This is a genomic window from Streptomyces sp. NPDC046465 (assembly GCF_040646035.1).
Lineage (GTDB): Bacteria > Actinomycetota > Actinomycetes > Streptomycetales > Streptomycetaceae > Streptomyces.
In genome coordinates this window covers 57,672-115,342 of record NZ_JBEYZK010000024.1, presented here as the reverse complement: position 1 = coordinate 115,342, position 57,671 = coordinate 57,672, and the positions used below count along the sequence as shown (strand labels likewise).

The window sequence follows — 57,671 nt, the reverse complement described above, 5'->3', positions numbered from 1 at the left end:
GACCCGTTCGTCCGTCGCCGTCAGCGCGACCCGTACGAAGCGGTCGCCCGCCGGGCCGTAGAAGTCGCCGGGGGCCACCAGGATGCCGAGGTCCGCGAGGTGCCCGACGGTGTCCCAGCAGGACTCGTCGCGGGAGGCCCACAGGTACAGGCTCGCCTCGCTGTGCTCGATCCGGAAGCCGTGCTTCAGGAGCGCGTCGCGCAGGGCCGTGCGCCGGGCCGCGTACCGCTCGCGCTGCTCGCGCACGTGCTGGTCGTCGCCGAGCGCCGCCACGACGGCCGCCTGGGTCGGGGCGGAGGTCATCATGCCGCCGTGCTTGCGGATCTGCAGCAGCTCCCCGAGCACGGCCGCGTCACCGGCGAGGAACGCCGCGCGGTAGCCCGCCAGGTTGGACCGCTTGGAGAGCGAGTGAACGGCCACGATCCCGTCGTAGGAGCCGCCGCACACGTCCGGGTGGAGGACCGAGACCGGCTCCGCCTCCCAGCCGAGCTCCAGGTAGCACTCGTCGCTGACGAGCAGCACGCCGTGCTCGCGGGCCCAGGCGACGGTGCGGGTCAGCTCGTCCTTGGACAGGACCCGCCCGGTCGGGTTCGAGGGCGAGTTGAGCCAGAGGAGCCTCAGGCGAGTCGGGTCGAGTTCGGTCGGGTCGTCGTACGAGACGTACTCGGCACGGGCCAGGCGCGCGCCCACCTCGTACGTCGGGTAGGCCAGGCGCGGGTAGGCGACCACGTCGCCCGGACCGAGGCCCAGCTGGGTCGGGAGCCAGGCCACCAGTTCCTTGGAGCCCACGATCGGCAGCACGTTGCGGTGCGTGATCTCGCGCGCGCCGAGGCGCCGCTCGCACCAGCCGGTGATCGCGTCGCGCAGCTCGGGCGTGCCCCAGACCGTCGGATAGCCCGGCGAGTCCGCCGCCGCGATCAGCGCTTTCTGGATCAGCTCGGGCACCGGGTCGACCGGGGTGCCCACGGACAGGTCGACGATGCCGCCGGGGTGGGCGGCCGCCGTGGCCTTGTACGGCTCGAGCTTGTCCCAGGGAAAGGTGGGAAGCCGGTCGGAGACTACGGACACGTGGTGACTCCCGTACTGGTACTGGTGGTGACAAACGCCTCGGTCCCGTGCGGCGGGATGCCGTACGGGACCGGGGCGACGCGCGGGCTGCCGTTACTGGTTCTGCGGCGGCAGGGCGGCGATGAAGGCGTGGTCGCGCTCGATCAGACCGAGCTTGCTCGCGCCACCGGGCGAACCGAGCTCGTCGAAGAACTCGACGTTCGCCTTGTAGTAGTCCTTCCACTCCTCAGGAGTGTCGTCCTCGTAGAAGATCGCCTCGACCGGGCAGACCGGTTCGCAGGCTCCGCAGTCGACGCATTCGTCCGGGTGGATGTACAAGGACCGGGAGCCCTCGTAAATGCAGTCGACCGGGCACTCCTCGATGCACGCCTTGTCCTTGACGTCGACACAAGGCTGCGCGATGACGTAGGTCACGCTGTCGTTCCTCCTCGATACGGGCGTTGGCGGGCCGTCCTCAGGCTCCGCTCGCCTGGCGCGCGGGAGCGCGGCGTCGTCGATGCCCACCCCTAGTATCTCCGTTCCCAGGCATGATCCGAACAGGAGGGGCTCCCAGAGCTGTGGAATTCACCGCCGGCGGACGGCTCGAGGTCCGCATCACCCCTGCTGACGTGGGCAAACGAGTCTCTGTCCGGCGCTTGAGCGACGCTTTGGCGCCGGGGGAGAAGTTCACCGACACGGTGGGCGTTCTCGCATCGTGGAACGACGGTGTAATGCTCATCACACGACGGAACGGCGAGAGCGTCCGGATTCCGGAGAGCTCCCTGGTCGCGGGCAAGGTCGTGCCGGCCGCGCCCGCCCGCAGGCGCGGACCCGCCGCCTCCTACGAGGAGCTGGCCCGGGTGTCCGCGCGGGCCTGGCAGCCCGTGGAGAGCGAGCGGCTCGGCGAGTGGGAGCTGCGGGCGGCCGCCGGGTTCACGCGGCGCGCCAACTCCGTGCTGCCGCTCGGCGACCCCGGACGGCCGCTGGACGAGGCGCTCTCGTCCGTACGCGAGTGGTACGCGGCCCGCGGGCTGCCCCCGTACGTCCAGACCGCGACCGGCGCCGAGGGCACGCAGGAACTGCTCTGCGCCGGCTTGGCGGAGCGCGGCTGGGCGCGCGAGGTGAGCGCGGAGCTCCACATCGGGGGGCTCGCCGCGCTCGGGGACCTGGCCGCGGACGTGGACCGGGTGGAGCTGTCCCGTTCCCCCGACGACGGGTGGCTGCGGCGGTACCAGCGTTTCGGGGTACCCGGACCGCATGTGTTCAAGGTGCTGGCGAGCGGGCCGTCGGTATGGTTCGCTTCCGTGCCCGGGAGCGGTGACGCCCCGGCCGCGATCGGGCGGTGCGTGGTGGACGGTCGCTGGGCGGGGTTCATGGCGGTCGAGGTGGACCCGGCGCACCGGCGCCAGGGGCTCGCCACCGCGGTGATGGCCGCGCTGTCCCGGCAGGCCCTGGCCGAGGGCGCGTCGGCGGCCTGGCTGCAGGTCGAGGCCGACAACGACGGCGCGCGATCGCTGTACGGCGGGATGGGTTTCACCGCGCATCACGCCTATCACCACTACCGGTACGGCCCCGCCTGAGCGGGCGCGGCGGCCCGACAGAGCACCGCGGACCCGACAGCGCACGGCAGACCGAACCAGCACGGCAGACCGAACGAGCACGGCAGACCGAACGAGCACGGCAGAGCACGGCAGAGCAGAGCACGGCACGGAGAGAGCGCCCGGCGAGGGCAGACACGAGGCACGTATGCACGCGGAGTCCGGCGAATGGCGACGGCGGTTCGCCGAAGAGGCGCGGTCGGAACGGCCCGGTCTCGCGCCGCTGTGCCTGCTGATCGGCGCCGAGGCGGACCCCTCGCTCGACGAGGACGGCATCGACGCCGCCGAGATCGAACTCGACCGGCTCGCGGGCCTGCTGCCCTTCCGGCCCGGCGGACCGCGCGCGTGGGCCCTGGCGATGGCCGAACTCCTCGGTGAACAGTGCGGGTTCGAGGGGACGCCGGGCGATTACCAGCGGCTGGACTCCTCGCTCCTGCACCAGGTCCTGCGCCGCCGCAGAGGCCTGCCCATCCTGCTCTCCGTCGTCTGGATGGAAGTGGCCCGGCGCGCGGGCGCCCCCGTCTACGGCGTGGCGCTGCCCGGACACTTCGTCGTCGGCTTCGGCCCCCGCGACGAGCAGGTGCTCGCCGACCCCTTCGACGGCGGCCGCCTCCTCACCGGCGCCGACGCGGAGCTCCTGGTCGCCGGGACGGCGGGCACGGGCATCCAGCCGTCGATGCTGACGCCCGCCGATCCGCTCAACATCGTGCAGCGCATCCTCAACAACATCCGCGCCTGGGCCGCCGCGCGCCCCGAGCGTTCCGAGGTCGCGCTGTGCGCCCTCGAACTCTCGCTCCTGCTGCCCGCCCATCCGGCCCGCCTGCGCTACGAGAGGGCCCAACTCCTCGTACAGCGAGGGGACTTCCTCGGCGGCGCGAAGGAGCTCGACGCGTACGCGGATGTCGTGTCGACGGTCGAGCCGACCACGGCGGACCGCGTACGCGAGCAGGCGCGGGCCGCGCGGGCGATGCTGAACTGACGGCGCCGCGGCCGGGCGCGCCAGGCCCCGGCGACGTATCGATCGGCGCGACCGGGCACCACGGACGTATGCACCCCCTACCCCCCGGAACCACCGAGCGGCGGCGGCTGTTCGCCGCCGAGGCCGGGTCCTCGCGGCCCGACCTGGCGCTCCTGTGCCTGCTGATCGGCGCCGAGGCGGACCCCTCGCTCGACGGGCCGGGCATCGCGACCACGCGGCGCCTGCTCGACCGGCTCGCGGAGCAGGCCGTACGCGGCCACCGGCACCGGCACACCGACGACCCGCGGTCCTGGGCCGCCGTCCTCGCCGAACTCCTGGGCGAACGCTGCGGGTTCAGGGGCAGACCGGGCGACTACCAGCGCCTGGACTCCGCACTCCTGCACCAGGTCCTGCGCCGCCGCAGAGGCCTGCCCATCCTGCTCTCCGTCGTCTGGATGGAAGTGGCCCGGCGCGCGGGCGCCCCCGTCCACGGGGTGGCGCTGCCCGGACACTTCGTCGTCGGCTTCGGCCCCCGCGACGAGCAGGTGCTCGCCGACCCCTTCGGCGGCGGCAGGATCCTCGCCCGCGCGGACGTCGAGCTCCTCGTCGCGGCAGCCACAGGTGGCCCGTTGGCGGCTTCGATGCTCTGCCCCGCGGGCCCGCTGGACGTCGTGGGGCGCATCCTCGACACCATCCGCGCCTGGGCCGCCGCACGCCCCGAACGCACCGACGTCGCGCTCTGGGCCGTCGAACTCGCCCTGCTCCTCCCGGCACCGCCGCCCCGCCTGCACTACGAGCGCGCCCAACTCCTCGTACAGCGAGGGGACTTCGCCATTGGCGCCCGCGCGCTCGACTCCTACGCCGATGACATCGCCCGCCGTGACCCGGCGACGGCCGACCGTGCCCGGTGGCAGGCGGCCGGGGCGCGGGCGATGCTGAACTGAGAGCCTGTGGCGCGGGCCCGCCGGTGCGCGTCAGAGCCAGCCCTTGTCCCTGGCCGTCCTGACCGCCTCGGCGCGGTTGCGGACCGCGAGCTTCTGGATCGCCGTCGAGAGGTAGTTGCGGACCGTGCCCTGGGAGAGGTGCAGGGCCGTGGCGAGCTCCGCGTTGGTGGCGCCGTCGGCCGCCGCGCGCAGCACCTCGCGCTCGCGGTCGGTCAGCGGGTTCGCGCCCCCCGCGAGGGCCGCCGCCGCCAGCGTGGGGTCGATGACGCGCTCCCCCGCGAGCACCTTGCGCACCGCGGCGGCGAGCTGGGCCGCCGGGGCGTCCTTGACCAGGAACGCGTCGGCGCCTGCCTCCATGGCGCTGCGCAGATAGCCGGGGCGGCCGAACGTGGTGAGTACGACGATCTTCAACTCCGGGAAGACGGCGTGCAGTTCACCGGCCGCCTCGATGCCCGTCAGGCCGGGCATCTCGATGTCGAGCAGCGCCACGTCCACGGCGCGCTCACGTGCCGCCGCGAGCACCTCGTCGCCGCGGGACACCTGGGCGACGACCTCGATGTCCGGCTCCAGGCCGAGCAGCGCCGCGAGGGCCTCACGGACCATCGCCTGGTCCTCGGCCAGCAGAATCCTGATCATGAGAGGGATCCTACGGCGGCCTTCGCCAGCGGTACGCGGGCCGCCAGGCGGAAGCCGCGGCGGACCCCCGGCCCCGTCTCCAGGACCCCGCCTACCGCCTCCACGCGCTCCGCGAGGCCCGTCAGGCCGTTGCCCGCGGCGGCGCCGGAGCCGCCCGCCCCGTCGTCCTCCACGGTGAGTTCGAGGAGCGGTCCCGCGAGCGTCTGGCGCGCCGTGAACGCCACCGTGCAGCGCCGCGCCCCGCTGTGCCGTACGGCATTGGTCACGGCCTCCCGCAGCGCCCAGGCCAGCGCCGCCTCCGCCTCCTCGCCCGGCAGTTCGGCGGGCGGCTCCAGCGGGACGTCGGCGTCCATGCCCGCGGCGGTGAGAGCGGTGCGCGCGCCCGCGAGCTCGCCCGCCAGGGTGCGCCGCCGGTAGCCGGAGACCGCCTCCCGGACGTCCACCAGGGCCTGGCGGCTGACCTGTTCGATGTCGGCGACCTGCTGGGCGGCCTTGTCGGGGTCGGTGGGGAGCATCCGCCCGGCGAGCTCGCTCTTGAGCGTGATCAGGGAGAGCGAGTGGCCGAGCAGGTCGTGCAGGTCCCTGGCGAGCCGCAGCCGCTCCTCGTTGGCGGCGAGCTGGGCGACGGTGGCGCGGGCCTGCCGCAGCTGGACCGTCGTACGGATCAACTCGCGTACGCCGGACATCGCGAAGCCCACCAGGAGGGTGATCACGCCGAGGTTGGTGATCAGGTTGCCGAGGCCGTCGTCCCGCAGGCCGACCACGATCATCAGCAGGGTGACCGCGGGGATCACGCCGAGCGAGTACCGGATCGGCAGGACGGCGCCCGCCGAGACCGATACGTACACGAAGAGTCCGAGCCAGTGGTCGCCGAAGCTGAAGGCGAGGAGCGCGGCGAGGACGACCAGGACCGCGAAGGAGGCGATGACGTTGGCCCACCGCAGGATCTTGGTGGTGTAGCGGAAGACGAGGGTCAGATAGCAGGCCACGAAGACCGCGAGGCCGATCGAGCCGAGGACCGTGGCGAGTGCCGTGTGACGGCCGTCCGCCAAGTCCTTGACCGGGGCACTCAGGAACACCAGCCAGACACCGATCCAGACCGCCTTCGTCAGGCACTGACGGCGGCCTTGGGGCGGTCGCCCGAAGGTGTACACGGGGTGCAGCTCATTGTTCTCAGCGTCTGTCTTGCTCTTCTCAGCGTCTGTCTTGCTCACGCCTTCAGTGTGTCCTTCCGGTACAGCCACGCCGCGCCGCCCGCGAAGAGAAGGAAGTAGGCGGCCAGAAGGATGACGTCCTTCGCGTGCGGCGCCTCGCCGAGTTCGATGGCCTGCCCGAGGGCAGCGTACGCGTGGGTGGGCAGCCAGGACGCGGTCTCCCGCAGCCAGTGCGGGAACGTCGTCACGGGCATCCACAGACCGCCGAGGATGGAGAGCCCGAAGTAGATGATCATCGTGATCGGGCGTACGGCGTCACCGGTCGCGAGGTAGCCGATGGCCACGCCGAGCGCGGCGAAGCAGAGGCTGCCCGCCCAGATCGCGCCGGTCAGCGCCAGCCACTGCCAGGCGTCGAAGCGGACGTCCTTGAAGATGCCCGCGACGGCGAAGACCACGACGATGGACGGCAGGCTCACCACGGCCGCGCTGGCGGTCTTCGCGAGGACATAGCCACGTCCGGGCAGTGCCGTCAGGCGCAACTGCCGTACCCAGCCGCTCTCGCGCTCCTTGGCGATGCGCTCGCTGTTGCCCATGAGGACGGCGGTCAGTGCGCCGAAGGATGCCATCGAGACCATCATGAACGCGGGGACGGACAGGCCCGTTTCGGGAACCTTGTCTGAACCGTCCTGACTGCCCGCGATGATCACGAAGAGCATCGAGGGGTAGATGACGGAGAAGAACAGGAATTTGCGGTTGCGCAGGGAGCGGGTGATCTCGAGCTTGATGAGACTCCGCGAGGCGAAGGCGTTCGTCATCGGGTCCTGGCCTCCTCGGCCTCGGTGATCGCCACGAAGGCCTGCTCGAGTCCGAGCCCGGCGACTTCGAGGTTGCGGGGGTAGAGGCCGAGCCCGTACAGCGCGTGCACGGTGGCGTCGGCGTCCGTCGACTGGAGGCGGACCGTGTGGCCCGAGACGTCCAGCGTGGTGAGGTGCGGCAGGGCGCGGAGCCGCTCGGCGAGGGCGACGCCGATGCCGGTGCCGGTGCCGGTGCCGGTGCCGGTGCCGGTGCCGGTGCCGGTGCCGGTGCCGGTGCCGGTGCCGGGGGCACTGTCCGTGCCCTCGTCCGGCAGGTCGAAGGCGACCTTGCGGGCGCCCGCCTTGGCCTTGATCTCGGCGGCGGTGCCGTCCGCGAGGAGGCGGCCGCGGTGCAGGACCAGGACACGGTCGGCGATCGCGTCGGCCTCCTCCAGGTAGTGCGTGGCGAACAGGACCGCGCGGCCCTGGTCCGCCTGCTCCCGCATGGTGGCCCAGAACGCCTGGCGGGCGGTGACGTCCATGCCGGTGGTCGGCTCGTCGAGCACGATCAGGTCATTGGCGCCCGCTGTGGCGAGCGCGAAGCGGACGCGCTGCTCCTGGCCGCCGGAGAGCTTGTCGACCTTGCGCTCCGCGATCTGGGTGATGCCCGCGTGGGCGAGCACGTCGTTCACGCGGTGCGGCCGCGGGTGCAGGTCGCAGGCGAGCGTCACCAGTTCGCGCACGGTGACCTCGCCCATCAGGCCGCCGCTCTGCAGCATGGCGCCGACCCGGCCCGCGGTGATCGCCTCGCGGGGTGCCGCACCGAAGACCCGTACCGTGCCGCTGTCCGGGCGTTTGAGGCCGAGCAGCAGGTCGAGGGTGGAGGACTTGCCCGCGCCGTTCGGGCCGAGGAGCGCCACCGTCTCGCCCGGGTGGAGGTCGAGGGTCAGACCGTCGACGGCACGGACCTCGCCGTAGTTCTTGGTCACCTGCTCGAAGCTCACGGCGGTCGTGGTGGCCGCGACGGCGGGCGGTGATGTGGTCGTCGTCATGTCCACCATCGTCACAAAACCGCAGGTGGCGGCGGCAGTGCCGGATGTGGTGTCTCCGGGATGACAGATGTCATGCCGGATGGTGTGCAAAAGGCCGGACGGTTCACCCGGGGGCCACCCGGGCGAGACCGTCCGGCCTCCGTACGCGTATCAGGGTCAGCCGGCGTTCGTCTCGATCACGCCGATCCGCTCCGCCGGTGTCTTGCCGATCAGCGCTTTGCCCATCGCCTGGGCGACGTCCGTCGGCTTGACGGGCGTCTTGGAGCCGTTGCCGCGCTGGATCAGGATGCCGTCGAAGACGTTGCCGTACAGCTTCTGGAGCTCCTCCAGGTTGTAGTGCACCTGGAGGGTTCCGTTCGCGAGCGGCCGTGTCTCAAGGATCTTCGGCAGTGACTTCGACGGGCCGAACGGGATCGACCTGGCGCCCGCCTTGATCGTGACGTTGGCGGACATGGCGGGCTTCGCGAAGGTCGTCATGAACTTGTCGACCTCGGCCTTGGCGATCTGCGGCTTGCGGGTGGTGACCGGCACCTGGACCGCGCCCGCGCCGCCCGTCTGGACCTGCTTCTTGTACGCCTCGGCGACCGCCGTGGTCGACGCCTGGGGGTCGATCCCCTTGCCGACCTTGCCGTAGACCGGAACGGCCTTGCCGGGCAGGAACTCGACCGTGCCCTCCTTCGCCGTGCCCGAGCCGCCCGCGGCACGCTCCAGGGCGGCCGCCAGCTTCTCCTCGTCGACGGGCATGACGGGCTCGACGACGCGCTGGCCGCCGAAGAGCGAACCGACCACGGACACCGGGTTGTAGTCGCTGCCCGCGGCCTCGCGGACGGTGGCCTGGCTGTCGAGGGTCAGGCCCGCCTGGTCCGGCTTGAGCGTGACCGGCGTGCCGTCCACCGACAGCTTCAGGGGCTTGGTGACGCGCGCGCCGAGGGCGTCGTCGAGCTTCTTGACGGCCTCGTCGCGGGTGCCGCCGCCGATGTCGACGCCGAGCACGGTGGTGCCCTTCGGCACGTCCGCGTGGTTCATCAACAGGCCCGCGCCGTACGCGCCGCAGCCCACGACGACCACGGCGACCGCGAGGAGGACCAGCTTGTTGCGGCCCTTCTTCTTCTTTTTCGGCGCGGGGGCGGCGGGCGGCACGTCCGAACGCACCGGCTCGGGCAGCTTCGGCGGGGTGTGCGACACCGGCCCGTCGCCCTGCGGCCCTGCCGGGAACGGCGAGTTGTCGTGTACGGGCGGCACGACGGGGATACCGCTGGTGAGGGTCTCACCGGAGACGTTGCCACCGGGCGCGGAGCCACCGGGAGCGCCGGGCACGCCGGAAACGCCGGGCGGCGGGCCGGACTTCTGCGGCGTGAGGATCGCGGTGTCGTCGCTCATGGCCGCGCCGGGGCGGGGCGGCCGCCCCGCGGGGCCACCGGGGGCCGGGGGCCGGGGGCCGGAGCCGGGCGGGCCCACGGAGCTGTCACCGGTGACCGGGCCGCCGGTCGGGCCAGTGGGGGTCCGGGAGTCCCCGGAGCCACCCGAAGGCGCACCAGCACCAGCACCCGCGCCCGCGGAGAAGTACGGCAGATCGCCGCGCTGCGGGTCGCCGCCCTGCGGAGCACCCGTACCGAGCGGAGCACCCGTACCGAGGGGACCCGACGCCACGGCGCCGGACACGTCGAAGGAGCCGGTACCGGAACCGCCTGACGTACCGGACCCGCCGGAAGAACCGGCCCCGGCGGGCTTGCGCGGTGCGAACCAGTCGCTCGTCTTGTCCTCGGCCGCCGCGGAGGCCGCCGTACCGCCGTCACCCGGTCCGGCACCGCCGCCGGCCCCGGGGGCGAGGGGGGTACCGGCGCCCAGCGAACCGCCCGCGTAGCCCGCTCCGGGAGCGCCCGGCAGGCCACCGTCACGGCTGTCGCCACCGTCACGCCGGTCGTCGACGTCCGCGTTCGCGAAGTCGCCACGCGCGCCGTCATCGGCGACGGGCGTGCGCATGACGACCGGCGGGATGGGCCGCGAACCGGGGATGTTGATCCGGATGCGGGTGGTCAGCGTGGTCTGGGTCTCGGGCTCGTCGGGCCGCTCGTCGGCAGCCTGCCGCCGCACACCGTCCTGGCCGCCGTCGGCGGCGGCACCCTGGGCCGGGGAGCCGTAGGGCGGCGTCCCCGAGGGGTATGCGGCTCCACCGCGCCCCTGGGGGCCGGAGGACGAACTGTCAGTTTCACGACTCAAGGCAGGTTCTCCTGGTTGACTCCGCCGCCCGTCTCGACCTCATCCGGGGTCCCCCCGGCCGGAGGTTGGGGAGGCTCGGCGGCCGCACCACCATACTGGCCGCCGTCGGCACTCATCCTGTGACCGGCGTCAAACCCGTGCGGGACACGGGTCGAAGTGGTACGTCACTTGCCAAGTCGGGCGGCGGGACCGCTCGGTTGCGGCCCCTGCCCGAGCGTGGCGCACATCACAGCAACGGCCATTCCGCCGAGCAGGAAGCCGTACGAGCCGAGACCCGCGCCGAAGAGGAAGTCGCCCTCGGGTCTGGTCGCGGTGAGCAGCATGACGGCCACCAGCCAGCCCGCGGCGGGCGCGACGGCCCCCGCTCTGGTGCCGGTCGCCCGCGACCCGCCGTAGAAGAGTCCCGCGGCGCCGAGGAGCGCGAGCAGCAACCCGGCGGGGAAGAAGCCGTCTTGGACGAGCGCGCCCGCGACGCCGACGACGGCGCCGAGCACGAAGAGCCCGACATACGCGGCAAGTCGCCCCGGTCTCAGGGGCTGTGCGAGGAAGCTCCCCGCGGGCGCGGCGGCCCCCGCACCGGACGCCGGGACGGCACCCGGCCCCGGGGCGGCGGGCTTCTTGGGGGCGCCGGAACCGGCCCCCGACGACGCACGGGATCGCGTACTCACAGCGCGGTCACCTCAGCCACATCCGTCACCCTTTCGAGACCCGCGAAAAGATCCGTCTCGCGAGCCGTTCCCTCCGTGGAGGCTGTGGGGACTTCTCCCCGCACCAGCTCGTAGTACTCCACATCGAAAATCGGCTGCGCGAGCTCGTTCGAGAGGATGAAGAGCGGGCCGCTCACCGTGATCTGGGTGGCGTGGGCCGCCATCGCCGCGGCCTTGGCCGCCTGGTGGGGGCGGCCGTCGATCTCCGTGGTGATCCGCTCGTCGTCCGTGACGCCCGGCACGTCGGCGACGACGGCGGGCACGGCGAACGGCGAGTGCCGCAGCGCCCCCGACATCCACCGGAAGCGCTCCTCGACCACGGACCGCGGGGCGCGGTTCCAGTAGATCTTGGCGATGGTGTGGGGGTCGCCGAGGTCGGCGCGGAAGGCGGGCTCGGAGGCGAGCTCGGCGGCGCGCATGGCGACGCGGTGCGCCTGGATGTGGTCGGGGTGGCCGTACCCCCCGTCGGGGTCGTACGTGACGAGGACCTGGGGGCGCACCTCGCGGATCACCTCGACGAGGTGCGCGGCAGCCTCGTCGAGGTCGGCCGACCAGAAGGCGCCGGGGCGGTGGTTCTGCTCGACGCCCATCATTCCGGAGTCGCGGTAGCGCCCGGTGCCGCCGAGGAAGCGGTGGTCGGTGACGCCGAGGGCCTTCATGGCGGCGGCCAGCTCCCCGATGCGCTGGGCGCCCAGGGAGTCCTCCCGGTCGGCGGTGAGATGGGCGAGGTCGGCCGGGATGACCTCACCCTCCTCGCCCAGCGTGCAGGTCACCAAGGTGACATGGGCGCCTTCGGCCGCGTACTTGGCCATGGTCGCGCCGGTGGTGATCGACTCGTCGTCGGGGTGCGCGTGCACGAGCAGCAGGCGCCGGGCGGGCAGTTCCGTCATGGGACCACCCTACGAGCCCCCGGCTCAGAACTTGATGTCGCCGATCATCCCCGCCACGTTGGTCGTCAGCTCGTTGATGGTCGGCGCGACGGACGAGCTCGCGAGGTAGAAGCCGAGCAGCGTACAGACGACCGCATGCCCCGCTTTCAGACCTGACTTCTTGACCAACAGGAAGACGATGATCGCCAGCAGCACCACCGCCGAAATCGAGAGTGCCACGGCGGTCACCTCCAAGTCGTTGCCGTAACCCAGTGCGGACGCCAGCAGGTACATACCCACCAAGCGCTACGGATCATAACTATCCGTGTGGACGCATGAGTCGGAGCACGGCAGCACAGGGGGGCGCATGCGCCATAGGCTCGGGGGATGACCACCGAGATCCCCGGAATTCCCAGGCCTGACGAGAGCCCGGCACAGCGGCTCTCCTTCCCGCGTCAGCACGCCCGCACCCAGCGTTTCACCCTCGGCGCGCCGCGCGCGTTCACGGTGGCGCCGGACGGTTCGCGCGTCGCGTTTCTCCGTTCGTCCTCTAGTACCGATCGAGCCAACCGGCTCTGGGTTCTCGACGTGTCGGACGGTTCCGCCGAGCGCGAGGTGGCCGATCCGCACCTGCTGCTCGGCGGCGCGGCCGAGCAGTTGTCCGCCGAGGAGCGCGCGCGGCGCGAGCGCAGCCGTGAGGGCGGCGCGGGCATCGTGGGCTATGCGACGGACGCGGCGGTGGAGCTGGCGGCGTTCGCCCTGTCGGGCCGCCTCTTCACGGCGGAGCTGCGGGCGGGCACGGCGCGCGAACTGCCGGTGCCGGGGCCGGTGATCGACCCGCGTCCCTCACCGGACGGGCGGCACGTCGCGTACGTCGCGCGGGGCGCGCTGCGCGTGACCGGGGCCGACGGCACGGGCGACCGGGCCCTCGCGGAGCCGGAGACGGCCCAGGAGACGGGCCGGGAGGCAGGCCAGGAGGCGGGCCAGGAGGGCACCGTCGCCTACGGCCTCGCGGAGTTCATCGCGGCCGAGGAGATGGCCCGTGCACGGGGCTTCTGGTGGTCGCCCGACTCCACCCGGCTGCTCGTCGCCCGGGTGGACGACGCCCCGGTGCAGCGGTGGTGGATCGCGGACCCGGCGAACCCCGATCGCAAGCCCGAGCAGATCGCGTATCCGGCCGCGGGCACACCCAACGCGGACGTACGCCTCTTCGTGCTCGGTCTGGACGGCTCGCGCACCGAGGTGGCCTGGGACCGCGCGCGCTTCCCCTATCTCGCGCGGGTGCACTGGTCGGCGGACGGCGCGCCGCTGCTGCTCGTGCAGTCCCGCGACCAGGGCAGCCAGCTGTACCTCGCGGTGAACCCCGACGACGGATCCACCCGGATGGTGCACGCGGAGGAGGACGCGGACTGGCTGGAACTCTTCCCCGGCGTGCCGTGCTGGTCGCCCAGCGGCAAGATGGTGCGGATCGTGGACGAGGGCGGCGCCCGCGTCCTGGCCTGGGGCGAACGGCCGCTGACCGGGCCGCAGTTGCATGTGCGCGCGGTCCTGGACGTGACCGAGGCGGACGTCCTGATCTCGGCGTCGGCGGGCGAGGCGGCGGCCGACCCGGAGATCGGCGAGATCCATGTGTACCGCGTCAACGAACTGGGCGTGGAGCGCGTCTCGCAGGAGCCGGGGGTGCACTCCGCGGTCCGCGCGGGCGGCCTCACCGTCCTGGTGTCGGCCACGCTCGACCACCCGGGGGCGCAGGTGCGGGTGATGCGCGAAGGCAAACAGGTGGCCGCCGTCGCCTCGCACGCGCAGCGCCCGGGGCTCACTCCGCGCGTGACGCTGACCGAAGGGGGCACGCGGCGGATTCCGTGCGCCGTCCTGCTCCCCACCGATTACAAGGAGACAGACGGCCCCCTTCCGGTACTGCTCGATCCGTACGGCGGTCCGCACGGCCAGCGCGTCCAGCGTGCGCACAACATGTTCCTGACCTCGCAGTGGTTCGCCGACCAGGGCTTCGCGGTGATCGTGGCGGACGGCCGCGGCACCCCCGGCCGCTCCCCCGGCTGGGAGAAGTCGATCAAGAACGACAAGACCCTGACGCTGGAGGACCAGGTCCACGCCCTCCACGCGCTGGCCGAAAGGTTCCCTCTCGATCTGGAGCGGGTGGCGATCCGCGGCTGGTCCTACGGCGGTTATCTGGCCGGGATGGCCGCGCTGCGCCGCCCCGACGTGTTCCACGCGGCGGTGGTCGGCGCCCCGGTGACGGATCTGCGGCTCTACGACACGCACTACGAGGAGCGCTACCTCGGCGACCCGAACCGGACCCCGGAGACGTACCGGCACAACTCCCTGGTCTGGGACGACGGCCTCGTCGAAGCGGCCGAACCGCACCGCCCCATGCTGATCGTGCACGGCCTGGCCGACGACAACGTGGTCGTGGCGCACTCCCTGCGGCTCTCCTCGGCCCTGCTCGCCGCGGGCCGCCCGCACGAGGTCCTGCCGCTGTCCGGCGTCACGCACATGACCCCGCAGGAGCAGGTGGCGGAGAACCTCCTGCTGCTCCAGGTCGACTTCCTGAAGCGGTCCCTGGGCTTGAGCAGGCCCTGACGAAACCCCGTCCCGCCGTTACGGCACGACCTGCTTCTCCTCTGCGAAGTGGCAGGCCGAGTCGTGCGCGGCGGGGCCCTCGTGGTGCCGGAACTCCGCCGGCACGGCGAGCAGGGGCACTTCGAGTGCGCACCGCTCCCGCGCCTTCCAGCAGCGGGTGCGGAAGCGGCAGCCGGAGGGCGGGTTGGCGGGCGAGGGGACGTCGCCGGAGAGGATGATCCGCTCCCGGTGCTCGCGCGCGTCGGGGTCGGGGACGGGGACGGCGGAGAGCAGCGCCTGGGTGTAGGGGTGCGTCGGGTGCTCGTAGATCTCCTCGTCCGAGCCGATCTCGACGATGCGCCCGAGGTACATGACGCCGACCCGGTCGGAGATGTGCCGCACGATCGAGAGGTCGTGGGCGATGAAGACGTAGGAGAGGTCGAACTCGCTCTGCAGCTTGTCCAGGAGGTTGATGACCTGCGCCTGGACGGAGACGTCGAGGGCGGAGACCGGTTCGTCCGCGACGATGATCTCCGGCCGCAGCGCGAGGCCGCGGGCGATGCCGATGCGCTGGCGCTGGCCGCCGGAGAACTGGTGCGGGTAGCGGTTGATGTACTCGGGGTTGAGGCCGACCACGTCGAGGAGGTCCTGGACCTTCTGGCGGCGCGAGCCCTTCGGGGCGACTTCGGGGTGGATCTCGTACGGCTCGCCGATGATGTCCCCGACCGTCATACGGGGGTTAAGGGAGGTGTACGGGTCCTGGAACACCATCTGGATGTTGCGGCGCACCGCCTTGAGCGCGCGCCCCGACAGCTTGGTGATGTCCTCGCCCTTGTAGCGGATTTCGCCCGCGGTCGGCCGTTCCAGGTTGACCAGCATCTTGGCGACCGTCGACTTGCCGCAGCCGGACTCGCCCACGATGCCGAGCGTCTCGCCCCGCGCCAGGTCGAAGTCGACGCCGTCCACCGCCTTGACCGCGCCGACCTGCTTGCGGATGACGATGCCCTGGGTGAGCGGGTAGTGCTTGACCAGGCCGCGGACCGCCAGGATCGGCTCGGCCCCGGACTCCGGTCCGTGGGGCTCCGACCCGTGCGCGGCGAACTCCATCTCGCCCCGCGCCTTGTCCATCAGCTGCCGCGCGGTCTCGCCCTCCTCCGCCAGGTGCTTCCTGCTGACGTGCGATCCGTGCGATCCGTGCGCACCGCCCTCACCGTGTCGCATCGAGCGTCTCCTTCCAGAAGTGGCAGGCGCTCCTGCGCTCGGCGGTAAGCCCCTCGTACGTGACCCGCGCGAGCGGCGGATCGAGGGTGCGGCACACGTCCTGGGCCATGGGGCAGCGGGGGTGGAAGGGGCAGCCGGGCGGAATGTTCATGAGGTTCGGCGGCAGGCCCTTGATCGCGTAGAGGTCCTGGCCCTTCTGGTCGAGGCGCGGGATGGATTCGAGCAGGCCGAGGGTGTACGGGTGAGCGGGGGCCCGGTAGATCTCGTGGACGGGGGCGCGTTCGACGATGCGGCCCGCGTACATGACGGCGATGGTGTCGGCGACGTCCGCCACGACGCCGAGGTCGTGGGTGATGAGGATCAGGCCCATGTTCATCTCGCGCTGAAGCTCCGCGAGGAGGTCCATGACCTGGGCCTGGACGGTGACGTCGAGGGCGGTGGTCGGCTCGTCCGCGATGATCAGCGCGGGTTCGAGCGCCATCGCCATGGCGATCATGATGCGTTGGCGCATGCCGCCGCTGAACTGGTGCGGGTACTGCCCGACGCGCTCCCTGGCCGCCGGGATCCGCACCCGGTCCATCAGCTCGACGGCCTTGGTTCTGGCGTCCTTGCGCGACATGCCCCGGTGCACGACGTACATCTCGCCGAGCTGGGCGCCGACGCTGAGCACCGGGTTCAGTGAGGAGAGCGCGTCCTGGAAGACCATCGCCATACCGGCGCCGCGGACCTTGCGCCGCTCCTCCTCCTTGAGCTTCAGGAGGTCCCGGCCCTGGAAGAGGATCTCGCCCTTGGTGATCTTTCCGGGCGGGACGTCGAGGATGCCCATGAGGGCCTGGGCGGTCACGGACTTGCCGGAACCGGACTCGCCGAGGACGGCGAGGGTCTCGCCCGCGGCGACGCTGTAGTCGACGCCGTTGACGGCCTTGGCGATCCCGTCCCGGGTGCGGAACTCGACGTGCAGGTCCCGCACTTCGAGCAGCTTGGCCGCCTTGGGCTCGCTGCGGGCGGACGGATCGGATGCCACGGTTGCCATGGGCGCCTACCTCAGCTTCGGGTCGAGGGCGTCGCGCACCGCGTCGCCGAGCATGATGAACGCGAGCACGGTGATGGCCAGGGCTCCGGCGGGCCAGAGCAGCATGTGCGGGGCGTTGCGGATGTACTGGGAGGCGGCCGAGATGTCGATGCCCCAGCTGACGGTCGGCGGCTTCAGGCCGACGCCGAGGTACGAGAGCGTCGCTTCGAGGGCGATGTACGTACCGAGCGCGATGGTCGCCACGACGATGACCGGGGCGACGGCGTTCGGCGTGATGTGGCGGAGCAGCATCCGGGAGTTGGAGGCGCCGAGCGCCCGCGCCGCCTGGACGTAGTCGTTGTGCTTGGCGGTGATGACCGAGCCGCGCGCGATGCGGGAGATCTGCGGCCAGCCGAGCAGCACCATGAAGCCGACCACGGGCCAGACCGTGGAGCTGGTGACCACCGAAAGGAGCACCAGGCCGCCGAGGACGACGGGGATGGCGAAGAAGATGTCGGTGATGCGGGAGAGGATCGCGTCCCACGCCCCGCCGAAGAACCCGGCGAGCCCGCCGAGCACGCTGCCGATGAGCGCGACGACGAGGGTGGCGCACACGCCGACGGTGACCGAGACCCGGGTGCCGTGGACGACCCGGGTGTAGACGTCGCAGCCCTGCTCGTTGAAGCCGAAGGGGTGGCCGGGCGCCGAGCTCTTCTGCGCGTTGGCGAGGTCGCAGTCCAGCGGGTTGCGGGAGGCGATGAGGGAGGGCCAGAGGGAGATGACGACGAGGAAGAGGATGATCAGGCCCGAGACGATGAAGACCGGGTTGCGCCGCAGGTCCCGCCAGGCGTCGGACCACAGGCTGCGCGCCGGGGCGGAGGGGCCGCTGCCGTCGGGTCCGCCCGGCGACTTCTCCAGGGAGGTCGCCTCGCTGGTGGCGAGGTCCATCGCGCCGCCCATTCCGGTGGCGGCCATCGCGCGCTCCGGCTCCTGCGGTTCAGGCATAGCGGATCCTCGGGTCGAGTACGGCGTAGAGGAGGTCGACGATCAGGTTGGCCGCCAGGAAGACCAGGACCAGGACGGTCACGAAGCCGACGACGGTCTGGGTGCTCTGGCGCAGGATGCCCTGGTAGAGCTGGAAGCCGACGCCGTGGATGTTGAAGATCCGCTCGGTGACGATCGCGCCGCCCATCAGCGCGCCCACGTCGGTGCCGATGAAGGTGACCACCGGGATGAGTGAGTTGCGCAGCAGGTGCCGGGTGATGACGCGGCGCCGGGGCAGGCCCTTGGCGACGGCGGTGCGTACGTAGTCGGCGCGCCGGTTCTCCGCGATGGAGGTGCGGGTCAGGCGGGTCACGTACGCCAGGGAGACGGAGGCCAGGACGAGTCCGGGGATCAGGAGTTCGTTGATGGGCGCCTCGCTGGACACGGAGGGTTTGATCACGCCCCACTGGACGCCGAGGAGGAGTTGCAGCACGAGTCCGGTGACGAAGGTGGGGATGGAGATCACGACGAGCGTGAGCAGCAGCACCACGGTGTCGACGGGCCGCCCGCGCCGCAGCCCCGTGAGCACGCCCAGCGAGATGCCGATGACGATCTCGAAGACGATGGCGACGACGGTGAGCCGGATGGTGACGGGGAAGGCGGCCGACATCAGCTCGGTGACCTTCTGGCCGTTGAAGGCGGTGCCGAAGTCGCCGGTGAAGAGGTTGCCCATGTACGTCAGGTACTGCTGCCACACCGGCTTATCGAGGCCGAACTCCTTCTTCAGCTGGGCGGCCGTGGCCGGGTCGCACTTGCGGTCGCCGCAGAGGCCCGCGACGGGGTCGCCCATCACGTTCACCATCAGGAAGATCAGCAGGGTGGCGCCGATGAAGACCGGGATCATCTGCAGCAGACGCCGGATCACATAACGTCCCACGGGGGCTCCGGAATTAGGGGGAGCGGCCGCCGGGCGCCCTCGCGGGGGCCCGGCGGCCGCTCCCGGCGTCTCAGTTGACCTTGATCTCGTTGTAGACGGGCACGCTGAACTGGTTCAGCGAGACGTCGGAGACCTTGTCCGAGTAGCCGGCGCTGCCGTTCTGGTACCAGAGCGGGATGGCGGGCATCTTCTCGGCGAGGATCTTCTCGGCGTCCTGGAACTTGCCGACGGCCTTGCCGGTGTCGGTCTCGCCGTTGGCCTCGTTGACGAGCTTGTCGAACTCCTTGCTGGAGAACTTGCCGTCGTTGGAGGGGGCGTCGGTGAAGTAGACCGGCTCAAGGAAGTTCTGGATCAGCGGGTAGTCCATCTGCCAGCCCGCGCGCCAGGCGCCGTCGAGCTCCTGCTTGGAGGCCTTGCTGCGGAAGTCCGCGAAGGTGCCGACGGGGCTTGCGACGCAGGCCTTGTCCTTGCCGAGGGCCTTGTTGATGGAGTTGCAGACGGCGTCGACCCACTCCTTGTGCGAGCCGGTGTCCGCGTTGTACGAGATCTTGAGGGTGCCGCCGGGGATGCCGCCGCCGTCCTCGACCATCTTCTTGGCCTTCGCCGCGTCGTACTTGCAGGCGTCGCCGCAGAGCCCGTCCTGGTAGCCGCCGTCCTTGCCGAGCACCGGCGAGGTCCAGTCGGTGGCGGGCGTCCGCGTCTTCTGGAAGATCGTCTCGGTGATCTGCTCGCGGTTGATCGCCATGGACAGGCCCTGGCGGACCTTCTCCATCCCCGGCTTGCTCCACTTGCTGTCGTAGGAGGGGAAGGCGAGGGTCTGGATGATGCCGGCGGGGGTGTTGATGTAGCGGTCGCCGAGGTCGTTCTTGGCGTTCTTGAGCTGGGAGGCGGGCACGTCGTCGACGAGGTCGAGGTTGCCGGCCATCAGGTCGGTGTAGGCGGTGTTGTTGTCGGTGTAGACCTTCATGTCCACACCGCCGTTCTTCGCCTTGTCCTCGCCGGGGTACGCGTCCCACTTGCGCAGGGACATCTTCGAGCCCTTGGTGTACGAGTCCACGGTGTACGGGCCGTTGCCGACGGGCTTGGAGAGCCAGGCGTCGTGGTGGTCGTAGAACGCCTTCGGCAGCGGCGCGAAGGCCGGGTAGCCGAGGGTGTCGGGCCAGGTGGAGAACTTCTGGCTGAGCTTGACGGTGAAGGTCGTGTCGTCGGTGACCTTGAGTCCGGAGAGGGTCTTGGCGCTCGCCTCGCCCTTCTCGGGGTGGACCTTGTCGTAGCCGTCGATGTAGCCGAAGAAGTACGCGTTCTTCTGGTTGTTCTTGAGGTTCGCGCCGTAGTTCCAGGCGTCCACGAAGGACTTGGCGGTGATCTTCTCGCCGTCGCTGAACTTCCAGTTCTTCTTGATCTTGACCGTGAAGTTCTGCGCGTCCTTGGTGTCGATCGACTCGGCGACCATGTTCTTGGCCTCGCCGGTCTTCGGGTCGTACCGCTTGAGACCCCGGAAGAGCATGTCGAGGATCTTGCCGCCCTGGACCTCGTTGGTGTTCGCCGGTTCGAGCGGGTTCTGCGGGTCGCCCCAGGAGGAGCCCACGATGCCGGAGCCGTCGCCACCGCCGCCGCCGCTTCCCCCGCCACCACAGGCCGTCGCCGCGAGGGCGACCGCCACCGCACATGCGGCCCACTTGGCGTGCGTGGCTCCACGCATGGAGTCCTCCAGTCCTGTGCTGTCCTGCCGTCCTGGCGTTCGGTGTCCCGCGAGCCGACGCACATATCGAGCCGACTCACGTATCGCCAAATATCGCCTTACGAGACATGAACCGCACATTTACGCCACCCGTACGAGTCGGAGCCCATCCGGATGTACGCATTCCGAGACGATCACGCCCGCATATCGGACTCATTGCCCGCCTTGCCCGACGGCGCCCGGCCTTGTCCATCACGCTTGATTACGCCAAGGCAATGTCATGCCCATGCTTGCCTCAAGTTCCGCTCAAGGATCCCAAGAGCGCCCCAAAGCGCCCGACGATTCATTGACCGCCAGGGAAACGCCTTGCGAAAGTCGCGCCTAGCCCGTGGGTGCTGGTTGTCCTGCGGCTTCCTGCTGACCCCTTCGGGCCTGGAGCGCCATGACTTCGCCAACCCCCGCCGCTGCCGCCCCGCTTGAAGTGACGGGCAAAGTCGACGGCACCCCCTCTTCGCCCAAGAACCAGGGCAGCCAGGGCCGTTCGCCCGGACGGCTCGCCTGGACGCGCTTCAAGCGGGACAAGTCCGGCGTCATCGCCGCCTGCATCGTCATCTTCTTCTTCGTCGTCGCGCTCTGTGCGCCGCTGATCTCGAAGGTCTACGGCAAGAACCCGTACGACACCTACGGCCTCGACCAGCCGGGTCTGCTCAACGACTTCAACTACCCGGTGAAGCCGAACGGCGGCATCGACGGGAACTTCTGGTTCGGCGTCGAGCCGGTGCTCGGCCGCGACGTGTTCTCCTTCCTCCTCTACGGCATCCGCAACTCACTGCTGATCGCCGCCGCGACGACGCTCCTCGTGGTGCTGCTCGGCATCACCATCGGCGTCACCGCCGGATACATCGGGGGCAAGACGGACTACCTCATCGGCCGGGTCATCGACATCCTCCTCGCGTTCCCGTCCACGCTCTTCTACATCGCCTTCTTCCCGGTGATGATCTCGGTCCTGGTCAGCCCCGAGGACAAGATCCCGCAGTGGCTGACCATCACCAGCCTCATCACCGTGATGACCGCCTTCGGCTGGGCACCGATGGCGCGCCTGCTGCGCGGCGAGGTACTCGCCCTGCGCGAGCGGGAGTTCGTGGAGGCAGCCAAGGTCACCGGCGCCTCCCCCACCCGCATCATCTTCAAGGAACTGCTCCCGAACCTGTGGACGCCGATCCTGATCCAGGCGACCCTCGCGCTCCCCATGTTCGTCACCGCCGAGGCGGGACTCGCCTTCCTGGGCGTCGGACTGGAAGAGCCCACGCCGGACTGGGGAGTGATGATCCAGAACGGCTCGAAGTACTACCAGGACGACATCACCTTCATGGTCTTCCCCGGCCTCGCCATGGTGATCTTCGTGGTCGCCTTCAACCTCCTCGGCGACTCGGTGCGCGACGCGCTCGACCCGAAGACCCGACGCTGACACTCCCCGGAACTCCCCGGAACTCCCCGGAACCGGCACGCGCGACGGGGCCGTGCCGGACCACTTCCCGCTCTTCCTCCTTCACACAGGGTTGGTAGCCACATGGCAATCTCACGCAGAAACCTCCTCATCTCGACGTCCGTCGCGGCGGGCGGCTCGCTCGTCCTGTCCGCGTGCAGCAGCGGCGACTCGGGCGGGGGCGACGGCGGTTCGCACGGCGGTGCCACGGAGTACACCAACGCGAGCGTGAAGGTGGGCACCGCGAAGGACTCGACCGGGCCCGCGCCCGCCGTCCCCGGCGGCAAGAAGGGCGGCACGATCTACGGCGTCGCCGAGGACGACGTGTCGCACATGGACCCGCAGCGCATCTACTTCGCGTACAACTCCTCGCTCGCCAACCTCTACGCGCGCTGCCTCACCGGCTACCGGACCGACATGGAAGGCCACCAGACCCTCGTCGGCGACCTCGCCACCGACACCGGCAAGGCCTCGGACGGCAACAAGACCTGGACCTTCACCCTGAAGGACGGTCTGAAGTGGCAGGACGGCAGCGAGCTCACCGTCGACGACGTCCGGCACGGCTTCGAGCGCGGCTGGGCCCCCTTCATCACCGAGGGCGCCATCTACGTCCAGCAGGCGCTGACCGGCAAGGGCGCCAAGTGGCGTGACGGGTACGACGGTCCGTACAAGGGCAAGCACCTGGACTCGATCGTCACCGACAAGGCGAAGAAGACGATCACCTTCCACCTGAAGGAGGCGCGCCCGGAGTTCAACTTCACGCTGGCGATGCACTCGTACGCCGCCACGCCCGTGAAGCACGACACCAAGGAGGAGTACGACAAGGCGCCCTTCTCCAGCGGCCCGTACATCGTCAAGCACCGCACCATCGACAAGTCGATGACCCTCGCGCGCAACAAGCACTGGGACGCGAAGACCGACCCGATCCGCAACGCCTACCCGGACAACTTCGAGTTCGAGTTCGGGCCGACGGGGCCCGAGTCCTGCGACCGCTTCATCGCGGACCAGGGCAAGGACCAGCAGATGGTCGCCATCTACGAGCCGATCCCGGCCGAGCGCATGCAGAAGGTGCTCTCGACGCCCGACATCAAAAAGCGCAGCTTCAACGGTCTGTCGTCCGGCACCTACTTCTTCGCCATCAACATGAAGCGGGTCACCGACGTGGAGGTGCGCAAGGCGCTCCTCATCGCCTGGCCCCTGGAGCAGAGCCGCAAGATCTACGGCGGCACCACCGCGGGCGACTACGCCACGACGATCCTCAGCCCCGACATCGTCGGCCGCGAGAAGTTCGACCTCTACGACAAGCTGGACGAGCCGCAGGGTGACGTGAAGCGGGCCCACGAGATCCTGAAGAAGGCCGGCAAGCTCGGCACGAAGATCGTGTACGCCTTCCCGCGGCGCCCCACCTACGACAAGACCAAGATCGTCATCGAGAAGAACCTGAAGGCCGCGGGCTTCGAGCCGGTCATCAAGCCGCTCAACTCGACGGACTTCTACGACCAGGCGCAGCGCCTGGACAACCGCTTCGACGTGATGTGGTTCGGCTGGTCCCCGGACTGGCCGACCGCCTACACCATGATGCAGCCCCTGCTCGACGGCGGCGCCATCGGCGACGGCCAGAACAACGTCTCGCAGTGCGACGTGCCCTGGATCAACGAGGCGATCAAGAAGAACGCCGTCATCTCGGACCCGAAGGAAGCGGGCAAGGCCTGGGCCGAGCTCGACAAGCGGGTCATGAAGGAGGTCGTGCCGATCATCCCGGAGACCTACCAGCGCCGTTGGTACCTGCACGGCTCGAAGGTCGGCGGCGCCATCCACGACCCGCAGTTCGCCGCGACGCTGCTGCACAAGACGTACGTCAAGGCCTGACGACCGGCCCCCGGGGCGGGCCACCGCACAGTGGGCCCGCCCCGGCCCCCAACTCCTCTCACGGCATCCGTCAGGAATCCCAACTGCCATGCTCCGCTTCCTCATTCGCCGCACGCTCGGCGGCGCAGTGATCCTGCTGATCATCAGCGCGATCGTCTTCCTCCTCTTCTACGCCGCCCCGCGCGATCCCGCGCGCCTGGCCTGCGGCAAGGTCTGCCCGCCCGACACGCTGGCGCTTGTGAAGCACAACCTGGGGATCGCCGACCCGCTGCCCGTGCAGTACTGGCACTGGTTCGAGGGCCTCTTCGTCGGACGCGACTACGAGAGCTACGGCTTCTGTGACGCGCCCTGCCTCGGCTACTCGTTCCGCAACCGCGAGCCCGTCCTCGCCACCATCCTCGACCGCTTCCCGACCACCCTCTCCCTCTCGCTCGGCGCGGCGGTCGTGTTCGTCGTCTTCGGTGTGGGCACCGGCATGCTGGCCGCGCTCAAGCAGGGCAAGGCCCTCGACAAGATCGCGTCGTCCGCGTCGCTCATCGCCTCCTCGATGCAGATCTACGTCGTCGGCGTCTTCGCCGTGTACGTCCTGACCGACCAGCTGCACCTGCTGGACCGGCCCTCGTACACGCCCCTCTCCGAGAACCCCGCCGAGTGGTTCTCCGGACTGCTCATCCCCTGGCTGGTGCTCGCCCTGATCTTCACCGCCAACTACACGCGCATGGCCCGCTCGCAACTGGTGGAGTCCATGAGCGAGGACTACGTCCGCACGGCACGGGCCAAGGGGCTCTCGCGCTCCACGGTCTTCTTCCGCTTCGCCTGGCGCGGCGCGATGGGCCCGATCGTCACGATCTTCGGCCTCGACCTCGGCGTGCTCCTCGGCGGCGCGATCATCACCGAGAAGACCTTCGCCCTGCACGGCATCGGCGAGCTGTCCGTGAAGGCGGTCGACACCAGCGACCTGCCGCTGCTGCTCGGGGTGGTCCTCGTGGCGGCCGCCGCGATCGTGCTCTTCAACATCATCGTCGACGCCCTGTACGCGCTGATCGACCCGCGCGTACGCCTCGCATAGGGCCGGGGAGAGAGAACTGATGACCACCCCCTTCCTGTCCGTACGCGACCTGCGCGTCCACTTCTCCACCGAGGACGGCATGGTCAAGGCCGTCGACGGCCTCGACTTCGACCTGGAGAAGGGCCGCACGCTCGGCATCGTCGGCGAGTCCGGCTCCGGCAAATCGGTGACCAACCTCGCCATCCTCGGCCTGCACCACAAGGACAGCACCGCCATCGACGGGGAGATCCTCCTCGACGGCCAGGAGCTCCTCACCGCCACCGAGCGGGAGCTGGAGAAGCTCCGCGGCAACAAGATGGCCATGATCTTCCAGGACGCCTTGGCGTCCCTCTCCCCTTACCACACCATCGGCCGGCAGATCGGCGAGACGTTCCGCAAGCACACCGGCGCCTCCAAGAAGGAGGCCAGGGCGCGGTCGATCGAGATGCTGACGAAGGTCGGCATCCCCCAGCCCGACCTGCGCGTCGACGACTATCCGCACCAGTTCTCCGGCGGCATGCGCCAGCGCGCGATGATCGCGATGGCGCTGGTCTGCAACCCGGCGCTGCTCATCGCCGACGAACCGACCACGGCGCTCGACGTGACGGTCCAGGCGCAGATCATGGACCTCCTGAAGGAACTCCAGCAGGAGTTCGGCACATCGATCGTCTTCATCACCCACGACCTCGGCGTGATCGCCGACATCGCGGACGACGTCCTGGTGATGTACGGCGGCCGGTGCGTGGAGCGAGGCACCAAGAAGGAAGTGCTGCGCTCCCCCCAACACCCCTACACCTGGGGCCTGCTGGGCTCGATGCCCTCGCTCGAAGGACCCGTCGATGTCCCCCTGTCCCCCATCCCGGGCACGCCGCCGAGCCTCCTCAACCCGCCCTCCGGGTGCCGCTTCCACCCGCGGTGCGCGTTCACCGAGCAGGTCGGGGGCGGCCGGTGCGCGGACGAGCAGCCGCTCCTCGAACTGGCCGAAGGACGGGGCGCCGCCTGTCACCTCACGCCGGAGCAGCGCACGGAGTTCTTCGCTGACTTCGCGTCGACGCGCACCGACTGACGTACAGCTGCCGTACAACTGACGTACAAGAGACTGGACTTGACCACTATGAGCGACAGCACTCCCCTCCTGGACGTCAGCGGGCTGACCAAACACTTCCCGATCATGGGCGGCTTCCCGTTCAAGCGGAAGATCGGCGCCGTGCAGGCGGTGGACGGCCTCGACTTCACCGTCGCCCAGGGCGAGAGCGTGGGCCTGGTCGGCGAGTCCGGCTGCGGCAAGTCGACGACGGGGCGCCTGATCACCCGCCTCCTGGAGCCCACCGCAGGGAAGATCTCCTACCGCGGCCAGGACATCACGCACGCCTCGCGCAAGCAGCTGGCGCCGGTCCGCTCGGAGATCCAGATGATCTTCCAGGACCCGTACGCGTCGCTGAACCCGCGCCAGACGGTCGGCAAGATCATCTCGGGCCCGATGGAGGTGAACGACATCGACCCGGCGGGCGGCCGCGAGGCCCGCGTCCGCGAGCTCCTCGAAACGGTCGGCCTCAACCCCGAGCACTACAACCGCTTCCCGCACGAGTTCTCCGGCGGCCAGCGCCAGCGCATCGGCGTGGCCCGCGCGCTCGCCCTCGAACCCAAGCTGATCGTCGCGGACGAGCCGGTCTCGGCGCTCGACGTCTCGATCCAGGCGCAGGTGGTGAACCTGCTGCAACAACTGCAGAAGGACCTGGGCATCGCATTCCTCTTCATCGCCCACGACCTGGCGGTGGTACGTCACTTCTCGCAGCGCGTGGCCGTGATGTACCTGGGCCGGATCGTAGAAATCGCGGACCGCGAGAGCCTCTACGGAAACCCCCGCCACCCCTACACCAGGGCGCTCCTCTCGGCGGTCCCCGAGGCGACCCCGGACGACATCCCGCGCCGCGAACGCATCCTGCTGACCGGCGACGTCCCCTCCCCGGTCAACCCACCCTCGGGCTGCCGCTTCCGCACCCGCTGCTGGAAGGCGACGGACAAGTGCGCGACGGACACGCCGCCTCTGCTCCAGCTCGACGGCAACGGCGCCGGGCACCTGACGGCGTGCCACTATCCCGAGAGCCCTCGGGAGCTGGCGATCCCATCGGCCCGCAAGTCCCTCTGACCCCCATCCCCGCATGAACCGGGGCCTCGCCCACCCCTCCGGGCCGGGCCCCCCTTCCCGGAACCGGCCCGCGCCCTCCCCCTTGACCCGAGCCGGGCGCGGCCGGTTCCGGGCGCGCCCGCTTCCTACGGGACGGGCCCTACTCTGACGGTATGGACTACGCCAAGATGCGGTCGATCGCCGAGGAGCTCGGGGCTTATGCCGAGCGCCTTGAGGGGACCTGGACCGTGGAGATCGGGCCATCGGGCCCGAGACTCGCCATGGTGTGCCCTTCCAAGCGGCACGAAGGCACAGTCCGTCGCATCCGCAAGCAGCTCGCCGTCACCCACCCCGGCTACATCTGTGCGAACGGCCCCGAGATCGAGCACCCCTCGATCGGCCGCATGCGCCGACCGGACGCTCTGGTGATCCCCGAGGCGGTACTGGACGAAGAGGGGCTCGCCGTCGACGCGGCTCAGGTGTTGGCCGTCGTCGAGATCGTCTCGCCGTCCAATCCCAGCAATGACTACGGCGAGAAACTCCGCGAGTACCCGGCCATGGGCGTCGGTCATTGCCTGATCGCCGACCCCCGGACCGGAACGATCGAGGTGCACTCCGAACCCTGCGGGGACCGCTACCGGTCCAAGGAGCCGTACATCTTCGGGGACGTCGTGCCCTTCGGCCCCTGGACCTTGGAGACCGCGGCCTTCCGACGCTACGAGAAGGCGGGGGACGCCGGGCGCTGAGTGGCCACTACGCCCCACCCACCCGGCGTACGACAGCGGCGGCGTACGACAGCTCCACTGGCAGCCGGTCAGGAACCAGGCCCTGCCCCTGTCGACTCCTCCGCCTCCACCTCCACGACCGACACCCACTTCCCCCACCGCTCGACGCTCACCCTGAGCCACGAGGAAGACCGGGTCTCCCCGGACCAATAGGCGTCCGCGCCCCGGCCGTGCCGCTGCAGCCCGCACTCGGTGAGTGCCTGGTGAAGCAGCGCCGCTTCGTTGTCTGCGACGGAAGCGCTGTCGTACTTCGTGATGCGCTGCCGCGCCGTGGCGCCCTTGTCGCTGTAGTAGTCCGTGCCGTACTGGATCTGGTCCGGTGCCGTGCGCTTCGCGTAGGACGCCGGGCAGCTCTTGGTGTCCCCCACTGCCGGGAGCGGCAGGTTCTCGGTGGACTCCTCTTCGTCGCCCCGCCACTGCCACTTCCGTTGGTCCGGCATGCTGTCCGGCGGGAGCAGGCGGACCATGCCTTCCACCATGAACGGGTTCTTCGACGGCGCCACCGCGGGTCGTACGTCGCGTCCCCGGTCGCCGTCCCCGGGCGCCGTCGCCACGACTGCCGCCCCGCCCACGACCACCACCGCCGCGACCGCCAGCGCGGTGCGCCGCCGTGCCGTGCGCCTGCGGCCACGCTCCCGCAGCTCAGCCCCGCTGGGCATCCGTACCGCGACCTCGTCCAGCAGTTCATCGGCCTTGACCTCAGCCATGACTGGCCACCCCCTCCGCGGTGCGTACCGCTGTGTCGGACAGACGCTCGCCCAGGATCTTCCTGGCCCTGCTCAACCGGGTGCGGACCGCGCCGTTGGAGGCCCCCGTCTCCCGGGCGACCTGCTCGACCGGAAGGTCCAGGAGGTGGTGCAGGACGACGGCCTGCCGCTGCTGCGGCGACAGCTCACGCAGCGCGTGCACCAGCGCCACGCGATCGGGGGAGAGTTCCGGCACGTCGACGGCGGCGCCGTGCCTACGGTGGGCCCGTACCCGGTTCCGTGTCCGGCGCCAAGTGCTGATGGCGAGCCGCGAGGCCACCGTCCGTACCCACGGCAGTGGGTCCCCTTCCGCAGTCAGCCGCTCCCACCGCTGCCAGGCCCGCACATAGGCCTCCTGCACGGCGTCCTCCGCTTCCGCCAGGTCGCCGGTCATGGCGTACACGGTGGAGACCAGGCGCTTGGCGGTAGCGGCATAGAACGCGTCGAACTCCGCCACTCCCCCGCCCGGGTCCAGCCCCTGATGCTGCAGCTTCTTCGCCATCTTCCCCGCCTGATGCCATGAGGTGTCGCCGAGCTCCGTCGCCGTGCGCGGCCTTGACTCATACACGCATGGGGCGGGCGGGATGTTACGGCGGCGGGGCGCAGTGGCAGATCCAGTTCATCCGCGGAGCGCGGGGCCGCCGTCCGTTCTGAGGGCCTGGAGGAGTCGGCTCAGGGCCCGGGGCGTCACTGTGGTGGCCTCCGTGGGCCGATCACTCTCACGAAGGTGCACGTGACCGGTGGGGCCGTCCGCCAACTCGACGCATTCGCCCTCGCCGCCGCCGCTGAACGAGGACTTCTGCCACCGAAGTTGGTTCATGGCGCTCCTTCTCAAAGGCTGTACATCACGTGCTGGATCAGGCTCAACGAGTCCCGTGCTGTGTGTGACTCCGGCGCCGCCTCCGGGTCGACGGGGTCCAGAGCCAGCACGGAGAGCCGTTCGAACATCTTGCCGTACTCATCGATGTGCTCTCCATCCCGCAAGAAGACGGAGTTCAGCGGGTGTTCCAGATAGACGGTGTCGAGCTCCGGGGCCGCGCCGCCGAAGATCGCGAACGAGCGGCTGTACGCGGAGTAGGCGCCCGCCTCGAACGGGAAGATCTGTAGCGTCACATGCGGCATCCTGGCCACCTCCATCAGGCGCAGCAGTTGCTTCCGCATCGTCTGGGGGCCACCGATCCGCGCGTGCAGTGCCGCTTCGTGGATGATCGCGCGGTACGGCACCGGCCGGTCGGCGGTGAGGACACGCTGCCGGGCCAGCCGAAACTCGCCATACCGGGCGGCCCCACCCACCACCAAAGACGCAGGCCCACCGACGTCCCCGCCCAACCGGCCACTCAGCTGGGATCCGTCGCTAGGCGCGCGTGCAGCTCCACGTCGTATCGGACGCCGTCGTACGACAGCTTCTGGCGCTGCAGGCCCTCCACCGCGAAACCCGTCGCGAGGGCCACCCGGCACGACGCGGGATTGTTCGTGCGGTGGCCCAGTTCCAGGCGGAACAGGCCGACTTCGGATAAGGCCCAACTCGCCGCCGCCCCGCATCCGTATGCCGCCACACCTCTACCCCGCGCCTCCGGTGTCGTCCAGTACGACACCCAGCCGGTGCCGTGAACGTGGTTCACTGCGCCCACCGCGACGTTGCCGAGAGCCGTGCCGTCCCCGTCGACCACTGCGAAGGCGTACGCCGATCCGGCGTCACGCTCGGCCTCGCGGCGCGCGATCCATTCGGCTGCCGACTCCGGGGAGCCCACGGGCGCGTCCGCCTGCCGCGCCATCTCCGGCTCGGAGAAAGCGGCCAGGACGGCGGCGGCGTCCTCTTCCCGCCAGGGGCGGAGGCTCAGGTCACCCACGGAGGGCGGGGGCGCGATCCGCCTTGAGGGCGCGGAGGAGCCCGTACAGGGCGCCGGGAGCCACCGTGGTGATCTCCGTGGGCCGATCACTCTCACGAAGGTGCACGTGACCGGCGGGGCCGTCCGCCAACTCGACGCATTCGCCCTCGCCGCCCGTGCTGAATGAGGACTTCTGCCAAGTGAGCTGGTACATCTGACTCCCTGCCTACAGTTCGTACATGATGTGCTGGATCAGGCTCAGCGAGTCCCGTCTGTCGTGGGACTCGGGTGCAGACTCGGGATCCACCGGCGCGAGCGCCAATTCGGAGAGCCGCTCGAACATCTTGCCGTACTGGTCGCTGGCCTCTCCATCCCCCAGGAAGACTGACCGCAGGGGATGTTCGAGGTAGACAGTGTCCAACTCTCGGCTGGCACCTCCGAAGAGGATGAACGGGCGGCTGAACGCCGCATAGGCTCCCCGCTCGAACGGGAAGACCTGCAACGTGACGTTGGGCAGCCGGGCGATCTCGATCAGCCTCAGCAACTGCTTGCGCATGGTCCTGGTGCCGCCCGTGTGCACGCGAAGCGCTGCCTCGTGAACGATCGCGTGGTACGGGACCGACCTCGGCTCCACCAGGATCCGTTGCCGGGCCCGGCGGAACTCGACGTATCGGCCCACGCGCGCCTGGTCCTGCTCCACCACGGTGACCACAGCGTGTGCGTAGTCCTCGGTCTGGAACATCCCCGGGATGAAGAGCGGCTCGTGGATACGGATATCGGAGCAGCGTGACTCAAGTTCCGCCAGGTCACGCGCCCTTGGGCCGATGAAGCCGCAGAACTCGTCCCACCATCCCGTGCCTCTCTCCTGCGCCATCGCCATGAGGCCGTCGAAGTAGGGCCCGTCGGGACACCCGTATTCCCGGAGCAGCTTGTACAACCGGTTGCGGGAGACGTCGATGCGTCCTGCCTCGATGTTGCTGATCCGGGTCCGATCCGCCTCGAGCAGCGCTCCAGCCTGGTCGCCGGACAGCCCCGCGCCGTTCCTCAGCAGGACATCATCCTCACGGACCAGGAAGACAGGTATCCGCCGGGCACCGTCACAGTCGACATCGACGACAAGCGTCTCGACGACTGAGGGCGCCCGGGACTGAAAGTCCCGGGCGCCCTCAGTCGCACGTTGCACGTCACGCGTCGCACGTCACGCGTCACACATCGGCGTCAGCCGACAAGTACCGCCTTCTCCTCGGCGAAGTGGCACGCCGACTCATGTGCCGCCGGAGTGTCCTGGCCCTTGAACCGCTCCGGGATCGCGAGCAGCGGGATCTCCTTGGCGCACTTGTCCTCCGCCTTCCAGCAACGCGTGCGGAAGCGGCAGCCCGAGGGCGGGTTGGCCGGGGACGGGACGTCGCCGGTGAGGATGATGCGCTCGCGGCCTTCGCGGGCCTGGGGGTCGGGCACCGGGACCGCCGAGAGGAGGGCCTGGGTGTACGGGTGCGTCGGGTGTTCGTAGATCTGCTCGTCGGAGCCGATCTCCGCCATCTTGCCCAGGTACATCACGCCGACGCGGTCGGAGATGTGCCGGACGATGGACAGGTCGTGGGCGATGAAGAGGTAGGAGAGGTTGAACTCGTCCTGGAGCTTCTCCATCAGGTTGATGACCTGGGCCTGGACGGAGACGTCCAGGGCCGAGACCGGCTCGTCGCAGATGATGATCTCGGGGTTGAGGGCCAGGCCGCGGGCGATGCCGATGCGCTGGCGCTGACCGCCGGAGAACTGGTGCGGGTAGCGGTTGATGTACTCCGGGTTCAGGCCGACCACGTCGAGGAGGTCCTGGACCTTCTGGCGCCGCGAGCCCTTCGGCGCGACCTCGGGGTGGATCTCGTACGGCTCGCCGATGATGTCACCCACCGTCATACGGGGGTTCAGCGACGTGTACGGGTCCTGGAACACCATCTGGATGTTGCGGCGCACCGCCTTGAGCGCGCGCCCCGACAGCTTGGTGATGTCCTGACCCTTGTAGAACACCTCGCCGGCCGTGGCCCGCTCCAGCGTCATCAGGAGCTTGGCGACGGTGGACTTGCCACAGCCCGACTCGCCCACGATGCCCAGCGTCTCGCCCTGGTAGAGGTCGAAGGAGATCCCGTCGACCGCCTTGACCGCCCCGACCTGCTTCTTGAACAGGATGCCCTGGGTCAGCGGGAAGTGCTTGACCAGGTTGCGGACCTGAAGGATCGGCTCACCGCGCTCGACGGGGGCCTCGATCGCGGCCACCGCCTCGTCGGCCGTGTTCGCGTCCACCGTCTCCACCTCGGAGACGTTGGGCGTGGCGTCGGCCGGCGCCGCGCCCGAAGCAGCCTTCGAAAGCTTCGCGGGCTGCGAGGGCTGCGAGGGCTTGGAGGCCTTGGAAGCCTTGGTCGGCTCAGCCATGGATCGTCTCCTTCCAGAAGTGGCACGCGCTGCCGCGGCCCGGCAGGTCACTGCCGTCCTGCTCGGTGACCGGCACCAGCGCCGGGATGTCCGTGCGGCAGATGTCCTGCGCCTTGGGGCAGCGCGGGTTGAACGCGCAGCCACCGGGGACCTTCAGCAGGTTGGGCGGCAGACCCTTGATCGCGTAGAGCTCGTGGCCCTTCTGGTCAAGGCGCGGGATCGAGTCCAGCAGACCCCGCGTATAGGGGTGGGCGGGGCGCTTGTACAGCTCGTGCACCGGCGCCGTCTCCACGATCCGGCCCGCGTACATCACCGCGATCTTGTCGGCGACGTCCGCGACCACACCCAGGTCATGGGTGATCAGGATCAGACCCATGTTGTACTCGCGCTGCAGCTCCGCAAGGAGGTCCATCACCTGGGCCTGCACCGTCACGTCCAGCGCCGTCGTCGGCTCGTCCGCGATGATCAGGTCCGGCTCCAGAGCAAGGGCCATCGCGATCATGATGCGCTGGCGCATGCCCCCGGAGAACTGGTGCGGATAGTCGTTCACCCGCTCCCGCGCCGCCGGGATCTTCACGCGCTCCATCAGCTCGATGGCCTTGGCCTTCGCCGCCTTACGGCTCAGCCCGTCGTGCACCCGGAACATCTCACCGAGCTGATAGCCCACCGAGAGCACCGGGTTGAGGGAGGAGAGCGCGTCCTGGAAGATCATCGCGATCTTCCGGCCGCGGATCTTCCGCCGCTGCTCGCCGGACATCTTCAGCATGTCCTGGCCGCGGAAGAGGATCTCACCGTGCGGGATCTTGCCCGGCGGCATGTCGAGAATGCCCATGATCGCCTGCGCGGTCACGGACTTGCCGGAACCGGACTCACCGAGCACGGCGAGCGTCTCGCCCGCGTCCACGCTGTAGTTGACGCCGTTCACGGCCTTGACCACGCCGTCACGGGTGTGGAACTCGACGTGCAGGTCCTTGACGTCAAGGAGCCTGCCGCTCTTCTCCTCGCCCCTGCGGGGAGCGGGGAAGGCGTCTTCTTTGATGTCGATGCTGGTCACGTTTACGCCTCCCTCAGCGCAGCTTGGGGTCGAGGGCGTCGCGCACCGCGTCGCCGAGCATGATGAACGCGAAAACCGTGATGCTCAGCATTCCCGCGGGGAAGAACAGTGCGTGCGGGTTGTCACGGATCGCCTTGCTGCCCTCGGAGATGTCGATGCCCCAGGAGATCGTCGGGTCGGCGAGGCCGAGTCCGAGGAAGGAGAGCGTCGCCTCTGCCGAGATGTAACCGCCCAGCGCGATCGTCGCGACCACGATGGTCGGCGCGATGGCGTTCGGCATCACGTGGCGGAACAGCATGCGGGTCGTGCCGGCGCCGAGTGCCCGGGCCGCCGTCACGTAGTCGGCCTGCTTGGCGCTGATCACGGAACTGCGCGTCACACGGGCGATCGAGGTCCAGCCGAGGAACGCGAGGGACGCGATGACCACGTAGACCTTGCGCTCGGTGAAGGCGTTCAGGATGACCATCGTGCCGAGCAGGAAGGGCAGACCGAAGAAGATGTCCGTGATACGGGAGATGACCGAGTCGATCCAGCCCCCGAAGTAGCCCGCCAGCATGCCGAGCAGGCCGCCGACCAGCGTCACGGCGGTGGTCACACCCACGCCGACCAGGATCGACGCGCGGGTTCCGTAGACGACCCGGGCGTAGATGGAGCGGCCCTGACCGTCGTAGCCGAACCAGTCGGCCTTGAAGAAGTGGCCCAGTTCCGGCTTGCTCAGGAAGTGGTTGGTCAGGTCTCCGTCGCGCGGGTCGGCGCTGGTGAACAGGCCGGGGAAGGTGGCGATGAGGATGAGCAGGACAAGCAGGGTCGCCGAGATCCAGAACATCGGGCGGTGACGCAGTTCGAACCAGGCGTCACCCCAGAGCGAACGGGGCTTCTCCCGCTCGCCGCCGACCTTGGCCTTGGTGGCGGAGACGCCCGCAGCCGCGGCGTCCGCGCCGTCTTCCGTGCGGGCCGTCGCCGTCGGACCGTCGACGGCCGTTTTGCTCACAGGTGCGTCAGGCATACCGGATCCTCGGGTCCAGGACCGCGTACAGCAGGTCGATGATCAGGTTGAGCAGCAGGATGACGAGGACGATGACCGTCACCACGCCGACGATCGTCGAGCCTTCGCTCGTCTGGATCGCCCTGTAGAGGAGGTTGCCCACGCCCTGCACGTTGAAGATGCCCTCGGTGATGACGGCACCGCCGATGAAGCCGCCGATGTCCGTGCCGATGAAGGTGATCACGGGAATCAGCGAGTTGCGCAGCAGGTGGACTCCCACGATGCGGCGGCGCGGCAGCCCCTTGGCCGTCGCGGTGCGCATGTAGTCGGCCCGCAGGTTCTCGGCGAACGTGGTGCGGGTCAGCCGTGCCACGTACGCCATGGAGAGCATCGCAAGGACGAACGCGGGCAGGAACAGCTGGGAGAGGTTCGTGGAGTCCTGCACATTGGGCGGCAGCCAGCCGAGTTCGTCCGCGAAGATGAACCGGGCGAGGTAGCCGAGTACGAACACCGGAATGGAGATCACGAACAGGGTGAAGACGAGGACGCCGGTGTCGGCCGCCTTGCCCGCCCGCAGACCCGCCCACGCACCGAGACCGATACCGACGATGATCTCGATGATGATGGCGAGCGCGGTGAGTCTGAGCGTCACCGGGAACGCCTCCGACATCACGTCGACGACCTCGCGGCCGCCGAACGTCCGGCCGAAGTCCCCTTGGAAGAGGTTGGCCATGTAGTCGGTGTATTGCTTCCACACGGGCTGATCGAGCCCGAACTCATGGCGCAGTGCCGCGACCTGTGCGGGGTCGGCGGCCTTGTCGCCCCACATCGCCCGGATGGGATCTCCGGGAAGGATGTGGACCATGAGGAAAATCAACAGAGTGGTCCCGATGAAGATCGGGATCATCTGGAGCAGTCGCCTGGCGGCGTAGCGCCCCATCATGCCTCCATGCCGTGAGGGGTCGGCGAGGCCCGCGCAAACTCCTCAACCGCAGGGTGGGGGTGGAGAGTCACGGACCTGCGCCTCGGTCGGGTGTCGCCGCTCCGGCTCGGAGCGGCGACACCCGACGACGGTCCCGATGCTTACTTCTGCTTCACCTGAACGTCGGTGAAGAGGGGGTCGCCGTCCTGGCCGTAGGGGATCTTGCCGAGGATGTTCTTCGACTGGCCGCTGTTGACCTTGTAGAACCACAGCGGGATGGCCGGCATCTCCTTGACGAGGATCTGCTCCGCCTCCTGGTACAGCTTCACGGTCTCGTCGAGCGTGGCGGCCTTGTCGGCCTTGGTGCTCAGCTCGTCGAACTTCTTGTTCGAGAAGCCGCTGGTGTTACCGGCGGCCTTGGAGCCGTACAGGTCCCGCATGAAGTTCGAGTTGACGGGGTAGTCGAGCACCCAGCCACCGCGGTACATGGACTTGACCTGCTTGTTGTCACGCGCGTTCAGGTCGGCCTGGAAGGTCGGCTTGGAGGCACCGACGCACTCGACGCCGACGTTCTTGCGGATGCTGTTGCAGACCGCGTCGACCCACGGCTTGTGGTCCTGGTCGGCGTTGAACTGGATCGAGATCTTGTTCTCCGGAACACCGCCGCCCTCCTTGATGAGAGCCTTGGCCTTCTTCGGGTCGAACTTGGCGACGTCACCGAGGGCGCCGTCCTTGTGGCCGAGCACACCGCGCGCGACGAAGGAGTCGGCCGGGGTACGCGTGCCGTGCAGCACCTTCGCGGTGATCGTCTCGCGGTCGATCGCCATGGACAGACCCTGGATGACCTTGGGGTCGATGTCCTTGAACTGCTTGGAGTAGAACGCCGGGACGATCGACTGGACCGCCGAGTACTCCTGGTCGATCGCGCGGTCGCCGAGGTCCTGCTTGTAGTTCGTCAGCGCGGTGGTCGGAACCTGCTCGATCCAGTCGAGGCTGTCCGAGCGCAGGTCCGAGTAGGCGGCGTCGGCGGTCGTGTAGTTCTTGAAGTCGATGCCGCCGTTCTTCGCCGCGTTCGGGCCCTTGTAGCCGTCGAACTTACGGACCTTGATCAGCTTGTTGTGGTCCCACGAGACGAACTTGTAGGGGCCGTTGCCGACCGGCTTCTGGCCGAACGCCTTCGGGTCCTTGAAGAAGGCCTCCGGGAGCGGCGCCCACACGTCGTAGCCGAGCTTGTACGCGAAGTACGAGACGGGGCTGTTGAGCGAGATGGTGAAGGTGTTCTCGTCCACGACCTTCAGACCCGACATCTTGTCGGACTTGGGCTTCCCCTTCTCGGGGTGGACGTCCTCGTAGCCCTTGATGTCGGCGAACCAGCTGGAGTTGGTCTGGTTGTTCGACACGTTGGCCGACCAGTTCCAGGAGTCCACGTAGGACTTCGAGGTCACCGGGGTGCCGTCGTGGAACTTCCAGCCCGGCTTGAGCTTGACGGTCCAGACCGAGGAGTCCTTGTTCGGCTTGACCGACTCGGCGTTGATGTTCACCAGGTCGCCGGAACCGGGCTTGTAGTCGACCAGACCCGCGAAGACCGTGCGCAGAACGCGGCTGCCCTGGCTCTCCTTGGCGTTGGCCGGCTGCAGCGGGTTCTGCGGCTCGCTGAGCTGCGCGGTGACAATGCCCTTCGGGTCCGCCTTGCCCTTGTTCATGTCGCCACCGCTGTCGCTGCCACCGCCGCAGGCGGTCGCCGCCAGAGAGACGGTTATCGCGCACGCGACCCACTTGGCGCTCTTGGCACCACGCATGGGGTTCCTCCTCATGAGTCCACTTGTTCACTACAAGAGGGGGTACGAGCAACCACGCCGACACCCCTGACGGCGAAGATCGAGTACCCCAGTGTGCTCGTGAGTCGGCGCTCCCCACAGCGCGTGACCCATTGACCCGAGCTATACGCGGTCAACTATTAGCCATGAGGTACCGGTCGACCACACCCTTTTGGTCTCGGTTCAATCACACCTGACGCGTACAACTTCCAAAATCCGGACAAACCGATCCGAGATAGATGGTTGCGAAACGGACGTGTTACACATCTAACGGTCAGTGACGTCCGGATAGCGGACGTTCCTCAGCCAAAAACCGGTTGCCGGGAACCCCTCGACCGACCGTGGCCACACCGTACTCGCCAGGAGAAACACAGAAGGCCGATCCCCGCCGAACCCCCTCGGGGGCGGCGGAAATCGGCCTCGTGGCAACTGAGTGCCACTAACTGCCTACATCAGCGGGTCAGTTGTGCTTGGCACGCGACGCGGTACGGCCGCGCAGCTTCTGGTCCAGGACGACCTTGCGGATGCGCACGGACTCCGGGGTCACCTCGACGCACTCGTCGTCGCGGCAGAACTCCAGGGACTGCTCAAGGGAGAGCTTGCGCGGCGGCACGATCGCCTCGAACGAGTCGGCGGCGGCCGAGCGCATGTTGGTGAGCTTCTTCTCCTTGGTGATGTTCACGTCCATGTCGTCGGCGCGCGAGTTCTCGCCGACGATCATGCCCTCGTACACCTCGGTGCCGGGCTCGGTGAACAGCACGCCGCGCTCCTGGAGGTTCGTCATCGCGAAGGCGGTGACGGCGCCGGCGCGGTCGGCGACCAGGGAGCCGTTGTTACGGGTCTTCAGCTCGCCGAACCACGGCTCGTGGCCCTCGTGGATGGAGTGGGCGATGCCGGTGCCGCGGGTGCTCGTCAGGAACTCCGTACGGAAGCCGATGAGGCCGCGGGAGGGCACGACGAACTCCAGGCGGACCCAGCCGGAGCCGTGGTTCGACATGTTGTCCATGCGGCCCTTGCGGACGCCCATGAGCTGCGTGACGGAGCCCATGTGCTCCTCGGGCACGTCGATGGTCATGCGCTCGACCGGCTCGTGCGTCTTGCCGTCGATCTGCTGCGTGACGACCTGCGGCTTGCCGATGGTCATCTCGAAGCCCTCGCGGCGCATCTGCTCGACCAGGATGGCGAGCGCCAGCTCACCGCGGCCCTGCACCTCCCAGGCGTCGGGGCGCTCGGTCTCCAGGACGCGCAGCGAGACGTTACCGATCAGCTCGCGCTCCAGGCGGTCCTTGACCTGGCGGGCGGTGACCTTGCGGTCCTTGACCGCGGCCTTGGCGTCCGCGCCCTTGCCGGTGCCACCGCGGCCGACCAGCGGCGAGGTGTTCGTACCGATGGTCATGGAGATCGCCGGCTCGTCGACCGTGATCAGCGGCAGCGCGATCGGGTTCTCCGGGTCGGCGAGGGTCTCGCCGATCATGATGTCGGGGATACCCGCGACCGCGCAGATGTCACCCGGGCCCGCCACCTCGGCCGGCTTGCGGGTGAGCGCCTCGGTCATCATCAGCTCGGTGATGCGGACGTTGGCGATGGTGCCGTCGCGCTTGATCCACGCGACCGTCTGGCCCTTGCGCAGCTCGCCCTGCTCGACGCGGAGCAGCGCGATACGGCCGAGGAAGTTGTCCGCGTCGAGGTTGGTGACGTGCGCCTGCAGGGGCGCGGCCTCGTCGAACGTGGGGGCCGGGACGCTCTCCAGGATCGTGGAGAAGAACGGCTCCAGGTTGGTGGAGTCCGCCGGGACCGTGCCGTCGACCGGCTTGGTCAGCGAGGCGACGCCGTCACGGCCACAGGCGTAGACGATCGGGAACTCGATCTGGTCCTCGTCCGCGTCCAGGTCCAGGAAGAGGTCGTACGTCTCGTTGACGACCTCGTCGATGCGCGAGTCCGGGCGGTCCGTCTTGTTGATGCACAGGATGACGGGCAGCCGCTGCTGCAGCGCCTTGCGCAGCACGAAGCGGGTCTGCGGCAGCGGACCCTCGGAGGCGTCGACCAGCAGGACGACCGCGTCCACCATCGACAGACCGCGCTCGACCTCGCCACCGAAGTCGGCGTGGCCGGGGGTGTCGATGATGTTGATCGTGATCGGTTCCCCGCCGTCCTTGGGGTGATACTTCACCGCCGTGTTCTTGGCGAGGATCGTGATGCCCTTCTCACGCTCCAGGTCGTTCGAGTCCATCATGCGGTCGTCGAGGGACTCGGCGGCGTGCGCGGCGAAGGAACCGGCCTGCTTGAGCATGGCGTCGACGATGGTCGTCTTGCCGTGGTCGACGTGAGCGACGATGGCGACGTTACGGATGTCGTGGCGCGTGGCCATAGTGCGGCGTACTCCTGGAGAGTGGGGACGGTCGCGCGTACGTCTGAAGTACACGAACCCTGCCGGGCTGGACACGCCACGGCCTCACCCCAGTCTACGGGCCTTCCGCGGAGGCAGCCTCCGCGGGGGCGTCACGGGGGTGGGGAAAGCCTCGGGAACTTTGGGGAAACAGCAGGTCAATGGGTGGGTATGAGCTTGCCCGCCGGGGTCCCCGGCGGGCAAGAGAGTTGAGCGGAATCTGAGCAGAGGGCCCCCGCCGAGGTAGGGCCCTCGCTATCCGGCGGAGGGGCTGCCCGAGGGCTTCGCGCCCTGCTTCAGGAAGCCGATGTCCTCGTAGTGCGGGGCCTGGAAGCCGAAAGCTCCCGCATTCGCCAGATTTGCACGGGCCGCCATCAGCTGGGGGCGCTGGTAGAGCGGGATGGAGCCCGCCTCGGCCCAGATACGGGCGTCCGCCTTCTTGACCAGGGAGAGTGACGTTTCCTCATCGAGCTCGCTGACCGCCTGGTCGAAGAGCTGGTCGATGTGGTCCGTGCCGACGCGCGTGTAGTTCTGCTCGACGTTCAGCGACCCGTCCGCGGCCGGGACCGGCTTGGCGAAGATCGGGCGGGCGTCGGTGGCGGGGAAGGCCGACGCGGGCCACGAGTACAGGGCCAGGTCGTACTGACCGGACGCGATGTGGTCCTTGAAGTAGCTGTCGTCGGCGACCTTCGCCGTCTCCGTACGGACGCCGATCTTCTCCAGCATCCGCGAGATCCGGTCGGCCACCGCGCGCAGCGGCTCCGAGCCGTCGCCGGAGGGCAGGACGAAGCGGAGGGTGAGGGGCTTGCCGTCCTTGGCCATCGGCCCGGCAGCGGCCGCGCCCGCGGTTTTCGGGGCGGCGGTGCCCTTGGGTGCGTACGCACCGGCGACACCGGCCTTGGCGTGGTCCTTGGCTTTGGCCTTGGCTTTGGCCTTGGCGTGCTCCTTGGCCTTGGCCTTGGACTCGGCCTTCGACTCGCCCTTGGACTCGGCCTTGGAGTGCTTGCCGGTGTGCTTGGCCTTCGAGTGCTCGCCCGGCTCCTTCTTCTTCTCCTTGTCGGCCTCGCGGGTCAGTCCGAGGGCATCGGCCTGCCGGTTGAGGACGGCCCGCTGATAGGCGGCCGCGGGCGCCGGGGCGAGCACCGTGGTGCCGGACTCGGCGGGCTTGCCGTCGTCCTCGCCCACGATGTACGTGCCGTCGCCCGACTCCTCCTCGGAGTCCGCCTTCGCCTTCTTCGCGCCCGCCTCGCCGCCCGCCGTCTTCGCGTCCTTGTCCTTCTTCCCCTTCAGGGGGGCGCCCGGCGTCCAGCCCGCGTCCGCGAGCAGCGCCCGCGCCTCGGCGGTGTCCTGCTCGCCGAGGGCCCCGCTGTTGTCCGCGTACGCCTGCTGACCTGCGAGGGCGAGGTGGCTGCCGACCGGCACCGCGGGCAGGCCGAGGGGCTTGAGTACGGTCTTCGCGAGCTCCTCGCGGTTCAGGGCGCGGGCCACCGCGCGACGCACGCGGTCGTCGGCGAGCGGTCCCTCTGAGCCGTTGAGGGCGAGCTGGGTGTAGGCCGGTTCCAGGGACTTGCGGACCACGTAGCCGCGCAGGCCCTCCTGCTCGGTCGCGTACTTCTTGACGGCCTTGCGCGTCTTGGCGCGGGCCTTGGTCTCCGCGTCGGCGGCCTCCTCGTCGGAGCCGTGCGCGAGGGCCCAGGAGCGGAGCGACTTGGCGGGGGTCAGCGCGGCGCCGGGGCCGTGCGCCGGGGTGCCCTGCCCGGCCTGCGCGCCCTGCGCGCCCTCCGCGCCCTGCCCCTCCTGCGCGCCCTGTCCGCCCTGCCCGTCCTTGTCGCCCTTGTCGCGGGCGGCCAGGCCGATGCGGCCCGCCTCCGCCGAGTCGACCGCGGCCAGGTCGACCTTGTTCTGGGCGAGCGCCCCGGCCCGCTCGGCGCGCGCCACCCGGCGCAGCACGATCTTGTCGAGCTTGGCCGGGCTGCCCCACCAGCGCGGATTGCGCTCCAGCGTCACGTCGCCGGCCTTCTGGTCGACGGCCGCGAGCACGAAGGGGCCCGCGGTCGCCCTCAGCTTGCGGCGGGCGCCGTCGTTGAAGGTGTCGGGGGCGCCCATGACCTGCTTGGGGTAGAGCGGCGAGAACAGGGAGCGCCAGTCCGCGTACGGCTTGGCGAAGGTGACCCGCACCTCCAGATTGTTCGCGCCGCGCTCGATCTTCTGGATGCGGTCGTAGCCGGCGTTGCGTGCCGTCCAGTACGCGGAGTCCTTGCCGGACAGGGCCCGCCACTGAGCCGCGAAGTCATCGGCGCCGATCTCCCGGCCGTCGCTCCAGACCGCCTGCTGGTTGAGCTTGTACAGGACAACCTGCTGGGGCTCGCGCTCGACGACCTTCGCCGACTCCAGGAAGTCGGCGTTGAGCTGCGACCTGCCCTGCGCGTCGAGGCGGAACAGGGACGGCAGGACCGCGCCCGCGACGCGTGCGGTGCCGTCGTCGGCGTCGGACTGGAAGGAGTTGAACGTCTCGGGCAGCGCGTCGACCGCCCAGTTCATGGTGCCGCCGTCGGCGACCAGGTCCCGGGCGGCGGGAGCGACGTCCTGTCCCGCGGTCGGCCGCCCCGCCTCGTCGTTCGAGCTGCATCCTGCGAGGGCGGGCAGGGCCAGCACCCCCGTCGCGAGGAACACGACAGATCTGACTCTGGCGCGGTCGTGGGACATGGCTGGTACCTCCGGGGTCCGGGGCTCGCCCGGCCGCCCGCTACCAGGACCGGGCCGGGTTTGATCACGTTTGGCGGTATATGGAGCTGATCACATCTATCGCTCCACTGAAGGCGAAGGGACACACCCCGCGGGGGAGGCACGACGCGGGGGCGCCCATATCCCACTCGTGCGGCCCAATGGGGCGATCGCCATCGGTCGCCATCGGTCGCCATCGGTCTTCGCCGGTCGAGGTCGGCGGGATCAGCGCGTGATCCGGCGCATTCACCGCTGTCGATCCGGCAATCGATGCAGATCCCTTCACAAGCCGGGATGTGACGCGCGACACTCGCAGGCGCATGAGCGTTGCCACCGCACACCCGAAGTGAGGGCAAGTAATGGCTCTGCACGATGAATTGACGGCTGTTCAACGATGCGTGGACGACCTCGTCCGCTCCGTCGGGAGACTGGAGCAGCAGGCCGACGGAGCGCTGGCGGGCGGAGCGCTGGCGGGCGTCGACGTACGCCGGGTGCGTACGGACACCGACCATCTGCGCGAGAGCGTGGCCCTGCTGCGCGCGGCGGCCCCGCCACCGTCGGCGTCCCGCACCGAACCACCCCCGCGCGAATTCGTGACCATCCCCGACACCCCGTACGACAGCTCTCTGTGGGCGAACGCCGGAGACCTCGACGACGAGGGCCTGGGCGGCTGCGACCGCCACGCACCCTGACCCGCACCCCTCTCGCAGACCCGCCCCGACCCGCCCCGACCCGGGCCGCACCCCGCACCCCGAACACTCCGCACGTACGCACGCACCCGCAGAGCCTTCCCCCATCCGAGGACGAAGGAGTGGAGCCTCGTTGGCCACCGGCACGGAACCCCAACCGAAGAGCGGAACGGCCCCCGGCGGCGTGCGCGACGGCACGCGCGCCGCGATCACCGCTGCCCATCTGCGGACCGACCGATGGTGGCTGGCGCCCGCGGCGACCGCCGCCGGACTGCTCGCCTTCGTCGTCTACTCGACCTGGCGGGCCTTCGCGAACGCGGACTACTACGCGGCGCCCTACGTCTCGCCGTTCTACTCGCCGTGCGTCGCCGAGAACTGCGAGCCGATGCGCTCGGGGCCCAACTGGGAGATCTTCGGCAGCTGGTGGGGCCTGTCCCCCTCGGTGCTCATCCTGATCTTCCCGCTCGGCTTCCGGCTGACCTGCTACTACTACCGCAAGGCCTACTACCGCGGCTTCTGGGCGTCGCCGCCCGCCTGCGCGGTCGCCGAACCGCACAAGAAGTACACGGGCGAGACCCGCTTCCCGCTGGTCCTTCAGAACATCCACCGGTACTTCTTCTACGCCGCCGTGCCGGTGGCGGGCATCCTCACGTACGACGCCGTGCTCGGCTTCCGCGACGAGCACTACGAGTGGGGCCACATGGGGCTCGGCACCCTCGTCCTCCTCGTCAACGTCGTGCTGATCTGGATCTACACGCTCTCCTGCCACTCCTGCCGGCACGTCATCGGCGGCAAGCTCAAGCACTTCTCCAAGCACCCGGTGCGGTACCGCATGTGGCAGTGGACCGGCAAGCTGACCAACCATCACATGCTGCTCGCCTGGACGTCGTTGGCGAGCGTCGCGCTCGCCGATCTCTACGTCTATCTGGTCGCGAGCGGCGCCTTCGACGATCCGCGCTTCTTCTAATGGACGGGACCAGCTGATGTCTCAAGTGGACCGGCAGCAGTGGGACGTCGTCGTGGTGGGGGCCGGTGGCGCGGGCCTGCGGGCGGCGATCGAGGCGCGCGAACAGGGCGCGCGTACGGCGGTGATCTGCAAGTCCCTGTTCGGCAAGGCACACACCGTGATGGCGGAGGGCGGCATCGCCGCCTCCATGGGCAATGTGAACTCCGGTGACAACTGGCAGGTCCACTTCCGCGACACCCTGCGCGGCGGAAAGTTCCTCAACCAGTGGCGCATGGCCGAACTGCACGCCCGCGAAGCACCCGACCGCGTATGGGAGTTGGAGACCTGGGGCGCCCTGTTCGACCGCACCCCGGACGGCCGGATCTCGCAGCGCAACTTCGGCGGTCACGAGTACCCGCGCCTCGCGCACGTCGGCGACCGCACCGGCCTGGAGCTGATCCGCACGCTTCAACAGAAGATCGTGGCGCTACAGCAGGAGGACTACAAGGAGTTCGGGGAGTACGAGGCGCGCCTGAAGGTCTTCCAGGAGTGCACGGTCACCCGGGTCCTGAAGGAGGAGGACGACGGTTTCGGCGAGGGCGGGCGGGTCAGCGGGACCTTCTGCTACGACCGGGAGTCGGGCCGCTTCTTCATTCTTGAGGCCCCCTCCGTGGTCCTGGCCACGGGCGGCATCGGCAAGTCCTTCAAGGTGACGTCGAACTCGTGGGAGTACACGGGCGACGGGCACGCGCTCGCGCTGCTCGCCGGGGCGCCCCTGCTGAACATGGAGTTCGTGCAGTTCCACCCGACGGGCATGGTCTGGCCCCCGTCGGTCAAGGGCATCCTCGTCACCGAGTCCGTGCGCGGCGACGGCGGGGTCCTGCGCAACTCCGAGGGCAAGCGGTTCATGTTCGACTACGTGCCCGACGTCTTCAAGGAGAAGTACGCGCAGTCCGAGGAGGAGGGCGACCGCTGGTACGAAGACCCGGACCACAACCGGCGGCCCCCCGAACTCCTCCCCCGTGACGAGGTCGCGCGCGCCATCAACGCCGAGGTCAAGGCGGGCCGCGGCTCGCCGCACGGCGGGGTGTTCCTCGATGTGTCGACGCGCATGCCCGCCGAGGTCATCAAGCGCCGACTGCCGTCCATGTACCACCAGTTCAAGGAGCTGGCGGACGTGGACATCACCGCGGAGGCGATGGAGGTCGGGCCGACCTGCCACTACGTGATGGGCGGCATCGCGGTCGACTCCGACAGCGCCGCCGCACGCCGCGTCGCCGGGCTCTACGCCGCGGGTGAGGTCGCGGGCGGCATGCACGGCTCCAACCGGCTGGGCGGCAACTCCCTCTCCGACCTGCTGGTCTTCGGGCGGCGCGCGGGGCTGCACGCGGCCAGGTACGCCGCGGGCCTCGCCGCCCGCCCCGCCGTGGACGAGGAACAGGTCGCCGCGGCGGCCGCGGAGGCGCTGCGGCCGTTCAGCGCGGAGGGCCCGGAGGACGGGACGCCGCACGAGAATCCGTACACCCTCCACCAGGAACTGCAGCAGACCATGAACGACCTGGTCGGCATCATCCGCCGCGAGGCCGAGATGGCGCAGGCCCTGGAGAAGCTGGCCGAGCTGCGGGTGCGGGCGCGGCGGGCCGGGGTCGAGGGCCACCGCCAGTTCAACCCCGGCTGGCACCTCGCCCTCGACCTGCGCAACATGCTCCTGGTCAGCGAGTGCATCGCGCGGGCCGCCCTGGAGCGCACGGAGAGCCGCGGCGGTCACACCCGCGAGGACCACCCGGCGATGAACCGCGAGTGGCGCCGCGCCAATCTGCTCTGCCGACTCGCCGACCCCACCGGGGGGTTGGCGGCCACCGGTGCCGTACGCGGCCAGATCGACCTGGTCCGCGTGGAGACCGAGCCCATCCGCCCGGACCTGCTCGCCCTCTTCGAGAAGGAGGAGCTGGTCAAGTACCTGGCTGAAGAGGAGCTGTACGAGTGAGTTCGTACGACGCGCAATTCAAGGTCTGGCGCGGGGATCCCGGCGGCGGCGACCTGGAGGACTACAAGGTCGAGGTCAACGAGGGCGAAGTGGTGCTCGACATCATCCACCGCCTCCAGGCCACCCAGACCCCCGACCTCGCCGTCCGCTGGAACTGCAAGGCGGGCAAGTGCGGTTCGTGCTCGGCGGAGATCAACGGCAGGCCGCGGCTGCTGTGCATGACGCGGATGTCGGTCTTCGACCAGGACGAGGTCATCACGGTGACGCCGCTGCGCGCCTTCCCCGTGGTGCGCGATCTGGTGACGGACGTCGGCTTCAACTACACGAAGGCGCGCGAGGTCCCGGCGTTCGTGCCGCCCGCGGATCTCGGGCCCGGCGAGTACCGCATGCAGCAGGAGGACGTGGACCGCCCGCAGGAGTTCCGCAAGTGCATCGAGTGCTTCCTGTGCCAGGACACGTGCCACGCGGTGCGTGACCACGAGGAGAACAAGGGCGTCTTCGCCGGGCCCCGGTTCCTGATGCGGGTCGCCGAGCTGGACATGCACCCGCTGGACGCGGCGGCGGAGTCCGGCCTCGACCGCAAGCGGACCGCGCAGGACGAGCACGGGCTCGGCTACTGCAACATCACCAAGTGCTGTACGGAGGTGTGCCCCGAGGGCATCAAGATCACGGACAATGCGCTGATCCCCTTGAAGGAACGGGCGGTCGACCGCAAGTACGATCCGCTGGTGTGGCTGGGCAGCAAGATCCGGCGGCGCACGGAGTAGCGGGCCGGTCGGGCGTCGAAGTTGCCGGGGGCCGTCCACGGAGGACCGCGCCGCCTCCCCGGTCGCGGCGGGTCGGATGCCGCCATACGCTCGCACGTGTGACGTCGTCCCCGCGTATGGCCGCCGTGCGGGCAGCAGTGGCCGCGGTGGCCCTGCTGCTCGGGTGGCTCCTGCCGCTGTGGCCCTCCCCCGCGGTCGCCGACGCCCCGGTCACGCTCTCGCGCACCGGCCAGATCACCGACAGGACCGACGCTCTCAACGACCACGTACGTGACTTCTCCGGCCGCTCGGCGCAGAGCTGGGCGGACGCCACCGCCGAGCGGGGCGGGCCCGGGCCCGACGACGTGCTGCTCGCCGTCGCGACGCACGACCGCCGGTTCGCCCACTCCGTGGACGACGGCTCCCGGCTCACCGACGCACAGCTCCGCTCCGTGGCCACCACCGCGATCAGGCCCGCCCCGCGCCGGAACGACTGGGCCGGGGCGGCCGTCGGCGCCGCGGACGGCTACCGCGCCGTGCTCGCCGGACACCCCGTGCGCACCCCGGCACTCGCCCCGGGCCCGGCCGACCCGGGCGGCGCGGGCGGCGCGGGCAGCGCGGACGGCGCGGGCAGCGCGGGCAGCGCGGGCAGCGCGGGCAGCGCGGACGGCGCGGACGGCGCGGACGGCGCGGACGGCGCGGGCGGCGCGGGCGGCGCGGGCGATTCCGGGACCGGTGACCTCGTGCTGCCCGTGGCGGTGGCATGCGCGGCCGGGATCGCCGCGACGGTCGCGTACAAACGGCGCAGGAAGCGCGCCACCACCCGTACGACGCCCGGCGGCTGGGGGCAGGGCGCGGGCCGCAGCCCCACCCCGCTCACCCCGCTGCCCGAGCTCGACGACGCGTTCCCCGACGACGATGCCACCAGGCACCGCATGCTGGGCGAGATCGTCGCGCGCTGCACGGACGCGGGCCGCCGCCTGGCCGCCGAGACGGCATACCGGCAGGTCACGGTGCGGACCGAGGCCGCAAGGAACACCCTCGCGGGCCTGCGTGAGACCTACGCGCCCACCGCATCCGACGCGGCGCTCGGCCACCTCGAACAGGCCAAGGACCGCCTGGCCTTCGCCGCCACCCACCTCGACCGGACCCGGAGCTGCGCCGACGCGGGCGAGAACGGCAAGGCGGCCGTCCACCTGCGTGCCGCTGAGGGCGCGGTCTACCAGGCAGGCACGTTCGTGGACGCCATCGACCGCCTGGCCGCCGAGCTCGCACTGGCCGCCGAGAAGCTGCCCGGCGCGCTCACCGAGTCCGAGGCGGACCTCGCCGACGCGCGCGGCCTCCTCGAAGGCACCGCGGAAGGCGTCTCCACGGCCGATCTGCGGAGCCGGGTCGCCCGCGCGGAGTCGGTCGTCGCCGCGGTGCGCGGGCAGATGTCCGCGGGGCCTCACGACCCCATCGACGCCCTGCGCCGCGTGGGGGAGGCGGACGCCGCACTCGACGCGGCCCTCGCCGGAGCCCGCGAACGCGAGGTCACAGAGCGCCGTTCCCGCACCCTGCTCTCCCAGACGCTGCTCACCGCGCGCAGCGCCGTGGGGGCGGCGACGGACTTCGTCACGACGCACCGCGGTGCCGTCGGCAGCGAGGCACGGACCCGCCTGACCGAAGCTCAGCGCCACCTGGCCCAGGCCGGGGCGGCGGCCCAGGACGCCGACGCCACCGCCGCGCTCGCCGACGCCCGGCAGGCCGACTCGCTGGCCCGGGAGGCGCAGCACCTCGCCGAACTGGACGTACGGCGCTGAGCGTGGATGTACGAACGCACCCCCATCGCTGCGCACCCCCATCGCTGCGCACCGCCGTAGCTGCACACCGCCGTAGCTGCGCGCGGGCGGAAACGCCGAGGAGGCCGACAAGTCCGACCGGCTCGCCAAGGTGGCGCTCGGGCGTCAGCTGCGGTCCGGGCTCGACCGGATGAAGTCAGGACTGGCTTCAGAACAGGCTGAGCAGCGCCTCCGCCGCGTCCATCGGCTCCGCGTCGCCGGGCAGCGCGAGTTCGAACCAGACCGTCTTGCCGTGCGGCGTCCTGCGCGAGCCCCAGGCCGCGCTGAGCAGGCCGACCAGTTGCAGCCCGCGCCCGCCCTCGTCGGTGTCCCTGGCCCGGCGGCGGCGCGGCTGGACGAAGCCGCCGTCCCACACCTCGCACACCAGCGTGCGGTCGAGCAGGATGCGCAGTCTGATGTCGCCCTCGCCGTACCGCAAGGCGTTGGTGACGAGCTCGCTGACCAGGAGTTCCGCGGTGTCGCAGAGCCGTTCGAGGTCCCAGGAGCGCAGCTGGTCGCAGGCCAGTTCGCGGGCGCGGCCCACCGATTTGGGGTCGCGCGGCAGCGTCCAGTCGCCGACGTGCTCGGCGGGCAGGCCCTCGACACGCGCCATCAGGAGCGCGATGTCGTCCTCTCCGTGGTGGGTGTCGAGCGTGTTCAGGACGTGGTCGCAGAGGTCCTCGAGGACGGGCGGCGCGTCGTTGAGGGCGCTCACCAGGGCGTTCAGGCCCTCGTCGAGCGGGTGGTCGCGGGATTCGACGAGGCCGTCGGTGTAGAGCGCGAGGAGCGCGCCCTCGGGGAGCTCGACCTGGACGTCCTCGAAGGGCTCGCCGCCGACGCCGAGCGGCATGCCCGGCGGCACGTCGAGCATCAGCGCGGACTCGCCGGGCTCCACGAGCACGGGCGGCAGATGTCCGGCGTTGGCGAAGGTGCAGCGGCGGGTGACGGCGTCGTAGACCGCGTACACGCAGGTGGCGAGGTACACCTCGCTGAGGTCCGCGTCCGCCGCCTTGCGGGCCGCGCGCGTGGACTGCTGCGGTCCTGCCGGGTTGCCGAGGCCGCGGGCGACCTCGTCGAGGGCGGAGAGCACCTCGGCGGGCTCCAGGTCGAGGAGGGCCAGGGTGCGGACGGCGGTGCGCAGTTCGCCCATGGCGACGGCGGCCCGCAGGCCGCGGCCCATGACGTCGCCGACGACCAGGGCCGTGCGGTGGCCCGGCAGCTCGATGACGTCGAACCAGTCGCCGCCGACCTCCGTGGCCGCGTTGCCCGGCAGGTAGCGGCAGGCGATGTCGAGGCCGGACGCCTCGGGGTCGCCGGGCGGCAGCAGGGACCGCTGCAGTATCAGCGCGCGTTCGTGCTCACGGCGGTACAGGCGGGCGTTGTCGATGCAGACGGCGGCGCGCGCGGCCAGTTCGACGGCGAGCGCCCGGTCGCGCTCGCCGAAGGGTTCGCTGCCCTTCGTACGGGAGAACTGGGCGAGGCCGACCACGGTGTCGTGGGCGACCATCGGCACGGCGAGCGTCGACTGGACGAGGCCGCCGGTGCGCCGGCTCGCCGAATCGTCGTCGTCGCCGGTGATCAGGCGGGGGCGGGCCGCGCGCAGGGCGTCGGCGCAGGGCGAGGTGAAGGCGTAGCGGTGCACGGCGCCGACGGCGACGGGCCCGGTGCCCGCGGGGAACGGAGCGTCGGCGACGGCGCTCGCGAAGGCCACCCGGCGCAGTTCGGCGCTGCCGTCGGCGAGTCCCGGCGGGGTCTCGTCGCCGTCGAGGAGCCCCTGGTAGAGGTCGACGGAGGCGAGGTCGCAGAAGCCGGGCACGGCGACGTCGAGCAGCTCGCGGGCGGTGGTCTCCAGGTCGAGGGAGTTGCCGATGCGGGCGCCCGCTTCGTTCAGGAGGGCCAGATTGCGCCGCGCGTGGGCGGCCTCGCGGGCGGCGGCGTGCCGCCGGGTGACGTCGGTGCCGAGGCCCGCGACGCCGATGGGGCGGCCCGAACCGCTGTGTACGCGGTAGAGGTTGATCGACCAGTGCCTGCGGTCGCTGCTGCCGGGCGCGGGGCCCACTATCTGCATGTCCGTCACGGCGTCGCCGGTCTCCAGGACCCGCTTCAGGGCGGCGGCCATGCGGTCGGCCTCGTGGCGCGGCAAGTAGTCGTGGACGGTGCGGCCGCGCTGGTCATCGATGCCGCCGCCGAAGACCTCGGCGAACCGGCGGTTGGCGCGCTGCACCTTCAGGTCCGTGCCGAACAGCAGGAAGCCGAAGGGCGATTGGCCGAAAATGGCTTGCGAGGCGGCGAGGTCCGTCTCGATCTGCCGGAGCGCGCGGACGTCGACGACGATGCAGACGGCGGCCCGTTCACCGTCCTCGGTCTCGGTCGGCATGACGTAGATCTCGGCGATGCCTTCCAGGCCGCTGGAGCCGCCGGAGCCACTGGACCCGCTGGAGCCGCCGGGGCCGCCAGGGCCGCCAGGGCCGCCCCGATGGCCGTAGGACGGCTGCGAGTCCGCCGGAAGCCGGAAGGGGACGACCCCCGTCCACTCCCGTCCGTCGAGGATCTCCGCCATCTTGCGGTGCCCGCCCGCACGCAGCTCCGGCGGCACGAAGGCCTCGATGGGGTCCTTGCCCACGGCGTCCCGCGCCGCCACGCCGAACAGCCGCTCGGCCCGCACGCTCCACTGGTCGACCAGGCCGTCGGCGCCGATCGAGAACGAGGCGACCTTGATGTAGTCGTATATCGAACCCGGCGGGTTGCGCTGCCACGTCTCGTCGACCGGGCGGTCGCCGAACGGGCCCTCGCCCGCCCCGTCGCCCGGTGCGGCGTCTCCCGCCGCGTCGTCCGTGGCCCCTTGGGCCCTCGCGTCGCCCGACGGACCGTCGCTCTCCGTCGCCTTCGCTGGTATCTCGCTCACGCGAACCGTCCCCTCCAGCTCACCGCGTCCGGCACCGGTCACCGCGTACGGCTGACCGCAGTATCCAGCACTACGGTGCCGCGCCACACGGCGTTCACGATCACAGCACGTACTCGACGCTTTTTGGCCCGTGCCGCCCTTGTGCCGGACGCCTATCGCACACTGCCAGTCTTCTAACCCGGCAACGCCAGCTCGAACCACACCGTCTTCCCCGTCCTGCCCGTACGACCCGGCCGCGTCCCCCAGCGCCGCGACGAGCGCGAGACCAGCTGCAGGCCGCGCCCGCCCTCGTCGTCGGGTGCGGCCATGCGCTCCAGAGGCGGGTCGGGGAGCGGGTCGGAGACCTCCACGAGGAGCGTGCCCGTGGGCCCCTCGGGCCGTACGAGCCGTACGCCGATGGGCCCGGAGGCATGGCGCAGCGCGTTGGTCACCAGTTCGCTGACGAGCAGCGCGGTGATGTCGCTCAGGGCCGCGAGGCCCCAGTCCGCGAGCTGTTTGCGTACGACGGCCCGTGCGGTGCGGACCGCGCCGGGGTCCGCGGGAAAGGCCCACTCGGCGCAGTCGCCTTCGGTGTCGATCACGCCGATCACTTCCAGACCAGTAGCTGAACCTGTCCGGTTTCATGGGGTTAATGGGCACATACCCGATATCCAGCGGGGTTACCGCGCACCCCGGCGCACTGTGGCACGAACGGCGCAGGAGGAATCAATGCGCGGCGTGCGGCGCGCCGAGCGCCGCCTCGACGGCGGGCACGTCCGCGGTCAGCCAGTCGACCGACCAGACGGCGTCGGGAGCGAGCCAGCGCAGTTCGTCGTGGTCCTGCAAGGGGCGCGGTTCACCCGAGACGAGCCGGGCCGTCCACACCCGCAGGACGTACCCCTTGGCCAGCGGCCACTCGCCGGGCACACGGCCGGTCAGTTCGGCCTCGACACCCAGTTCCTCGCGGAGCTCGCGCACCAGCGCGTCCTCGCACCGCTCGCCGGGTTCGACCTTGCCGCCGGGCAGCTCCCAGCCGCCCGCGAGCTCGGGAGGCGCGCTGCGCCGTGCGGCGAGCAGGCGTCCGTCGGCGTAGAGGGCGGCGCCCACCACGACCCGCTCGTTTCCGTCCGCCGCGATGTTTCCGTTCATGTGCCGGAGCTTAGGCCAGGCTTGTCCGGCGGCGGACGGACGGTGCCTGTCCGGCGGCGGACGAACGGTTCAGCGGCCGCTGCCGTTCTGGCTCAGCCTCTCGACGGAGTAGAGCTGCCGGTGGCCGCGGTCGTCGAGGCTGTCCACGATCCGCTGCGCCTCGGCCTTCGTCGCGTACCTGCCCACGCGATAGCGGTTGCCGTCGCCGTCCTGCCGTATCACGAACCAGGGCAGCAGGCCTGTTCCGTCATTCATCGCGCCCCTCCGCTCGCCACCCCCGGCGCGCCCCACGCCTCGATCAGTAAGGAAACCGCAATCCGCATATGCCCGAGCCTACGCCCGACCTTTACTCAGCGGATACGGCTTTGCACAAAGAGATACGCGGAGGGGTTGCTATCGGCCAGCACGATGCTTCACCGGGTGGCGGGGGCTACTTCACGGGCAGGTGGTACGCGATCCGATAGCGGTCGGCGGGCACCACGACGTCGGCCGTCTCGACCGGGCGGCCCGACGCGTAGTACGTCCGGTGGACGACGAGGACCACGTGGCCGGGGACGCCGCCGAGCGCCGTGAGCTCCTCGGCCAGGCCGGGGCGGGCGCCGACGTCCTCCGCCACGTTGTCCACGACGACGTCGATGGCCGCCATCCGCTCCACCACCCCGCAGCCGCCGAGCGGCCCCTCCTCGGGGAGCATCACGGGCGAGCGGCCGGTGACGGCGAGGGGCTCCCAGGAGGTGGAGAGCATCATGGCCTCCCCCGCGTCCCGGAAGACGTACTTCGTGCACATGACGCGGTCGCCCGGACGGATGTCGAGCCGCTCGGCGACCGCGACGCTCGCCTCGACCTGCTCGCTGCGGGACTCCCAGGTGCCGCGCGCGCCGTCCGCGGCCTGCTCCTGGCGGAAGGGCGTCGATCCGCCGTTCGCCGCGCGGTACCCGGCGCGGGCGACCTTGCGCGGGGCGGGGTGCTCCCGCACGTAGGTACCGGATCCGGAGCGGCCCTCGACGAGGCCCTCGGCCATCAGGACCTTGCGCGCCTCCAGGGCCACCGTGTCGGAGACCCCGTACTCCTCGCGGATTCTGGCCTGCGAGGGGAGACGCGTGTGCGGCGGCAGCGAACCGTCGACGATCTTCTTGCGGAGATCACCCGCGACGCGCAGATACGCCGGCTGCTCACCGAAAGTCACTGGCCACTCCCATCAGGTTGACAGACAGCAACAGCCTGGCAACCGTGGGTTGTTGGGTGCAACCCTAGGCCAAGGATTCACCCGAAGTGATGATTTCTCGCGGTGCGGGTCTTTACGCAGGGCCTTTCCGCGGATATGGGGACCGGTCGAGGGAACCGAGGAAACGCTTCGTCGCGGCCCGCGCGATCTGGCTGCCCCAGCCACCCCAGTTCACGTCGAAACAGTGGTCGGCCCACGGGAGTTCGATGTACGTCGCCGGGGCACCGGCCTCCTTCAGACGCCGGGCCAGCTCGCGCGCCTGCGCCACCGGCACCGCCCTGTCCGCGCTCCCGTGCAGCAGCAGCGTCGGCGGCACGTCGCCGCGGACCAGGCGGGCCGGTGAACCGAGGCGGTAGCGGGCGGGGGCGGTGGCCGCCGAACCGCCCATCAGGCGCGGCATCACGGGGTCGCCGCGCAGCGCGGTACCGGCGATCAGGCGCCCCATGTCGGTGGGCCCGTAGAGCGAGATCACGCCCGCGACCGAGCTGTCGCGCACCGGGCACGAGGCGGGGACCCTGCTGTCGCCCTGCGTATAGGCGGCGGCGAGCGCGAGGTTGCCGCCGGCCGAACTCCCCGCGAGGAGAAGGCGGCCGGGATCGATGCCGTACACGCGCGCGTGCCGCCGCACCCAGCCGACCGCGCACTTCACGTCGCCGATCTGGCCGAGCTGGGTGGCCCGGGGCGCGAGGCGGTAGTCGACGTCGAAGACCGACCACCCGCGGGCGTTGAACCACCGGTTCCACTCGGGGGTCTGACTGCGGTGCCCCTTGTTCCAGCCGCCGCCGTGCACCCAGACGACGGCGGGCCGCCGCACCGCCGCTCGCTTGGGCAGCGCCCAGAGGTCAAGGCGCAGCTTCTGCCCCCGCTCCGGATGCGCCCCGCGGACGGCGCCCACGCGCGCGTACGTGAGGGTGCGCGTGCGGTCGGGCACCTTGGCGTAGTTGACGCCGTCGAAGTACCGGGCGAGGGCAAGCTGTTGGCCCGCCCTCTCCGCAGCTCCGTAGGCGGCCGCGTACGGCATGACGCCGTACACGAGGGCGGCGAAGGAGGCGAGCGCGGCGAGCCCCGCGCACCAGGGATGACGTCGGCCCGCGCACGCGGCAGCGGCGAGTCCGAGCAGCCCCGGCGGCAGCAGCACGAGGCCCCAGGAGGTGATGGCGCCCGCGACGAGCACCAGGAGCGGGAGGCGGGGCAGCGGGGCGGCGACGAGGACGGTGAGCGCCGCGTTCAGGAGTCCGGCGCAGAGGAGCAGAATCCTGGCCACGGCGGGAGGCGGCACGGCGGACGTCACACCGAAGAACTATCACAGAAGCGGACAAAAGCCCTCTAAGGTGATCGCTCCGGTGACCTCCGGACCCCGCCCCCTCACGGGCCGGATCAGACCGCCGGGCCCGATCAGACCGCGGCGCCGCTCCCGTGATCCTCGTCGAGACCCGACTCCGGGCCGTCCTCCGGGGTCGCGTCACGCGGCGAAGTGGTGGCCAGGCCCAGCGACTTGCGGGCCGCCACGGCGCTCTTGTCGCCGACCCGCCCCAGGCCCGCCGCGTGGTGCTCGCTGAAACCGTCGGCGTCGGAGGCCCCGGCCGCCTTCGCCCACTCCTTGCGCCCCTCGCCGATCTCGGCGACGAGCGCGTCGATGTGCCCCCGCGACCTCGCGGGCCAGTCGTGCGCGCGCAACTGCCGCGCCTGCTCGGCAAGGCCCTTGTCGACGCGGGCGGCCCACCTCTTGTGCCCTTCGAGGTCGTTCTCGACCAGCTCCTCCTCGGGCGCCGTCGAAAAGGCCCTGTCGAAGGCGCGGTCCGCCGTCACGTACGCGAGCTGGTGGGCGTCGAGCGTCGACGCGTCGCGGCGCAGGGAGCCCGTCAGCGGGCGCGCGCCTTCCGCGGCGCCGAAGATGCAGGTGACGTGGCGGTCCCCCCGACGCCAGGTGGTCCGGTCGGGCATGAAGAAGTAGATCTCGGCGCCGCCGGGGTCCAGCCAGCTGTCCATGACGTAGTCGTCCTGGCGGTCGGTGCACCTGGCCTCGGCGAGCTCGGCCATCGCGTCGTCGCCCGGGTACCGGATGTGGTTCACCCGGAACGAGTCGAAGACCTCCCCGTCGTGACGCCCGGAGCAGGGGACGTTCGCGACCTCGAAGGCGTACTTCATGGAGTCGAGCTTCCCGTCGGGGGCGTCGAAGCAGCCCCCCTTGTCGACCGGAAAGGCACCGGCGCCCTGCCGCGACTCGCGCGCCGCCTCCCGGAAGCCATCCATGAACGCGCTCGCGCCACCCGTCACGATGCCGATGACGAGCAGCAGCACACCGGCCACGGAGAGGATGCTGCCCGCGATCGCGAGCCCCTTGCCCCGCTCGCCCTTCCGCTTGATCTGCGCGAACGCGACGAGCCCGAGGATCAGGCCGACGGCGGGCAGGAAGCACAGGATCCCGAGGACCAGGGAGGCGATCGCGAACCCGTTCACCGGCGGCCGGGAGTACGGCGAGTAGAGGCCGGGCCACTGCTGGTACGGGGTCTGTCCGGCCGGTCCGGCCTGTCCGGCCTGCCCCTGCGGAGGGGGCGCGTACGGGCCGGGCGGCGGCGGTATGTCCACGGGTGACGTGCTCCTGGATTTTGGACAGGCGGTGCGGAGAGCTTGGCGCATCGTAATCGGAGGCGGGGGCGTAAAGGTAATGAGGCGGCAAACCTCGACAACTCGGGCACTCGCCCGGGCCGTCAACGAACTCGCCCTCGCGGCGGGCTGGGTCGCTGACCCGGAGCCGTACCGCGAGGACGAGGGTGTTCATGCCCAAGGGGCAGAGGGGTGAGAGGGGTGAAAGAGGTCAGAACTGCAGACCCCAGGAGTCGATCTTCCCGGTGTCCTGGGCCGCGTTGTCGCTGACCCGCAGCTTCCATATGCCGTTGGCCGTCTCCGAGGAGGCGTTCACGGTGTAGGTGGTGTTGATGTTGTCCGAGCTGCCGCCGGTCCCGTAGGCCTTGAGTGTGTAGGCCGTGCCGTCGGGGGCGATCAGTTGGACCTGAAGGTCGCCGATGTAGGTGTGCTGGATGGCGACCGGCACGGAGAGCGACGCCGGGGCCGAGCCGTCGACGCCCGTGACGGTGATCGGCGACTCGGCCGTGGCGTTGTCGTTGATCGCGTAGTCGTCGGTGTTGGTGAACGTCTTGCCCGGCGGGTTGGTGGTGCCGCCCGTGACGTTCAGGAGGCGGTTGGGCGAGCCCGAGCCCGGGCTGCCGACGACGCCGGTCGAGGAGGCGCTGACCAGGGCCGCGGACACCTGCGCCGGGGTCGACGAGGGGTTCTGGCCCAGGTAGATCGCGGCCGCGCCCGCGACGTGCGGGGAGGCCATCGACGTGCCGGAGATGGTGTTGGTCGCCGTGTCGTTGGTGTTCCACGTCGAGGTGATCGAGGAGCCCGGCGCGAAGATGTCGAGGATGCTGCCGTAGTTGGAGTAGCTCGCCCGCGCGTCGGTGTTGGTCGTGGCACCGACGGTGATGGCCTCCGCCACGCGCGCGGGGGACTTGGTCGACGCGTCGGTCGACTCGTTGCCCGCCGCCACTGCGTACGTGACGCCGGACGCGATGGAGTTGCGTACGGCCGTGTCGAGCGCACTGTCGGCGCCGCCGCCGAG

The 57,671-nt window shown here is 70.2% G+C and carries 52 protein-coding genes (2 of these 52 cut by a window edge); 15 read left to right on the top strand and 37 right to left on the bottom strand.

The features are described 5' to 3' along the window. Together ABZ953_RS31610 and fdxA are read right to left on the bottom strand one after the other, a co-directional pair. On the bottom strand, nt 1-1,068 hold the 5' portion of the coding sequence (locus ABZ953_RS31610) for a bifunctional succinyldiaminopimelate transaminase/glutamate-prephenate aminotransferase (protein ID WP_361731040.1). It extends 27 nt beyond the left edge of the window; 1,068 of the gene's 1,095 nt are visible here — the first part of the coding sequence; the start codon lies at nt 1,066-1,068; its stop codon lies beyond the left edge, outside the window. 93 nt (nt 1,069-1,161) lie between these two features. Beyond that, nucleotides 1,162-1,482 carry a ferredoxin gene (gene fdxA, locus ABZ953_RS31605; RefSeq protein ID WP_030573070.1) on the bottom strand — a complete coding sequence of 107 codons (321 nt, stop codon included), beginning with the start codon at nt 1,480-1,482 and terminating at the stop codon, nt 1,162-1,164. Between the two features lie 143 nt (nt 1,483-1,625). Here fdxA and ABZ953_RS31600 point away from each other — a divergent pair, with 143 nt between their 5' ends. From ABZ953_RS31600 to ABZ953_RS31590, 3 genes are all read left to right on the top strand, one after another. Beyond that, a complete protein-coding gene (locus ABZ953_RS31600) occupies nt 1,626-2,627 on the top strand; it encodes a GNAT family N-acetyltransferase (RefSeq protein WP_361731037.1) in 1,002 nt (333 codons plus the stop codon). A 166-nt stretch (nt 2,628-2,793) separates the two neighbouring features. Continuing rightward, nucleotides 2,794-3,624: a transglutaminase-like domain-containing protein gene (locus ABZ953_RS31595; RefSeq protein ID WP_361731036.1), complete on the top strand. Its 831-nt coding sequence runs from the start codon at nt 2,794-2,796 to the stop codon at nt 3,622-3,624. Between the two features lie 68 nt (nt 3,625-3,692). Then, nucleotides 3,693-4,547, top strand: coding sequence for a transglutaminase-like domain-containing protein (locus ABZ953_RS31590; RefSeq protein ID WP_361731034.1), 855 nt, complete (start codon nt 3,693-3,695; stop codon nt 4,545-4,547). 30 nt (nt 4,548-4,577) lie between these two features. Here the strand turns inward: ABZ953_RS31590 and ABZ953_RS31585 are convergent, their stop codons facing one another. From ABZ953_RS31585 to ABZ953_RS31550, 8 genes are all read right to left on the bottom strand, one after another. Further along, nucleotides 4,578-5,192 carry a response regulator transcription factor gene (locus tag ABZ953_RS31585; protein WP_361731097.1) on the bottom strand — a complete coding sequence of 205 codons (615 nt, stop codon included), beginning with the start codon at nt 5,190-5,192 and terminating at the stop codon, nt 4,578-4,580. Beyond that, entirely contained in the window at nt 5,180-6,337 is a 1,158-nt protein-coding gene (locus tag ABZ953_RS31580) for a histidine kinase (protein ID WP_361731094.1), read from the bottom strand. The genes ABZ953_RS31585 and ABZ953_RS31580 overlap by 13 nt, the downstream gene beginning before the upstream one ends. 56 nt (nt 6,338-6,393) lie before the next feature. Then, nucleotides 6,394-7,152, bottom strand: coding sequence for an ABC transporter permease (locus tag ABZ953_RS31575; RefSeq protein WP_361731032.1), 759 nt, complete (start codon nt 7,150-7,152; stop codon nt 6,394-6,396). Next, the gene (locus ABZ953_RS31570) at nt 7,149-8,183 is read right to left on the bottom strand and encodes an ABC transporter ATP-binding protein (protein WP_361731030.1); all 1,035 of its coding nucleotides are present in this window, start codon (nt 8,181-8,183) and stop codon (nt 7,149-7,151) included. Before ABZ953_RS31570 ends, ABZ953_RS31575 begins: the two co-directional genes overlap by 4 nt. A gap of 156 nt (nt 8,184-8,339) precedes the next feature. After that, nucleotides 8,340-10,403 carry a hypothetical protein gene (locus ABZ953_RS31565; RefSeq protein ID WP_361731027.1) on the bottom strand — a complete coding sequence of 688 codons (2,064 nt, stop codon included), beginning with the start codon at nt 10,401-10,403 and terminating at the stop codon, nt 8,340-8,342. A 164-nt stretch (nt 10,404-10,567) separates the two neighbouring features. Continuing rightward, nucleotides 10,568-10,936 (bottom strand): DUF6113 family protein, encoded by a 369-nt coding sequence (locus tag ABZ953_RS31560; RefSeq protein WP_361731091.1) that lies wholly within the window; start codon nt 10,934-10,936, stop codon nt 10,568-10,570. Nucleotides 10,937-11,067: 131 nt separating this feature from the next. Next, complete coding sequence (gene mshB, locus ABZ953_RS31555; RefSeq protein ID WP_361731024.1) at nt 11,068-12,000, bottom strand: N-acetyl-1-D-myo-inositol-2-amino-2-deoxy-alpha-D-glucopyranoside deacetylase; 933 nt, start codon at nt 11,998-12,000, stop codon at nt 11,068-11,070. A gap of 24 nt (nt 12,001-12,024) precedes the next feature. Beyond that, on the bottom strand, nt 12,025-12,219 hold the full coding sequence (locus ABZ953_RS31550; RefSeq protein WP_055569071.1) for a hypothetical protein: 195 nt from the start codon (nt 12,217-12,219) through the stop codon (nt 12,025-12,027). 147 nt (nt 12,220-12,366) lie between these two features. On the opposite strand from ABZ953_RS31550, the gene ABZ953_RS31545 reads away from it, so the two are divergent. Continuing rightward, nucleotides 12,367-14,580, top strand: coding sequence for an alpha/beta fold hydrolase (locus ABZ953_RS31545; RefSeq protein ID WP_361731021.1), 2,214 nt, complete (start codon nt 12,367-12,369; stop codon nt 14,578-14,580). Nucleotides 14,581-14,598: 18 nt separating this feature from the next. Here the strand turns inward: ABZ953_RS31545 and ABZ953_RS31540 are convergent, their stop codons facing one another. The 5 genes from ABZ953_RS31540 to ABZ953_RS31520 form a co-directional block, all read right to left on the bottom strand. Further along, nucleotides 14,599-15,666, bottom strand: coding sequence for a dipeptide ABC transporter ATP-binding protein (locus ABZ953_RS31540; RefSeq protein WP_361731088.1), 1,068 nt, complete (start codon nt 15,664-15,666; stop codon nt 14,599-14,601). A gap of 100 nt (nt 15,667-15,766) precedes the next feature. Next, a complete protein-coding gene (locus tag ABZ953_RS31535) occupies nt 15,767-16,813 on the bottom strand; it encodes an ABC transporter ATP-binding protein (protein ID WP_361731018.1) in 1,047 nt (348 codons plus the stop codon). 6 nt (nt 16,814-16,819) lie between these two features. Continuing rightward, entirely contained in the window at nt 16,820-17,797 is a 978-nt protein-coding gene (locus ABZ953_RS31530) for an ABC transporter permease (RefSeq protein ID WP_361731015.1), read from the bottom strand. Beyond that, nucleotides 17,790-18,713 (bottom strand): ABC transporter permease, encoded by a 924-nt coding sequence (locus ABZ953_RS31525; protein ID WP_361731012.1) that lies wholly within the window; start codon nt 18,711-18,713, stop codon nt 17,790-17,792. The genes ABZ953_RS31530 and ABZ953_RS31525 overlap by 8 nt, the downstream gene beginning before the upstream one ends. Before the next feature lie 70 nt (nt 18,714-18,783). Beyond that, complete coding sequence (locus ABZ953_RS31520) at nt 18,784-20,415, bottom strand: ABC transporter substrate-binding protein (RefSeq protein ID WP_361731009.1); 1,632 nt, start codon at nt 20,413-20,415, stop codon at nt 18,784-18,786. 421 nt (nt 20,416-20,836) lie between these two features. Here ABZ953_RS31520 and ABZ953_RS31515 point away from each other — a divergent pair, with 421 nt between their 5' ends. The 6 genes from ABZ953_RS31515 (at nt 20,837) to ABZ953_RS31490 (ending at nt 27,671) form a co-directional block, all read left to right on the top strand. After that, nucleotides 20,837-21,862, top strand: a complete 1,026-nt coding sequence (locus ABZ953_RS31515) for an ABC transporter permease (RefSeq protein WP_361731007.1) — start codon at nt 20,837-20,839, stop codon at nt 21,860-21,862. Between the two features lie 102 nt (nt 21,863-21,964). Next, nucleotides 21,965-23,749 carry an ABC transporter substrate-binding protein gene (locus ABZ953_RS31510; protein WP_361731004.1) on the top strand — a complete coding sequence of 595 codons (1,785 nt, stop codon included), beginning with the start codon at nt 21,965-21,967 and terminating at the stop codon, nt 23,747-23,749. An 88-nt stretch (nt 23,750-23,837) separates the two neighbouring features. After that, nucleotides 23,838-24,818 carry an ABC transporter permease subunit gene (locus ABZ953_RS31505; protein ID WP_361731001.1) on the top strand — a complete coding sequence of 327 codons (981 nt, stop codon included), beginning with the start codon at nt 23,838-23,840 and terminating at the stop codon, nt 24,816-24,818. Between the two features lie 19 nt (nt 24,819-24,837). Beyond that, the gene (locus tag ABZ953_RS31500) at nt 24,838-25,863 is read left to right on the top strand and encodes an ABC transporter ATP-binding protein (protein ID WP_361730998.1); all 1,026 of its coding nucleotides are present in this window, start codon (nt 24,838-24,840) and stop codon (nt 25,861-25,863) included. Between the two features lie 48 nt (nt 25,864-25,911). After that, entirely contained in the window at nt 25,912-26,946 is a 1,035-nt protein-coding gene (locus tag ABZ953_RS31495) for a dipeptide ABC transporter ATP-binding protein (protein ID WP_361730995.1), read from the top strand. 152 nt (nt 26,947-27,098) lie between these two features. Next, entirely contained in the window at nt 27,099-27,671 is a 573-nt protein-coding gene (locus ABZ953_RS31490) for a Uma2 family endonuclease (RefSeq protein WP_361730992.1), read from the top strand. A gap of 68 nt (nt 27,672-27,739) precedes the next feature. Here the strand turns inward: ABZ953_RS31490 and ABZ953_RS31485 are convergent, their stop codons facing one another. The 14 genes from ABZ953_RS31485 to ABZ953_RS31420 form a co-directional block, all read right to left on the bottom strand. Next, on the bottom strand, nt 27,740-28,417 hold the full coding sequence (locus ABZ953_RS31485) for a hypothetical protein (protein WP_361730989.1): 678 nt from the start codon (nt 28,415-28,417) through the stop codon (nt 27,740-27,742). After that, complete coding sequence (locus tag ABZ953_RS31480; RefSeq protein WP_361730986.1) at nt 28,410-28,958, bottom strand: SigE family RNA polymerase sigma factor; 549 nt, start codon at nt 28,956-28,958, stop codon at nt 28,410-28,412. The genes ABZ953_RS31485 and ABZ953_RS31480 overlap by 8 nt, the downstream gene beginning before the upstream one ends. A gap of 117 nt (nt 28,959-29,075) precedes the next feature. Then, nucleotides 29,076-29,276 carry a DUF397 domain-containing protein gene (locus ABZ953_RS31475; protein ID WP_361730983.1) on the bottom strand — a complete coding sequence of 67 codons (201 nt, stop codon included), beginning with the start codon at nt 29,274-29,276 and terminating at the stop codon, nt 29,076-29,078. Between the two features lie 11 nt (nt 29,277-29,287). Further along, nucleotides 29,288-29,749 carry a DUF5753 domain-containing protein gene (locus tag ABZ953_RS31470; protein WP_361730980.1) on the bottom strand — a complete coding sequence of 154 codons (462 nt, stop codon included), beginning with the start codon at nt 29,747-29,749 and terminating at the stop codon, nt 29,288-29,290. 44 nt (nt 29,750-29,793) lie between these two features. Beyond that, complete coding sequence (locus ABZ953_RS31465; protein ID WP_361730977.1) at nt 29,794-30,306, bottom strand: GNAT family N-acetyltransferase; 513 nt, start codon at nt 30,304-30,306, stop codon at nt 29,794-29,796. After that, entirely contained in the window at nt 30,299-30,499 is a 201-nt protein-coding gene (locus tag ABZ953_RS31460) for a DUF397 domain-containing protein (RefSeq protein ID WP_361730974.1), read from the bottom strand. The genes ABZ953_RS31465 and ABZ953_RS31460 overlap by 8 nt, the downstream gene beginning before the upstream one ends. 12 nt (nt 30,500-30,511) lie before the next feature. Next, entirely contained in the window at nt 30,512-31,468 is a 957-nt protein-coding gene (locus ABZ953_RS31455; RefSeq protein ID WP_361730971.1) for a helix-turn-helix transcriptional regulator, read from the bottom strand. Between the two features lie 35 nt (nt 31,469-31,503). Continuing rightward, nucleotides 31,504-32,712, bottom strand: a complete 1,209-nt coding sequence (locus ABZ953_RS31450) for a dipeptide ABC transporter ATP-binding protein (protein ID WP_361730968.1) — start codon at nt 32,710-32,712, stop codon at nt 31,504-31,506. Continuing rightward, nucleotides 32,705-33,766, bottom strand: a complete 1,062-nt coding sequence (locus ABZ953_RS31445) for an ABC transporter ATP-binding protein (protein WP_361730965.1) — start codon at nt 33,764-33,766, stop codon at nt 32,705-32,707. The genes ABZ953_RS31450 and ABZ953_RS31445 overlap by 8 nt, the downstream gene beginning before the upstream one ends. Nucleotides 33,767-33,779: 13 nt before the next feature. Continuing rightward, a complete protein-coding gene (locus tag ABZ953_RS31440; RefSeq protein WP_361730962.1) occupies nt 33,780-34,772 on the bottom strand; it encodes an ABC transporter permease in 993 nt (330 codons plus the stop codon). Further along, on the bottom strand, nt 34,765-35,691 hold the full coding sequence (locus ABZ953_RS31435) for an ABC transporter permease (protein ID WP_361730959.1): 927 nt from the start codon (nt 35,689-35,691) through the stop codon (nt 34,765-34,767). The genes ABZ953_RS31440 and ABZ953_RS31435 overlap by 8 nt, the downstream gene beginning before the upstream one ends. A 143-nt stretch (nt 35,692-35,834) precedes the next feature. Next, nucleotides 35,835-37,472 carry an ABC transporter substrate-binding protein gene (locus ABZ953_RS31430; RefSeq protein WP_361730956.1) on the bottom strand — a complete coding sequence of 546 codons (1,638 nt, stop codon included), beginning with the start codon at nt 37,470-37,472 and terminating at the stop codon, nt 35,835-35,837. Nucleotides 37,473-37,950: 478 nt separating this feature from the next. Next, complete coding sequence (typA, locus tag ABZ953_RS31425; RefSeq protein ID WP_361730953.1) at nt 37,951-39,858, bottom strand: translational GTPase TypA; 1,908 nt, start codon at nt 39,856-39,858, stop codon at nt 37,951-37,953. A gap of 273 nt (nt 39,859-40,131) precedes the next feature. Continuing rightward, a complete protein-coding gene (locus ABZ953_RS31420) occupies nt 40,132-42,582 on the bottom strand; it encodes an ABC transporter family substrate-binding protein (RefSeq protein WP_361730950.1) in 2,451 nt (816 codons plus the stop codon). A 377-nt stretch (nt 42,583-42,959) separates the two neighbouring features. Here ABZ953_RS31420 and ABZ953_RS31415 point away from each other — a divergent pair, with 377 nt between their 5' ends. The 5 genes from ABZ953_RS31415 to ABZ953_RS31395 all read left to right on the top strand — a co-directional run bounded on the left by ABZ953_RS31415 (nt 42,960) and on the right by ABZ953_RS31395 (nt 48,770). Then, nucleotides 42,960-43,292: a hypothetical protein gene (locus ABZ953_RS31415; protein WP_361730947.1), complete on the top strand. Its 333-nt coding sequence runs from the start codon at nt 42,960-42,962 to the stop codon at nt 43,290-43,292. Nucleotides 43,293-43,422: 130 nt separating this feature from the next. After that, the gene (locus ABZ953_RS31410; RefSeq protein ID WP_361730944.1) at nt 43,423-44,256 is read left to right on the top strand and encodes a hypothetical protein; all 834 of its coding nucleotides are present in this window, start codon (nt 43,423-43,425) and stop codon (nt 44,254-44,256) included. Between the two features lie 16 nt (nt 44,257-44,272). Continuing rightward, entirely contained in the window at nt 44,273-46,222 is a 1,950-nt protein-coding gene (locus ABZ953_RS31405; RefSeq protein WP_361730941.1) for a fumarate reductase/succinate dehydrogenase flavoprotein subunit, read from the top strand. Next, a complete protein-coding gene (locus ABZ953_RS31400; RefSeq protein ID WP_361730939.1) occupies nt 46,219-46,989 on the top strand; it encodes a succinate dehydrogenase/fumarate reductase iron-sulfur subunit in 771 nt (256 codons plus the stop codon). Before ABZ953_RS31405 ends, ABZ953_RS31400 begins: the two co-directional genes overlap by 4 nt. A gap of 116 nt (nt 46,990-47,105) precedes the next feature. Then, nucleotides 47,106-48,770 carry a TPM domain-containing protein gene (locus ABZ953_RS31395; RefSeq protein ID WP_361731085.1) on the top strand — a complete coding sequence of 555 codons (1,665 nt, stop codon included), beginning with the start codon at nt 47,106-47,108 and terminating at the stop codon, nt 48,768-48,770. Between the two features lie 187 nt (nt 48,771-48,957). Here the strand turns inward: ABZ953_RS31395 and ABZ953_RS31390 are convergent, their stop codons facing one another. The 8 genes from ABZ953_RS31390 to ABZ953_RS31355 form a co-directional block, all read right to left on the bottom strand. After that, nucleotides 48,958-51,693 (bottom strand): SpoIIE family protein phosphatase, encoded by a 2,736-nt coding sequence (locus ABZ953_RS31390; RefSeq protein WP_361730936.1) that lies wholly within the window; start codon nt 51,691-51,693, stop codon nt 48,958-48,960. A gap of 173 nt (nt 51,694-51,866) precedes the next feature. Continuing rightward, entirely contained in the window at nt 51,867-52,283 is a 417-nt protein-coding gene (locus ABZ953_RS31385) for an ATP-binding protein (protein ID WP_361730933.1), read from the bottom strand. A gap of 115 nt (nt 52,284-52,398) precedes the next feature. Beyond that, nucleotides 52,399-52,821: a (deoxy)nucleoside triphosphate pyrophosphohydrolase gene (locus ABZ953_RS31380; protein ID WP_361730931.1), complete on the bottom strand. Its 423-nt coding sequence runs from the start codon at nt 52,819-52,821 to the stop codon at nt 52,399-52,401. Nucleotides 52,822-52,890: 69 nt separating this feature from the next. Then, entirely contained in the window at nt 52,891-53,076 is a 186-nt protein-coding gene (locus ABZ953_RS31375) for an SPOR domain-containing protein (protein WP_361730928.1), read from the bottom strand. A gap of 175 nt (nt 53,077-53,251) precedes the next feature. Continuing rightward, a complete protein-coding gene (locus ABZ953_RS31370) occupies nt 53,252-54,007 on the bottom strand; it encodes a GntR family transcriptional regulator (protein WP_361730925.1) in 756 nt (251 codons plus the stop codon). Between the two features lie 112 nt (nt 54,008-54,119). Further along, complete coding sequence (locus tag ABZ953_RS31365; protein ID WP_361730923.1) at nt 54,120-55,337, bottom strand: alpha/beta hydrolase; 1,218 nt, start codon at nt 55,335-55,337, stop codon at nt 54,120-54,122. A gap of 104 nt (nt 55,338-55,441) precedes the next feature. Next, a complete protein-coding gene (locus tag ABZ953_RS31360; protein WP_361730920.1) occupies nt 55,442-56,635 on the bottom strand; it encodes a DUF4190 domain-containing protein in 1,194 nt (397 codons plus the stop codon). Between the two features lie 229 nt (nt 56,636-56,864). Then, a protein-coding gene (locus ABZ953_RS31355; protein WP_361730917.1) for a S8 family peptidase crosses the window boundary here: on the bottom strand, nt 56,865-57,671 show its 3' portion. 768 nt of this gene lie beyond the right edge of the window; 807 of the gene's 1,575 nt are visible here — the last part of the coding sequence; its start codon lies beyond the right edge, outside the window; its stop codon occupies nt 56,865-56,867.

Bases quoted from the DNA above. Each gene is read 5' to 3' on its own strand.
- ABZ953_RS31595 (WP_361731036.1), top strand. From the start codon at position 2,794: ATGCACGCGGAGTCCGGCGAATGGCGACGGCGGTTCGCCGAAGAGGCG.
- ABZ953_RS31590 (WP_361731034.1), top strand. From the start codon at position 3,693: ATGCACCCCCTACCCCCCGGAACCACCGAGCGGCGGCGGCTGTTCGCC.
- ABZ953_RS31575 (WP_361731032.1), bottom strand. From the start codon at position 7,152: ATGACGAACGCCTTCGCCTCGCGGAGTCTCATCAAGCTCGAGATCACC.
- ABZ953_RS31570 (WP_361731030.1), bottom strand. From the start codon at position 8,183: ATGACGACGACCACATCACCGCCCGCCGTCGCGGCCACCACGACCGCC.
- mshB (WP_361731024.1), bottom strand. From the start codon at position 12,000: ATGACGGAACTGCCCGCCCGGCGCCTGCTGCTCGTGCACGCGCACCCC.
- ABZ953_RS31545 (WP_361731021.1), top strand. From the start codon at position 12,367: ATGACCACCGAGATCCCCGGAATTCCCAGGCCTGACGAGAGCCCGGCA.
- ABZ953_RS31540 (WP_361731088.1), bottom strand. From the start codon at position 15,666: ATGGAGTTCGCCGCGCACGGGTCGGAGCCCCACGGACCGGAGTCCGGG.
- ABZ953_RS31535 (WP_361731018.1), bottom strand. From the start codon at position 16,813: ATGGCAACCGTGGCATCCGATCCGTCCGCCCGCAGCGAGCCCAAGGCG.
- ABZ953_RS31530 (WP_361731015.1), bottom strand. From the start codon at position 17,797: ATGCCTGAACCGCAGGAGCCGGAGCGCGCGATGGCCGCCACCGGAATG.
- ABZ953_RS31520 (WP_361731009.1), bottom strand. From the start codon at position 20,415: ATGCGTGGAGCCACGCACGCCAAGTGGGCCGCATGTGCGGTGGCGGTC.
- ABZ953_RS31515 (WP_361731007.1), top strand. From the start codon at position 20,837: ATGACTTCGCCAACCCCCGCCGCTGCCGCCCCGCTTGAAGTGACGGGC.
- ABZ953_RS31510 (WP_361731004.1), top strand. From the start codon at position 21,965: ATGGCAATCTCACGCAGAAACCTCCTCATCTCGACGTCCGTCGCGGCG.
- ABZ953_RS31505 (WP_361731001.1), top strand. From the start codon at position 23,838: ATGCTCCGCTTCCTCATTCGCCGCACGCTCGGCGGCGCAGTGATCCTG.
- ABZ953_RS31500 (WP_361730998.1), top strand. From the start codon at position 24,838: ATGACCACCCCCTTCCTGTCCGTACGCGACCTGCGCGTCCACTTCTCC.
- ABZ953_RS31495 (WP_361730995.1), top strand. From the start codon at position 25,912: ATGAGCGACAGCACTCCCCTCCTGGACGTCAGCGGGCTGACCAAACAC.
- ABZ953_RS31490 (WP_361730992.1), top strand. From the start codon at position 27,099: ATGGACTACGCCAAGATGCGGTCGATCGCCGAGGAGCTCGGGGCTTAT.
- ABZ953_RS31485 (WP_361730989.1), bottom strand. From the start codon at position 28,417: ATGGCTGAGGTCAAGGCCGATGAACTGCTGGACGAGGTCGCGGTACGG.
- ABZ953_RS31480 (WP_361730986.1), bottom strand. From the start codon at position 28,958: ATGGCGAAGAAGCTGCAGCATCAGGGGCTGGACCCGGGCGGGGGAGTG.
- ABZ953_RS31475 (WP_361730983.1), bottom strand. From the start codon at position 29,276: ATGAACCAACTTCGGTGGCAGAAGTCCTCGTTCAGCGGCGGCGGCGAG.
- ABZ953_RS31460 (WP_361730974.1), bottom strand. From the start codon at position 30,499: ATGTACCAGCTCACTTGGCAGAAGTCCTCATTCAGCACGGGCGGCGAG.
- ABZ953_RS31450 (WP_361730968.1), bottom strand. From the start codon at position 32,712: ATGGCTGAGCCGACCAAGGCTTCCAAGGCCTCCAAGCCCTCGCAGCCC.
- ABZ953_RS31440 (WP_361730962.1), bottom strand. From the start codon at position 34,772: ATGCCTGACGCACCTGTGAGCAAAACGGCCGTCGACGGTCCGACGGCG.
- ABZ953_RS31435 (WP_361730959.1), bottom strand. From the start codon at position 35,691: ATGGGGCGCTACGCCGCCAGGCGACTGCTCCAGATGATCCCGATCTTC.
- ABZ953_RS31430 (WP_361730956.1), bottom strand. From the start codon at position 37,472: ATGCGTGGTGCCAAGAGCGCCAAGTGGGTCGCGTGCGCGATAACCGTC.
- typA (WP_361730953.1), bottom strand. From the start codon at position 39,858: ATGGCCACGCGCCACGACATCCGTAACGTCGCCATCGTCGCTCACGTC.
- ABZ953_RS31420 (WP_361730950.1), bottom strand. From the start codon at position 42,582: ATGTCCCACGACCGCGCCAGAGTCAGATCTGTCGTGTTCCTCGCGACG.
- ABZ953_RS31415 (WP_361730947.1), top strand. From the start codon at position 42,960: ATGGCTCTGCACGATGAATTGACGGCTGTTCAACGATGCGTGGACGAC.
- ABZ953_RS31405 (WP_361730941.1), top strand. From the start codon at position 44,273: ATGTCTCAAGTGGACCGGCAGCAGTGGGACGTCGTCGTGGTGGGGGCC.
- ABZ953_RS31395 (WP_361731085.1), top strand. From the start codon at position 47,106: ATGGCCGCCGTGCGGGCAGCAGTGGCCGCGGTGGCCCTGCTGCTCGGG.
- ABZ953_RS31380 (WP_361730931.1), bottom strand. From the start codon at position 52,821: ATGAACGGAAACATCGCGGCGGACGGAAACGAGCGGGTCGTGGTGGGC.
- ABZ953_RS31375 (WP_361730928.1), bottom strand. From the start codon at position 53,076: ATGAATGACGGAACAGGCCTGCTGCCCTGGTTCGTGATACGGCAGGAC.